This is a genomic window from Flavihumibacter solisilvae (assembly GCF_000814475.1).
GTDB lineage: Bacteria > Bacteroidota > Bacteroidia > Chitinophagales > Chitinophagaceae > Flavihumibacter > Flavihumibacter solisilvae.
The window spans coordinates 1-57671 of record NZ_JSVC01000019.1; the positions used below are offsets into that span (position 1 = coordinate 1).

General features: G+C 45.8%; 60 protein-coding genes (1 of these 60 running past the window's edge). 23 read left to right on the forward strand and 37 right to left on the reverse strand.

Annotation, left to right across the window (positions count from 1 at the left end):
- The 4 genes from OI18_RS16335 to OI18_RS16350 form a co-directional block, all read right to left on the reverse strand.
- On the reverse strand, positions 1-1532 hold a 1532-nt coding region (locus OI18_RS16335; RefSeq protein WP_205410065.1), incomplete at its 3' end, for a hypothetical protein.
- 21 nt (positions 1533-1553) lie between these two features.
- Entirely contained in the window at positions 1554-2105 is a 552-nt protein-coding gene (locus OI18_RS16340; protein WP_039141766.1) for a hypothetical protein, read from the reverse strand.
- A gap of 30 nt (positions 2106-2135) precedes the next feature.
- Positions 2136-4115, reverse strand: coding sequence for a T9SS type A sorting domain-containing protein (locus OI18_RS16345; protein WP_039141769.1), 1980 nt, complete (start codon positions 4113-4115; stop codon positions 2136-2138).
- A gap of 456 nt (positions 4116-4571) precedes the next feature.
- Positions 4572-4784, reverse strand: a complete 213-nt coding sequence (locus OI18_RS16350) for a hypothetical protein (protein ID WP_039141772.1) — start codon at positions 4782-4784, stop codon at positions 4572-4574.
- 137 nt (positions 4785-4921) lie between these two features.
- On the opposite strand from OI18_RS16350, the gene OI18_RS16355 reads away from it, so the two are divergent.
- Positions 4922-5491, forward strand: coding sequence for an RNA polymerase sigma factor (locus tag OI18_RS16355; RefSeq protein ID WP_039141776.1), 570 nt, complete (start codon positions 4922-4924; stop codon positions 5489-5491).
- Complete coding sequence (locus OI18_RS16360; RefSeq protein WP_039141778.1) at positions 5488-6576, forward strand: S1 family peptidase; 1089 nt, start codon at positions 5488-5490, stop codon at positions 6574-6576. The genes OI18_RS16355 and OI18_RS16360 overlap by 4 nt, the downstream gene beginning before the upstream one ends.
- A 73-nt stretch (positions 6577-6649) precedes the next feature.
- Here OI18_RS16360 and OI18_RS16365 read toward each other — a convergent pair whose 3' ends face one another.
- A complete protein-coding gene (locus OI18_RS16365) occupies positions 6650-7567 on the reverse strand; it encodes a sugar phosphate nucleotidyltransferase (RefSeq protein ID WP_039141780.1) in 918 nt (305 codons plus the stop codon).
- Positions 7568-7608: 41 nt separating this feature from the next.
- Between OI18_RS16365 and OI18_RS16370 the strand changes: the two genes are divergently transcribed.
- Both OI18_RS16370 and OI18_RS16375 read left to right on the forward strand, forming a co-directional pair.
- Positions 7609-8517 (forward strand): 1-aminocyclopropane-1-carboxylate deaminase/D-cysteine desulfhydrase, encoded by a 909-nt coding sequence (locus tag OI18_RS16370; protein ID WP_052273306.1) that lies wholly within the window; start codon positions 7609-7611, stop codon positions 8515-8517.
- 27 nt (positions 8518-8544) lie between these two features.
- Positions 8545-9495: a hypothetical protein gene (locus OI18_RS16375; RefSeq protein WP_039141782.1), complete on the forward strand. Its 951-nt coding sequence runs from the start codon at positions 8545-8547 to the stop codon at positions 9493-9495.
- On the opposite strand, the gene lipB is transcribed toward OI18_RS16375, so the two are convergent.
- Positions 9492-10202 carry a lipoyl(octanoyl) transferase LipB gene (gene lipB / locus OI18_RS16380; protein ID WP_039141783.1) on the reverse strand — a complete coding sequence of 237 codons (711 nt, stop codon included), beginning with the start codon at positions 10200-10202 and terminating at the stop codon, positions 9492-9494. The genes OI18_RS16375 and lipB overlap by 4 nt on opposite strands.
- A 59-nt stretch (positions 10203-10261) precedes the next feature.
- On the opposite strand from lipB, the gene OI18_RS16385 reads away from it, so the two are divergent.
- Positions 10262-11338, forward strand: a complete 1077-nt coding sequence (locus OI18_RS16385; RefSeq protein ID WP_039141785.1) for an RluA family pseudouridine synthase — start codon at positions 10262-10264, stop codon at positions 11336-11338.
- Here the strand turns inward: OI18_RS16385 and OI18_RS16390 are convergent.
- From OI18_RS16390 to OI18_RS16410, 5 genes are read right to left on the reverse strand one after another with little or no spacing between them, the layout of a single operon-like run.
- A complete protein-coding gene (locus OI18_RS16390) occupies positions 11318-12259 on the reverse strand; it encodes a hypothetical protein (RefSeq protein ID WP_052273307.1) in 942 nt (313 codons plus the stop codon). The two genes, OI18_RS16385 and OI18_RS16390, sit on opposite strands and share 21 nt — an antisense overlap.
- Before the next feature lie 24 nt (positions 12260-12283).
- Positions 12284-12862, reverse strand: a complete 579-nt coding sequence (gene def, locus OI18_RS16395; protein WP_039141787.1) for a peptide deformylase — start codon at positions 12860-12862, stop codon at positions 12284-12286.
- 32 nt (positions 12863-12894) lie between these two features.
- Positions 12895-13302 (reverse strand): Holliday junction resolvase RuvX, encoded by a 408-nt coding sequence (gene ruvX, locus OI18_RS16400; RefSeq protein WP_039141790.1) that lies wholly within the window; start codon positions 13300-13302, stop codon positions 12895-12897.
- Positions 13303-13315: 13 nt separating this feature from the next.
- The gene (locus OI18_RS16405) at positions 13316-14230 is read right to left on the reverse strand and encodes a UbiA-like polyprenyltransferase (protein WP_039141793.1); all 915 of its coding nucleotides are present in this window, start codon (positions 14228-14230) and stop codon (positions 13316-13318) included.
- 11 nt (positions 14231-14241) lie between these two features.
- Entirely contained in the window at positions 14242-14769 is a 528-nt protein-coding gene (locus OI18_RS16410; protein ID WP_039141795.1) for an RNA methyltransferase, read from the reverse strand.
- Between the two features lie 95 nt (positions 14770-14864).
- Between OI18_RS16410 and mutS the strand changes: the two genes are divergently transcribed.
- Positions 14865-17492, forward strand: coding sequence for a DNA mismatch repair protein MutS (gene mutS / locus OI18_RS16415; RefSeq protein ID WP_039141798.1), 2628 nt, complete (start codon positions 14865-14867; stop codon positions 17490-17492).
- On the opposite strand, the gene OI18_RS16420 is transcribed toward mutS, so the two are convergent.
- The 3 genes from OI18_RS16420 to glmM form a co-directional block, all read right to left on the reverse strand.
- A complete protein-coding gene (locus tag OI18_RS16420) occupies positions 17489-18157 on the reverse strand; it encodes a porin family protein (RefSeq protein WP_052273308.1) in 669 nt (222 codons plus the stop codon). The two genes, mutS and OI18_RS16420, sit on opposite strands and share 4 nt — an antisense overlap.
- Before the next feature lie 109 nt (positions 18158-18266).
- Entirely contained in the window at positions 18267-19394 is a 1128-nt protein-coding gene (locus OI18_RS16425) for a cysteine desulfurase family protein (protein WP_039141800.1), read from the reverse strand.
- Positions 19395-19463: 69 nt separating this feature from the next.
- On the reverse strand, positions 19464-20843 hold the full coding sequence (gene glmM / locus OI18_RS16430) for a phosphoglucosamine mutase (RefSeq protein WP_039141802.1): 1380 nt from the start codon (positions 20841-20843) through the stop codon (positions 19464-19466).
- 87 nt (positions 20844-20930) lie between these two features.
- Between glmM and OI18_RS16435 the strand changes: the two genes are divergently transcribed.
- Positions 20931-21671 carry a class I SAM-dependent methyltransferase gene (locus OI18_RS16435; RefSeq protein WP_039142204.1) on the forward strand — a complete coding sequence of 247 codons (741 nt, stop codon included), beginning with the start codon at positions 20931-20933 and terminating at the stop codon, positions 21669-21671.
- Position 21672: 1 nt separating this feature from the next.
- Here OI18_RS16435 and OI18_RS16440 read toward each other — a convergent pair whose 3' ends face one another.
- The gene (locus tag OI18_RS16440) at positions 21673-23682 is read right to left on the reverse strand and encodes an LTA synthase family protein (protein ID WP_052273309.1); all 2010 of its coding nucleotides are present in this window, start codon (positions 23680-23682) and stop codon (positions 21673-21675) included.
- A gap of 71 nt (positions 23683-23753) precedes the next feature.
- On the opposite strand from OI18_RS16440, the gene OI18_RS16445 reads away from it, so the two are divergent.
- Together OI18_RS16445 and OI18_RS16450 are read left to right on the forward strand one after the other, a co-directional pair.
- Complete coding sequence (locus OI18_RS16445) at positions 23754-24341, forward strand: phosphatase PAP2 family protein (protein WP_052273310.1); 588 nt, start codon at positions 23754-23756, stop codon at positions 24339-24341.
- Positions 24342-24354: 13 nt separating this feature from the next.
- Positions 24355-25653, forward strand: a complete 1299-nt coding sequence (locus OI18_RS16450) for a hemolysin family protein (RefSeq protein ID WP_072039032.1) — start codon at positions 24355-24357, stop codon at positions 25651-25653.
- A gap of 29 nt (positions 25654-25682) precedes the next feature.
- Here the strand turns inward: OI18_RS16450 and OI18_RS16455 are convergent, their stop codons facing one another.
- Positions 25683-26171, reverse strand: a complete 489-nt coding sequence (locus OI18_RS16455; RefSeq protein WP_039141807.1) for a DUF6702 family protein — start codon at positions 26169-26171, stop codon at positions 25683-25685.
- Between the two features lie 58 nt (positions 26172-26229).
- Between OI18_RS16455 and OI18_RS16460 the strand changes: the two genes are divergently transcribed.
- The 5 genes from OI18_RS16460 to OI18_RS16480 all read left to right on the forward strand — a co-directional run bounded on the left by OI18_RS16460 (position 26230) and on the right by OI18_RS16480 (position 32324).
- Positions 26230-26838 (forward strand): HupE/UreJ family protein, encoded by a 609-nt coding sequence (locus tag OI18_RS16460; protein WP_039141810.1) that lies wholly within the window; start codon positions 26230-26232, stop codon positions 26836-26838.
- A 3-nt stretch (positions 26839-26841) separates the two neighbouring features.
- Entirely contained in the window at positions 26842-29217 is a 2376-nt protein-coding gene (locus OI18_RS16465) for a M1 family metallopeptidase (protein ID WP_039141813.1), read from the forward strand.
- A gap of 311 nt (positions 29218-29528) precedes the next feature.
- The gene (locus OI18_RS16470) at positions 29529-31088 is read left to right on the forward strand and encodes an FMN-binding glutamate synthase family protein (protein WP_052273312.1); all 1560 of its coding nucleotides are present in this window, start codon (positions 29529-29531) and stop codon (positions 31086-31088) included.
- A 5-nt stretch (positions 31089-31093) separates the two neighbouring features.
- Positions 31094-31504: a GreA/GreB family elongation factor gene (locus OI18_RS16475; protein WP_039141816.1), complete on the forward strand. Its 411-nt coding sequence runs from the start codon at positions 31094-31096 to the stop codon at positions 31502-31504.
- Between the two features lie 70 nt (positions 31505-31574).
- Positions 31575-32324 carry an alpha/beta hydrolase gene (locus tag OI18_RS16480; RefSeq protein WP_052273313.1) on the forward strand — a complete coding sequence of 250 codons (750 nt, stop codon included), beginning with the start codon at positions 31575-31577 and terminating at the stop codon, positions 32322-32324.
- Here the strand turns inward: OI18_RS16480 and OI18_RS16485 are convergent.
- The 13 genes from OI18_RS16485 to OI18_RS16540 form a co-directional block, all read right to left on the reverse strand.
- The gene (locus OI18_RS16485; protein WP_039141821.1) at positions 32321-32986 is read right to left on the reverse strand and encodes a toxin-antitoxin system YwqK family antitoxin; all 666 of its coding nucleotides are present in this window, start codon (positions 32984-32986) and stop codon (positions 32321-32323) included. The genes OI18_RS16480 and OI18_RS16485 overlap by 4 nt on opposite strands.
- A 91-nt stretch (positions 32987-33077) precedes the next feature.
- Complete coding sequence (aroQ, locus tag OI18_RS16490; protein ID WP_039141824.1) at positions 33078-33506, reverse strand: type II 3-dehydroquinate dehydratase; 429 nt, start codon at positions 33504-33506, stop codon at positions 33078-33080.
- A 19-nt stretch (positions 33507-33525) separates the two neighbouring features.
- Positions 33526-34053, reverse strand: a complete 528-nt coding sequence (locus OI18_RS16495) for a GNAT family N-acetyltransferase (RefSeq protein ID WP_039141826.1) — start codon at positions 34051-34053, stop codon at positions 33526-33528.
- A 46-nt stretch (positions 34054-34099) separates the two neighbouring features.
- Positions 34100-35209, reverse strand: a complete 1110-nt coding sequence (carA, locus tag OI18_RS16500; RefSeq protein WP_039141828.1) for a glutamine-hydrolyzing carbamoyl-phosphate synthase small subunit — start codon at positions 35207-35209, stop codon at positions 34100-34102.
- Positions 35210-35296: 87 nt separating this feature from the next.
- The gene (gene rplQ / locus OI18_RS16505) at positions 35297-35788 is read right to left on the reverse strand and encodes a 50S ribosomal protein L17 (protein ID WP_039141830.1); all 492 of its coding nucleotides are present in this window, start codon (positions 35786-35788) and stop codon (positions 35297-35299) included.
- A gap of 61 nt (positions 35789-35849) precedes the next feature.
- Positions 35850-36848 carry a DNA-directed RNA polymerase subunit alpha gene (locus OI18_RS16510; protein WP_039141831.1) on the reverse strand — a complete coding sequence of 333 codons (999 nt, stop codon included), beginning with the start codon at positions 36846-36848 and terminating at the stop codon, positions 35850-35852.
- A gap of 51 nt (positions 36849-36899) precedes the next feature.
- Positions 36900-37505 carry a 30S ribosomal protein S4 gene (gene rpsD / locus OI18_RS16515; RefSeq protein WP_039141832.1) on the reverse strand — a complete coding sequence of 202 codons (606 nt, stop codon included), beginning with the start codon at positions 37503-37505 and terminating at the stop codon, positions 36900-36902.
- A gap of 129 nt (positions 37506-37634) precedes the next feature.
- Positions 37635-38051: a 30S ribosomal protein S11 gene (gene rpsK / locus OI18_RS16520; RefSeq protein ID WP_052273314.1), complete on the reverse strand. Its 417-nt coding sequence runs from the start codon at positions 38049-38051 to the stop codon at positions 37635-37637.
- A 103-nt stretch (positions 38052-38154) separates the two neighbouring features.
- A complete protein-coding gene (gene rpsM / locus OI18_RS16525) occupies positions 38155-38535 on the reverse strand; it encodes a 30S ribosomal protein S13 (RefSeq protein WP_039141833.1) in 381 nt (126 codons plus the stop codon).
- Positions 38536-38590: 55 nt separating this feature from the next.
- Positions 38591-38707 carry a type B 50S ribosomal protein L36 gene (gene ykgO, locus OI18_RS24285; protein WP_046369371.1) on the reverse strand — a complete coding sequence of 39 codons (117 nt, stop codon included), beginning with the start codon at positions 38705-38707 and terminating at the stop codon, positions 38591-38593.
- A gap of 9 nt (positions 38708-38716) precedes the next feature.
- On the reverse strand, positions 38717-38935 hold the full coding sequence (gene infA, locus OI18_RS16530; protein WP_039128617.1) for a translation initiation factor IF-1: 219 nt from the start codon (positions 38933-38935) through the stop codon (positions 38717-38719).
- 137 nt (positions 38936-39072) lie between these two features.
- The gene (locus OI18_RS16535; RefSeq protein WP_039141834.1) at positions 39073-39471 is read right to left on the reverse strand and encodes a hypothetical protein; all 399 of its coding nucleotides are present in this window, start codon (positions 39469-39471) and stop codon (positions 39073-39075) included.
- 77 nt (positions 39472-39548) lie between these two features.
- The gene (locus OI18_RS16540) at positions 39549-40706 is read right to left on the reverse strand and encodes a homogentisate 1,2-dioxygenase (protein WP_039141835.1); all 1158 of its coding nucleotides are present in this window, start codon (positions 40704-40706) and stop codon (positions 39549-39551) included.
- 303 nt (positions 40707-41009) lie between these two features.
- Between OI18_RS16540 and OI18_RS16545 the strand changes: the two genes are divergently transcribed.
- On the forward strand, positions 41010-41537 hold the full coding sequence (locus OI18_RS16545; RefSeq protein ID WP_039142214.1) for a metallophosphoesterase family protein: 528 nt from the start codon (positions 41010-41012) through the stop codon (positions 41535-41537).
- 19 nt (positions 41538-41556) lie between these two features.
- Entirely contained in the window at positions 41557-42681 is a 1125-nt protein-coding gene (locus tag OI18_RS16550) for a pyridoxal phosphate-dependent aminotransferase (protein WP_039141837.1), read from the forward strand.
- Between the two features lie 73 nt (positions 42682-42754).
- Here OI18_RS16550 and OI18_RS16555 read toward each other — a convergent pair whose 3' ends face one another.
- On the reverse strand, positions 42755-43216 hold the full coding sequence (locus OI18_RS16555; RefSeq protein ID WP_039141838.1) for a hypothetical protein: 462 nt from the start codon (positions 43214-43216) through the stop codon (positions 42755-42757).
- Between the two features lie 23 nt (positions 43217-43239).
- Positions 43240-44370: a TolB family protein gene (locus OI18_RS16560; protein ID WP_082038011.1), complete on the reverse strand. Its 1131-nt coding sequence runs from the start codon at positions 44368-44370 to the stop codon at positions 43240-43242.
- 75 nt (positions 44371-44445) lie between these two features.
- On the opposite strand from OI18_RS16560, the gene OI18_RS16565 reads away from it, so the two are divergent.
- From OI18_RS16565 to OI18_RS16585, 5 genes are all read left to right on the forward strand, one after another.
- Positions 44446-45468 (forward strand): tetratricopeptide repeat protein, encoded by a 1023-nt coding sequence (locus tag OI18_RS16565; RefSeq protein WP_039141839.1) that lies wholly within the window; start codon positions 44446-44448, stop codon positions 45466-45468.
- Positions 45469-45472: 4 nt separating this feature from the next.
- Positions 45473-46138 carry a ribulose-phosphate 3-epimerase gene (gene rpe, locus OI18_RS16570; RefSeq protein WP_039142219.1) on the forward strand — a complete coding sequence of 222 codons (666 nt, stop codon included), beginning with the start codon at positions 45473-45475 and terminating at the stop codon, positions 46136-46138.
- Between the two features lie 9 nt (positions 46139-46147).
- The gene (locus OI18_RS16575; RefSeq protein WP_039141840.1) at positions 46148-46894 is read left to right on the forward strand and encodes a class I SAM-dependent methyltransferase; all 747 of its coding nucleotides are present in this window, start codon (positions 46148-46150) and stop codon (positions 46892-46894) included.
- A 14-nt stretch (positions 46895-46908) separates the two neighbouring features.
- The gene (locus OI18_RS16580; protein ID WP_039141841.1) at positions 46909-47628 is read left to right on the forward strand and encodes a pyridoxine 5'-phosphate synthase; all 720 of its coding nucleotides are present in this window, start codon (positions 46909-46911) and stop codon (positions 47626-47628) included.
- 112 nt (positions 47629-47740) lie between these two features.
- Positions 47741-48844 (forward strand): DUF2911 domain-containing protein, encoded by a 1104-nt coding sequence (locus OI18_RS16585; RefSeq protein WP_039141842.1) that lies wholly within the window; start codon positions 47741-47743, stop codon positions 48842-48844.
- A 67-nt stretch (positions 48845-48911) separates the two neighbouring features.
- Here the strand turns inward: OI18_RS16585 and OI18_RS16590 are convergent, their stop codons facing one another.
- Together OI18_RS16590 and OI18_RS16595 are read right to left on the reverse strand one after the other, a co-directional pair.
- Positions 48912-49853, reverse strand: a complete 942-nt coding sequence (locus OI18_RS16590; RefSeq protein WP_039141843.1) for a cytochrome c — start codon at positions 49851-49853, stop codon at positions 48912-48914.
- Positions 49854-49962: 109 nt separating this feature from the next.
- Positions 49963-50562 (reverse strand): hypothetical protein, encoded by a 600-nt coding sequence (locus OI18_RS16595; protein WP_039141846.1) that lies wholly within the window; start codon positions 50560-50562, stop codon positions 49963-49965.
- Positions 50563-50781: 219 nt separating this feature from the next.
- On the opposite strand from OI18_RS16595, the gene OI18_RS16600 reads away from it, so the two are divergent.
- Positions 50782-51252: an Lrp/AsnC family transcriptional regulator gene (locus OI18_RS16600; protein WP_039141847.1), complete on the forward strand. Its 471-nt coding sequence runs from the start codon at positions 50782-50784 to the stop codon at positions 51250-51252.
- Between the two features lie 5 nt (positions 51253-51257).
- Positions 51258-52265 carry an EamA family transporter gene (locus OI18_RS16605; protein ID WP_052273315.1) on the forward strand — a complete coding sequence of 336 codons (1008 nt, stop codon included), beginning with the start codon at positions 51258-51260 and terminating at the stop codon, positions 52263-52265.
- 38 nt (positions 52266-52303) lie between these two features.
- Here OI18_RS16605 and OI18_RS16610 read toward each other — a convergent pair whose 3' ends face one another.
- The 4 genes from OI18_RS16610 to OI18_RS16625 all read right to left on the reverse strand — a co-directional run.
- Positions 52304-52795, reverse strand: a complete 492-nt coding sequence (locus tag OI18_RS16610; RefSeq protein ID WP_039141849.1) for a hypothetical protein — start codon at positions 52793-52795, stop codon at positions 52304-52306.
- Between the two features lie 224 nt (positions 52796-53019).
- Positions 53020-53649, reverse strand: a complete 630-nt coding sequence (locus OI18_RS16615; RefSeq protein WP_039141850.1) for a class I SAM-dependent methyltransferase — start codon at positions 53647-53649, stop codon at positions 53020-53022.
- Positions 53650-53683: 34 nt separating this feature from the next.
- Positions 53684-56905 (reverse strand): error-prone DNA polymerase, encoded by a 3222-nt coding sequence (locus OI18_RS16620; RefSeq protein ID WP_039141852.1) that lies wholly within the window; start codon positions 56903-56905, stop codon positions 53684-53686.
- A gap of 12 nt (positions 56906-56917) precedes the next feature.
- Positions 56918-57671: the 3' portion of a Y-family DNA polymerase gene (locus tag OI18_RS16625; RefSeq protein WP_039141854.1), read on the reverse strand. 749 nt of this gene lie beyond the right edge of the window; only the last 754 of its 1503 coding nucleotides appear in the window; the start codon falls outside the window, past its right edge; its stop codon occupies positions 56918-56920.

The following is a 57671-nucleotide window of genomic DNA, read 5'->3' on the forward strand; positions in this document are numbered from 1 at the left end:
TTTGCGTCAAGCACTTTCGCAGTAGTCACTGCATTTGCTCCAATGGTCGGGTTAGGATAAGTACCGGTAAGGTCACCACCTGCATTCCCGCTCACCGGAATAGAAGTAGGAATTACACCAGGAGCCAGTTTCGCAGCTGTGATGGCACCATCCTGAACTTTTGTTGTGGTGATCGCATCGTCAGCAACCTTAGCCGCGGTTACCGCATTGTTGGCAAGTTTATTATTGTCTACAGAAGTATTGGCAAGCTTGGCGTTAGTAACCGCACCGTCAGCAAGTTTTGCAGTAGTGATATTAGCGTCAAGCACTTTCGCAGTAGTCACTGCATTTGCTCCAATGGTCGGGTTGGGATATGTGCCGGTAAGGTCACCACCTGCATTTCCGCTTACCGGAATTGATGTAGGAATAACACCAGGTGCAAGTTTCGCAGCCGTGATGGCACCGTCTGCAACCTTAGCAGTGGTAACTGCATTGTTGGATATTTTTGCTGAAGTCACCGCATTGCTTGCGAGCTTGTTCGCATTCACCGCATTGTTGGCAATGGTCGGGTTCGGAAACGTTCCGGTAAGATCTCCGCCGGCATTACCAGAGGGTGGTAAAGTGGTAGGAATGATACCCGGAGCCAGTTTATTGGCTGTGATGGTGTTATTGGCGATCTTGTTTGTGGTTACCGCATTATTGGCGATAGTCGGGTTAGGGTAAGTACCATTCAAATCGCCGCCGGCATTACCGCCGGACGATGGAGGAATAACACCCGGCGCAAGTTTAGCAGCGGTAATAGAACCATCCTGGATCTTCGATGTGGAGATCGCATCATCAGCTATTTTGTTCCCGGTTACTGCATTATTTGCAATTGAAGGGTTAGGATAATTTCCATTCAGGTCTCCACCAGCGGCACCACCAGGAGGCAAATTCGCAGGTATTTCAGGAATCACACCCGGTGCTAATTTGCTGGCAGTAATGGCACCATCTGCAACTTTTTCTGTAGTGACTGAGGCACTACCCAATTTCTGTGCGGTTACCGCTCCATTTTCAAGTTTTTTGGAACCTATGGCTCCATCTTTCACCACGGGGTTTGGAAATGTACCTGTAAGGTCTCCCCCGGCATTACCGATGGGTGACGCAGTTTCTGCGCGTAATGCAAAAGGCACACTGGTCAGCTGTGAAGCTCCCAATGAGATAAAGCCCCGTCCATCACCTAAATCCATTTCAACCTGCAGGAATTTTTTGTTTTGTCCACTCCAGGTAGTTGCTTCAAGTGTTCCGCGGGTATCTGTTGCACCATCACTGCCCATGGCAGTAGAGAATAATCCGAATTGATTGGTCTTAACAGTTCTCCTTTCACTGTACAATTCTTCACCGTTGGCATCTTTATCTCTTACTGTAAGACGTAGGGTGATGTTCTGATTTGATAAGGCTGTCCCATAAGCGTTGCGGGCAATTCCCTGGTAATGGATCTGTTTCGGCACCTGCGCTTTGAGGGAAGTGCATAAAAACAGGCCTACCACAAATGGCATAACTTGTTTTATCATTGGAAATGGATTTTGTATTGGTTAATCGATCTTTAAAACTTTGAATGAACCTTTACGGATAACAGGACCCTCAACCGGTTCGAGCTCTACATACAGGAAATAACTGCCATTAGTGAGTTTTGTCATATTGATATCCTGCGTATGTCCGTAACCGTAATAATTGAACGAAGTCTGGTACAGCCGCTCCCCTTTGTCGCTGAAAAGCATACAATTCATTCTTCCAGCCTGGTTAAGGGTAAACTGAACCTTAAGGATCGATTTAACGGGGTTTGGGAGAATCCTGATCTCGCCTTTTGCAAAATTGGGATCAGTAACAAACACGACCTGCCGCCCGATATCGGGCTGCAGGAATCCCTGTGTTACGACAAGGTGTTTGTTTTCGGAAATGCGGGTATCAATGCGGAGCAATTCGCCAATGCTCCAGTCAACGCTTATCCGGTCATTGGAAAATGATCCTCCGCCGGAATTGACCATTCCATTTGAAGAGTGTATCTGTTGTGCACTTGCAGACTGAAAAATCAAGCCGCACAAAAGGATGGCCAGCAGTTTTGGTTTAGGGTTTGTGAATTTCATAGACAGTTTGGGCTTTCCGTAATGGTTGCTTTATCTTTTTCGTGCCATGATCATTTTTCCGGTCATTCTCCGATCACCCGTTTCAAGCGTGATAGGGTATGTTCCGGATGCCCACTTATTCAACCCTTCATAACTGATCAGATTGTTTCCCGGATAAAGCGAAACCTTCCTGACATCCATTAACGCACCAACTGCATTAAAAATTTTAATGACGGCCAATTGATTTTTTTTGCTATTGACAACCAGCTGCATTCTATCGGTTACCGGGTTCGGAAGAACCTGTATCTGGTCTTCATTCAGAATCACCCGTTTCAGTGCGACTTCCGGTGAATAACGAACCGAATTATCGATCCTTATCAGTTTTACCCGGTAGTATACCTGCTCACCCGGCACGGTGCTGACATTGTCATTGATCGGGTAAGATACCGTACCGGTTCTGCTGTTATTATTGGTTATAGTTTTTAAATGCTGGAAATTCTTGCCATCTGTGCTTCTTTCCACTATATAATAGCTGACATTCTCGTTTGAGGATGCCTCAAAGTCCAGATTAACCTCCTGCCCTGCCAGTTTCCCCGTCAGTTTAAGACGGTTTGCGGGAAGTATATTACAGGAGTTTGAAAAATCGATTACGACAGTATCTAGCGCATACTCACCACAACCGGCCATTAACTGCTGCTTTACAATATAGGTACCGGGTGCATCGACGGTAATCTCCGGGCCGGTTGTTCCGCTGATGATATTCCCGTCCGCGGTTGACCAGGTGTAAACTGAGGTCGGCATCGCGTTTGTTACGGTAATCGTACTGACGCTTTCCCCACAGATAAAAGGAATATCGGCGTCAGCTGAAACAGGGTTAAAGGTGAAGAAATCGAATGGCCCAACGAAATCCTTCAACTCCGCTGAGAAAGAGGAAGATGACCTGGTTTTGATCAGGATCCGGCTGAACGGAAGTCCACACGCATTGCCACCCAGGAGTGACATTGGATCCAATCCCAGGTAAGTCATATTCACTGCAAATTCAAGGAATTGGTTTGGACTGAAGTTGTCCTGCACACTATTGTCAGCCTTGACTAACTTGAACGGGCCGGCCCAGGTTGAAGCACTATTCTGTAATCCGCTATAGAAGTTTCCACCCTGGCGCGGTAATATGCTGGCATAGCCATAATTTCCGCCGGCTCCATCGAAAAGTCCGCCCCACGCGAAATTGGGCGAGTTTAGATTCATCGCATCACGATGTACCCAGATTCTTGCAACGAGGTTCTGCAACCCGCTGCCGCCAAACTCTGCCGTAAAAATCACGTCACCCGGCGTTGTTACTGCACCGGAAACCGGATCGAATTTCCATGCAGTGTGCCCGTCTTCAGGACCGGTACCAGTAAATTTCCGGGTCTGCCTGCTGTAGAAGATATCTGTCTGGTACAACTCAAAATCAAAATACCTGTTACCGTTTGTTGCATCCAAAGCGATTCCCCCGATAAACCAGAGGGAATCCAGCAGAACTGCAGTTTTTTGAGCCCGGCGGACGTGCACGTAAGTGTCCAGAATATCGTTTTTGTCCGGGATGTTTGTTTCTGTTGCGCCTGTCCATAAAGATGGATTGTCGCCATTTTTGTTGGACATGGCAAATGTGGTGGAATCAATGCCATGGTAGTCCCGGATATAAATAGCATCTATCAACGTATTTCCGTTCAGCCGCGTAAATTGAGGATATGACATCGTCCTGAAAAAAGGAAGCCGGCGACTGTTTATATCAGTTACATACCGGTCCGTAATTGATTTCGCACCTGAAGTGTCAATTATCCAAATTGGCGGAGTATAGGGAAAATTGGTGGCAGAGTTTGAGAACCAGTCATGGGAATTAGCCGTGGCCTGGGATGCGCCATTCAATTTAGCGGAAATGACCTCACCGTCAACACCAAAGGCAGCTTTGTTCATTGCCTGAATAACCTGGGCTTTTATGCCGAAAGACCCAAAGGCAACCACGAAGGTTACCAGTAATAGTTTTTTCATCGGAATAGAATTAAAAGTGATTATTTCATTTTCATAATGAATGTTACACCATCATTCTTTCCGGGGAAATCCTTACTGGAACTGGATTTGAGTAGAAAGTTTTCATAAGAATTTGTTTTAAGTCAGAGGATCTGGATTGTTTTACAAGGACAAGAACGAAATAAATTCCGGTATATTCTAACTATTAACCCCTATTTTTTTGGAAATCGTATAAAAACATTTAGAAGTTCGTGGATGTACCATATAGCTGCAGAAATCCACACGCATTAAAATATGATTAAAATACCGGGCGGCTTTTCGAGTTGATGTGGTAGTAAGGGGGCCGCCAATTGGGCTAAGGGCGTTAGGGAAGGATGTTAGCAGGTATGTACTAAATAAAATAGCCGATACTTTACAGTATCGGCTATCATTCAAACACTTATACGATAACATATAAGTGTCGGGGATATGAAAAACTTATTTTTTCACAGAATCAACAGCAGCTTTTGCGCTATCAACAGCAGCAGCAGCAGTAGAATCGATAGCAGCTTTAGCGCTATCAACAGTTGCAGTTACAGCAGAATCAACTGCAGCTACAGTTGAATCAGCAGCAGCTTCTTTAGAGTCAGCAGCATTGTTACAAGCCGCGAATGCAGCGCCAATAACCAGAACGAACAGGAGCTTTTTCATTTGATCTTTTTTTGTGTTTGAATGATTGATTTGGAGTTTATACCCGATTTGGAAAAAGGTAACCCGAAAAACCAGTTTTTTTTTTCAGGCTCACTTAAGGGTTACTATTTGTTATTTTGGGTATTAAATAAAGCAGCGTGAGCGCAGACCAAACAGAAAAAGAACTATTAAAAGGGCTGGCCGGGAACGACAGAAAGGCATCCGAAACCATTTATAAACAACATTATAATATGGTCCAGGCGCTTATAGTGAACAATAATGGCTCTGCAGAGGACGCAAGGGACATCTTCCAGGAAGCCATGCTTGTGCTGTATGAAAAGGCGAGGTCGGGCAATTTTGAACTAAACTGCCAACTGAAAACCTATATATATTCAGTTTGCAGGCGACTGTGGCTTAAGCGATTACAGCAATTACAGCGGTATTCCACTGAAATAGACGGTATCGCAGAGGTTGTTCAGGTAGAAGAAGACATGGAAAAACATGAAGCCCGTAACCTTGAATTCAGTGTCATGGAAAAGGCGCTGCTGAGTATCGGCGAACCCTGCAAGAGCTTGCTGGAAGCCTATTACCTGCAAAAAAGGAATATGGCCGACATCGCAGCAAGTTTCGGGTATACAAATGCAGACAATGCTAAAAACCAGAAGTATAAGTGTCTTGCAAGGCTTAAAAAACTGTTTTTCGCTCAATATAAAAACCAGGTAGCATGACAGACGACATGAATTTGATGGAAATGGTCGAAAGGTATGTCAGGGGGGAAATGGACCCGCAGGAAATGTCATATTTTGAATCTTTACGACGGGCAGATCCCGCCATAGACCAGCTTGTCGTGGAGCATTCCATGTTCCTCCGCCAACTCAATGATTTCGGGGACAGAAAGGCATTTAAAACCGTGCTTGGTGAAACACATGAAAAATTGCTGGCGAATGGCGAAATCCGAACTGAGCAGCCGAAGGTCAGGGTGTTGCAAAAGTACAAAAGGGTGCTGGCAATGGCAGCGTCCATTGCGGGACTGACAGCCCTGGCAATCAGCGGACTGGTCAGCTATTTCACCCCGAAAAGCAGTCCTGTGGAAATTGCACAGCTTAAAAAAGAACTTAACGCTGTAAAAATCTCCCAAAAGCAGACCCAGAATGAAATTAATACCTTTAAAAACACTTCACCAAGGCCGGCAACGCCTGGTAAATTTGGTGGTACAGGCTTCCTGATTGATGGGAAAGGTTACCTGGTAACATCAGCTCACGTTGTTGCCAAAGCCGATTCAGTTTATATCGTTAATTCAAAAGGTGACTATTTCAAAGCCAAAACGATCCATGTAAACGATAATACGGACATCGCTGTCCTGAAAATTACGGACAGCAGGTTTGAACCGGTCCAGAAGCTGCCCTATGGCATCCGGAAGGCGAAAGCAGATTTGGGTGAACAGATATTTACATTGGGGTACCCCCGTACTGAAATTGTGTACAACGAAGGCTATCTCAGTGCGAAAACCGGGTTCAATGGTGATACCGTTACCTACCAGATCGCAATTTCAGCCAACCCGGGAAACTCCGGCGGTCCCATTTTCAACCAGTCTGGGGAAGTAATCGGGGTACTGAGCGGTAAACAATTAACTGCGGAAGGGGTGGTATTCAGCAGCCAGAGCAAGAATATTTTCAAGGCACTTGATTCTATAAGACATGACACCACAACATTCACGATAAAAATGCCAACCCATTCATCTGTCAAAGGAATTGACCGGGTACAGCAGATCAAACGCATTGAAGACTGCATCTTCAATGTGATGAGTTATTGATCAGCATCACTCGAAATAAGAAAAGGCCAATTGAAACTGTTCAATTGGCCTTTTCTATTGTTGGGAATTATTATCAGCTGTTTACATTTTCGGCCTTCCACAAATTCTGTGGATATTCACCAGCTTCAACCAATGCGTCAAGGCTCGCCTGCACACTTGGTGCATCTTCCTTATAGGTAACCCCAAACCACTGGCTCGTGGTTGGTATTACAGGAATCACTCCTTTCCCTGACTTGGTAAAATCGTCTGCCACTATTGGAATAAAAAACTCCGCTTTCGGATTCTGTGCATGGTCTCTTACAAACTCGTCAAACATCTTCTGGCTGATGGAAAAAATCGACGGATGGAAACACCAGAAATTCATGGAAACACTGGAATCCAGGGGTAGGGTTCGTGGTGTCTGGTTATCATCACAAACGATTTGACCGTCCTGCAGGGATATATTAAGTCGCTCTGCTATTGATACCAGGTTGCCATTCGCATCAACTTCGCAAACGCCCCGATTCACTGTGCCGTGCTCTGATAATGTCTTTAACAGGTCATATCCGATTATAGCATGTTTTTTTTCACTTACCTGGGCGGTTAAAAATGTGTACGCTTTCTCAAATGCATCCCGTCCATAAAAATCATCTGCGTTGATCACCGCAAAAGGTTCATTAACTGCATTTTTAGCACACAGCACAGCATGTGCTGTCCCCCAGGGCTTGGTACGGTCTGCAGGAATTTCAACACCGTTCAAGAATGAACGGAGGTCCTGGAATACATATTCAACCTTGATCTTACCCTCGAGTTTTTTGCCGAAGATCTCCCGAAATTCATTTTCAAATTCCTTCCTGATTATAAATACCACTTTACCAAATCCAGCACGCATTGCATCGAAAATTGAATATTCCATGATGGTTTCACCACTTGGACCAAATGACTGTATCTGCTTCAGACTTCCATAACGGGATGCCATGCCCGCCGCCAAAATCACTAGTGTTGGTTGCATTCTGCTATTTTTGTTTTGAGAGGCGAATATAAATATTCAATATGAATTTAGCTGTTAACCCTGGTTTGGTGACCCTGGACACAGTACATTCTCTTAGCGATCAATCGGTTGCGGTAAACGTGTTGCGGCTCGACAAAATCCACTCCGTTGTTTCGGGGAACAAATGGTTCAAGCTGCAGAAATACCTGAAAAATGCACTGGAATCGGGACAAAAGGGGATCCTGACCTTTGGCGGCCCTTACTCAAATCATATCATTGCCACCGCATTTGCCGCTTCAGCAGCCGGCCTGCAGAGCATCGGAATCATCCGGGGCGAAGAAGCCCGGCAAATTTCCGGAACATTGAAGGATGCAAGGTCTTTTGGAATGAACCTCGTTTTTGTTTCCAGGGAAAAATACAAGGATCCTGTCATGCATGCTGAAATTACCGCCGAATATGGGCATGAATGGACAATTGTGCCGGAAGGCGGCCAGGGCGCACAGGGGATCCTGGGTGCTTCAGAGATCCTGAGCCTGGTCCCGGGTGCTGATTCCTATTCGCACATTTGTTGTGCTGCAGGTACAGGAACGACCTTAGCCGGACTGGCATCTGTCGCAATGCCATCGCAGCATCTTGTTGGCATCAGCAGCCTGAAGGGAGATGACACACTTACCGGCGACATCAGCGCCTGGCTTGGTAATCTAAACCGCAGATTCACCATTTTTTTTGATTATCACTTCGGAGGGTATGCAAAATATTCATCAGACCTGATACACTTTATGAATGGGTTTTACGCCGACAATAAAATCCCGACAGATTTCGTATACACAGCAAAACTCATGTATGGCGTACAACAACTGCTGAAAACTGGCTATTTTCAGCCTGGTTCAAAAGTCCTGGTAATACATAGCGGCGGCCTCCAGGGCAACCGTTCTTTAAAAGCGGGAGATCTGATTTTTTCTAATGAATAGCATAATCCGCTCCTTATATTTGCCGGAATGGTACGGTTCAAACGCTATAATCCGCATTGGCTTCTCGCCCTTCTCAGCATATTTTTTCAGCATACCGTAACCGGACAGGATACGCTTCCGGATTTTTCTGCGGTTATACGTACCGGTAATAAAGTCCTGATCAGCTGGTCCAACCCTTATGGCAGCCGTATCCGCCAGTTAAGCATTCAACGATCTGCTGACAGCGTGCGGGCTTTTAAAACGATCATGACTATTCCTGATCCAACGGTTTTGCAAAACGGTTTCCTCGATGCAAAAGTCAGGGACACCAATCAATATTACAGGCTCTACATTCTGCTTGACAGCGGCAAATATGTTTTCAGTAAATCAGAAAAGGCAAAAAAATTTATTCCACCACCGCCCCCACCCAAACCAGCGGTTCAGTCTGTCGTGAAGAAACCAGATGAGCGAGCCAATAGCCGGTTCCCGCCCAGGCCTGTTGATGATCCCCCGGTGGAAAATAATGTTGTAAAAGACAAGGCGGTAAGGCCAGCCGTGAAGCTACCAGTAGTGGTACCGGAAAAAATTTATACACTTCGAAAAGGAGACCTGGTTATCGGAACAGTCGCTGAATCCGCCTTCAGAAGATTTCGCGATTCGATCAATTTCAAAACCAAGGACACGTTGCAGGTGCTTCCTAACGACACGCTCCTGGTGAAAGCATTTGTTCCCAAGGAGGTTTACCGGCCTTCTAAATATGTATTTATGGATAAAGCCGGGTTACTTCATATTGCGCTGCCGGAAGCAGGAAGAAGAAATTACCGGGTAAAATTTTATGAAGAAGACAAGTCACTCCTGTTTGAAATAAAGGATATCAGGGACCAGGTACTTCTATTAGACAAAGCGAATTTCCAACACGCAGGCTGGTTCCTTTTTGAATTATTTGAAGACGGTTTACTTAAAGAAAAAAACAGGTTCTTTATTGCTCGCGATTTTTAACCGGCGGCGACAGGCTCCTGAACCAGGGCAACCCCGAAAACAGCTTCGAAATTCTTCCTGACTTCATCTTTCACCGCATCGAATGGAACGGTACTGCCAATCTCCTTCTGCAGTGAGGTGACGGATTTCTGTGCGATGCCACAGGGAACGATATTATCAAAATAAGCCAGGTCTGTATTGACGTTTAAGGCAAACCCGTGCATAGTTATCCATCTGCTGCAGCGCACGCCCATAGCACAGATCTTTCTTTCCCTGCCAGGAACAGCAGCATCAAGCCAAACGCCTGTTTCGCCTGGTGAACGTTCGCCCTTCAGACCAAAAAAAGCTATAGACCGGATTATTACCTCCTCAAGGTTGCGAAGGTATCTTCCGATATCCGTATAAAATTTTTCGAGATCAAGAATGGGATAACCCACTAGTTGCTGGGGACCATGGAAAGTAATATCTCCTCCCCTGTTCGTTTTGTAAAAACCAATACCTTTCCTCACACGGTCTTCTTCACTTATGAGAACATTTTCCATGTGCCCGCTTTTACCAAGTGTATATACCGGCGGATGTTCTACAAATAAAAGGTGGTGGGTAGTCTCTGACCGGGCTTCGCTATTTGCTGATTTGATCTGCAGGTTTCTCTGCAATAACTGCTCCTGCAGGTCCCATGCTCCCTGGTAATCCATCTTTCCCAGGTCCCTGAACAATACTTGCTCCATCCTGCAAATTTAACGGAAGGCTGGCTTCCTATGCCTATTTTTGCGGAAATAGTCCGAACATGGCCGTTGAACTCATTGAAGATGAACTGGATGAACAGAATGAAGGTACGGAGGAGCTTTACGAACAGCATACAATCCGTACCGATGCAGGCCAGGAGCCGATGCGAATTGACAAATTCCTGACGGGCAGGATTGAATATGCCACCCGGAATAAGGTCCAGAAAGCCATCGACGCGGGAAGGGTGCTTGTAAACGGCCGTCCAACCCAGTCAAATTATAAGATCAAGGCGGGCGACGAGATCGTGGTTTATTCCCATAAGGAAAAGAAAGGCGAACATATTATACCGGAACCTGTACCGTTGAATATTCATTATGAGGATAATGATATCATTATATTGAATAAGCCAGCCGGATTGGTGGTGCATCCCGCTTCCGGCAATCCCAGCGGAACCCTGATCAATGGGGTAGCCTGGTACCTGCGCCAGCAAAATGACTCTATCACGGAAGAAACCCTTCCCCGTTTTGGAATGGTTCATCGGATAGATAAAAACACAAGTGGTTTAATGGTACTGGCAAAAACTGATAATGCTGTGACTTCGCTGGCGAGACAGTTCTTTGATCACACGGTATTTCGCCGGTATATTGCCCTGGTTTGGGGCGATCCCGCTGAAGACGAAGGAACCGTAATTGCGCATATTGGAAGGCATAAACGGTTCCGCAAACTTTTCGACGCATACCCGGAAGGAGACTATGGCAAGGATGCCATCACGCATTATAAGGTGCTTGAAAGATTTGGCTATGTTACGATGGTGGAATGCAGGCTGGAAACCGGTCGAACGCACCAGATCCGTGTGCATATGCAGCATATCGGACATCCACTTTTCAACGATGATTTTTATGGTGGTGACCGTATCGTGAAAGGGACTGTTTATACCAAGTACAAGCAGTTTATCGACAACTGCTTTGAAATTTGTCCCCGTCATGCACTTCACGCGAAAAACATCGGGTTTAAACATCCCTCAACAGGTGAGCAGGTATTGTTTGAAAGCGAGATAGCTGCAGACATGCAGCAATTGATCGACAAATGGCGCCATTATGTAAAGTTCCGGGGAAACTTAGTTTCCGATACCAAATAGCGTTGCAGTAAACACACCAGTTTCCCGTTTTTTGAGCGCTACCTTCCAATTGCCCGTATACCGCAAAAGTGTCGGGACAACAAGGTCGTGGAACTGCCCCATTTCCACTTCCATCTGCACATTGAAATCATAAACTCCGGCATCATAACTAAGGTCGTAGGTTCTGCCGACTATTTTCATGTGCTGCTGATCAAACCAGGTAGTGATACTATTAATAACTATGTCATTTTTTTCGCTGCCTTTCAGATCGTTCCGCATGCTGATCCGGAAGACATAACAATTCTCACCGTGATACGGCATAATATCCAGTTCAAAATCATAAAGGGAAGCCATCGGTTCCTCGTAAATATTGATCTTGTCCCCAATGAATGGTATCCCTGGAACCTTTCTGCCAGGATTGAAGAAGAGCATTTTCAGCTGCTCTTTATGTTTTTCAATTCCTCTTTTGTTTTTGAGGTTTAGTTCAGAGGCGCTTACTGAATTATCTTCATTACAGACGGAATCCCTGGTAAAGAACAGACCTGCGTACATTTCAACCGTGTAATAATTCCAATCACCTTTAGAATCGCGCATATCACCTGTTACCTTCTCCTCTACCACTTCCATCTTCCTGCAGCCATTATTGAAATATTGGCGCGTGCGGCTTTGGAGGGTTGCCTTTTCATTCCCTTTTTTACCATACATCCGGATATCATTCAGGGCTGTATAGTTGAGTTCACGCAGGTTTTTAAACGCCCGGTAAAAACTGGTATCAAGCTGGATCCTGCGGATGAAAGCAGGCACGTCCATATTGCTTCTCACCACCACTTCTTTCAGGGTGATGACTTTCTTGTCGACCGTGATGATGCTGTCCTGGGCTGTGAGTGGAAAATAAAAAAGAATGATCCCCAAAAGGGTCAGTAGCAATGCTGATAGTTTCATAGGTTTCGGGCACATCCTGTCCGGTTATTTGGCAAACATCATACGATAATCAACCTTCACCTTTCCTTTCGAAATATCGTCGAGTTTACTTTTCAGCAGCTTCCTCTTAAGTGGCTTAATATGATCGATAAAGAGTTTCCCTTCAATATGATCATATTCGTGAAGGATCACCCTTGCAGTAATACCTGTAAAGGTGGCGACCTTCGACTCAAAATTTTCATCAACATATTCAAGGGTAACTTCTTCCGGACGGTAAACATCTTCCCTTATTTTAGGAATACTCAGGCAGCCTTCATTGTATGGCCAGTCGTCACCGTTCAGCGTTTTGATATGGGCATTGATAAAAACTTCCCGGATGCCTTCATCGCCAGGGTATTCATTCTTTTCTCCCGGTTCCATGTTTTCGAAGATCTGTTTGCTGTCCACCACGAAAATGCGGATGTCACGGTTGATCTGGGGAGCGGCTAGTCCGACCCCATTGCTGTAATACATGGTTTCCCACATATCAGCGATCAATTGATTCAACTCGGGATAATCAGGGGCAATGTCTTTCGCAATGGTTCTCAGGATCGGATGCCCGTAAGCAACTATAGGTAAAATCATGTGTTCATTATTCGATGCGCAAAGGTACTTTTTTACTTTGAAAGGTACTCCTGCAGCATAATCGTAGCCGCAATTTCATCTACAAGGGCTTTATTGCGGCGGTCTTTCTTTTTCAAACCACTGTCTATCATGCTTTGCTTAGCCATTTTTGATGTGAACCTTTCATCGACTCTTTCCACGGGGATTGCCGGAAAATGTTTTTGTAATTCCCGGATAAAGGCTTCGACCAATGGCGTAGCGTGGGTATCGGAATCGTCCCAGTTTTTAGGTTCACCAATAATGATTTTCTCCACCTTTTCCGTTTCGAAATACTTTTTCAGGAAAGGGATCATTTCACGGGAAGGCACAGTCGCAAGTCCATTCGCAATAATCTGGAGAGGATCTGTCACCGCAAGCCCTGTTCGTTTACCACCATAATCAATAGCCATGATCCTTGCCATTTTGAAAGAAAATTTAACGGGTGAGAAGATCTGTAATAACGAATAAAGCAAATACCACGCTTGCGATGCCGTTTGCCGTCATGAATGCGATATTAACCTTTGACAGGTCATCCGGTTTAACAAGGGAATGTTGATATACCAGCATCCCGATGAATACCACGATCCCTATCCAGTACCACCATCCGAAATGTCCCGAAACGCCGGCAATTATCACACTTGTGGCACTCAGTAAATGAAGGATTTCGGATACCCACAGTGCTCTTTGCTTACCGAGTGCAGCGGGAATTGAATGAAGATTATTCCTGCGGTCGAATTCTTCATCCTGCAGCGCATAAATAATGTCAAAGCCGCTAACCCAGAAGATCACGGCAAAAGAAAAGAACACCGGCAGCCAGTCAAATTTTCCGGTAACTGCAAGGTAAGCGCCGATCGGTGCAAGCGACAGCCCGAGACCCAGAACCAGGTGGCAGAGGGCCGTAAATCTTTTTGTAAAACTATAACCCAGTATCACGAGCAATGCTACCGGTGAAAGGTAAAAACAAAGCCTGTTTATAAACCAGGCACATGCAATAAATAACACACTGCAGGTAATTGTAAAAAGCAACGCGCGGTCAGCACTGATAATCCCGGCGGGGATCTCCCGTATGGCCGTTCTTGGGTTCAGTGCGTCGAAATGCCTGTCGAGAAACCGGTTAAAGGCCATTGCAGCGCTCCGGGCAAATACCATACACAGAATGATCAGAAGGAAGGTCACCCCGTGTGATTGAAGCCGGTTACTGATATCCCAACTCCAGGTAATGGGAGCATCCAGGTTTATCAAAGTCACGGGGGGCACAACTGCGAGAGTGAACCCGATAAGGGCAAATGGCATCGCAAAGATCGTATGCGAAAATTTTATCAGACTTAAGTAATTCCTGATCGTTGTCATAATTGAACAGTTCAGATTCTGGTTCTTACCAATTCCCACAAGACAATCCCGGCAGCAACCGAGATATTCAATGAGTGTTTCATTCCCAACTGGGGTATTTCAATGCAACCGTTACAACTGCGGATGACCTCAGCATCGACTCCGCTGACTTCATTACCGAACACTACTGCTATTTTTTCATCTCCTTCAACCTCAATGTGATTCAATTTATAACTTTCTGTAACCTGTTCAACCGCATAAATATTATAACCAGCTGATTTCAGATCTTCAATGGCTTCGGCAGTACCGGTATAGTGCTTCCATGTTACCGTTTCCGTAGCGCCTAATGCCGTTTTATGGATGTCGCGGTGCGGCGGCTGGGGAGTATATCCGCAAAGATAAACAGCCTCAAGGAGGAAGGCATCAGCCGTGCGAAATACACTCCCCACATTATGCATGCTCCTGATATTATCCAGTACAATAATGATAGGTATCTTTTCTGCCTCCCGGAATTCAGCCACTGATTTGCGGTTAAGTTCCTCCATGCTCAGTTTTCGCATGCGCAAATATAGGAGTTTGAAATCTGTCCACATTTTTCTCCCACCGTGTTTCCACCCTTGCTACCGACGAGGCAGGGTTACTATATTTGCTGGCTATGTCAAAAAGCAGTGCCGATACACCATTGATGCAGCAGCATAAGGCCATCAAACAACGATATCCTGATGCTGTTCTCCTGTTTCGCGTGGGTGATTTTTATGAAACATTCGGCCAGGATGCCATTATTGCCTCCCAGGTCCTGGGCATTACCCTTACCAAAAGGAACAATGGCGCCGCTTCTTCATCGGAGCTTGCCGGCTTCCCTCATCATGCGCTCGATACTTACCTCCATAAACTGGTAAAGGCCGGCTACAGGGTAGCAATCTGTGACCAGCTCGAAGATCCAAAGCAAGCCAAGGGAATCGTAAAGCGCGGGGTTACGGAAATGGTAACTCCCGGAACTGCAACCAATGATAAACTGCTCGAGCATCATTCCAATAATTTTCTAGGCAGCCTCTTTTTTTTGAGCGATGACCAGTTCGGTATTGCATTCCTGGATATTTCGACCGGCGAATTTTTTATTGCCGAAGGCGACAGGGAATATGCAGACAAGTTGCTGCAAAGCTTCCAGCCGGCCGAGATTCTCTTCCAGCGTCACCGGCAGAAACAGTTCAAGGAATTTTTCGGAACAAAATGTTACGTGTATACGCTGGATGAATGGATCTACCAGGAAACATATGCAAAGGATACACTGCTCAAACATTTCCAGACCCATTCACTCAAAGGATTTGGGGTTGACACTTTAACTAACGGACTGGTAGCTGCCGGGGCTATCCTGCATTACCTGAAGGATACGGAACATCCCAACCTGCAGCATATCACATCAATGCAGCGGATAGACCGGGATGATTTTTTATGGATGGACAGGTTTACTGTCCGAAACCTGGAGTTGCTTGGCGGCCCCAGCAGCGACGGTCACACCTTACTCAAAGTAATGGATCATACCGTATCCCCGATGGGTGCACGTTTGTTGAAGCGCTGGATCGTATTTCCGTTAAAGGATGCAGCTCGTATCAATGAACGGCTTGACCTTGTTGAATACTTTATTGCAGAAGTTGAGTTGCGTAACCAGTTGACGCACCATATCCGTCAATGTGGCGATATTGAACGGCTTGTAAGCAAGATCCCGCTGAAAAAGATCGGACCCCGCGAAGTCCTGCAACTCGCAAAAGGCCTTAACCAGGTTGCTCAGATCAGGGAGCTCAGTGCTGCCACTACAAACAGTTACCTCAATCGGCTTACTGATACGCTGAATCCCTGCAGTTATATTGCTGAAAAAATTACCCGTCAACTCGTTGAGAATGCTCCACCAACAACAAACAAAGGAAGCTTCATTTGCGCGGGAATTAATGCTGAACTCGATGACCTGCGGAATATAGCCAGTTCGGGAAAGGAATATCTTGTTAAGCTGCAGCAGCAGGAGTCCGCAAATACCGGGATCCAGTCACTTCGTATCGGGTTCAACAATGTATTTGGCTATTACCTCGAGGTTACGAATACCCATAAGAATAAAGTCCCCTCCGGCTGGATCAGGAAACAGACACTTGCAAATGCTGAAAGGTATATTACTCCCGAACTGAAAGAATATGAAGAAAAGATTACGGGTGCAGAAGACCGGATCCAGCAGATTGAGCTGCAATTGTTTGAAGAGCTCCTGAATGAATTACAGGACTACCTCTCACCTATTCAGACCAATGGCAACCTGCTGGCGATTATGGATTGCCTGCTGTGTTTTGCTCAACTGTCGCTACACAACACCTACAAACGGCCACATATACACGAAGACCAGGCACTTAATATAAAAGCAGGCCGGCATCCTGTCATTGAAAAATTCCTATCGCCAGGTGAACAGTATGTATCGAACGATATCATACTCGACAAATCGGAACAGCAGATCATCATCCTGACCGGTCCGAATATGAGTGGTAAGAGTGCACTCCTCCGTCAGGTTGCTATAATTACTTTAATGGCTCACATGGGATGTTTTGTGCCGGCAGACGAAGCACTAATTCCTGTTACAGATAAGATCTTTACGCGTGTGGGCGCGTCAGATAACCTGAGCGGTGGTGAATCCACTTTCATGGTTGAGATGAATGAAACGGCAAGCATCATCAATAACGTTACTTCACGAAGCCTCATTTTACTCGATGAAATCGGTAGAGGCACGTCTACATATGATGGCATTTCCATTGCGTGGAGCATTGTTGAATTCCTGCACCAGGCGCCACAGCAACCCCTCACCCTCTTTGCCACGCACTATCATGAGCTCAATGAGCTGGAGAACAAATGGGAAAGGGTAAAGAACTATCACATCACCAACAAGGAGTCAGGAAACCGGATCATATTTCTCCGGAAACTTGCGCCAGGGGGAAGCACCCACAGTTTCGGGATTCATGTGGCCAGAATGGCCGGAATGCCGCCTGCGCTTATTAACAGGGCCAACGAAATCCTGCAGCAGCTTGAATCCAAGCACCTTGTTAACAGCAATGGAACAGAAGCTGCCACAGTTTCGCTGAACGATAAAGTAAAAGAGATCGGCGGACCCAAAATGCAACTGTCGATCTTTGATGTGCATTCCCAGACTTTTGAAGACATCCGTAGTGTGCTCGAAGGGATCAATATTAACAGGCTTACGCCAGTTGAAGCGCTGCTCAAGCTACAGGAGATAAAGAATATGATCCACTAAAACCGCATTGCCATGCCCACGCGGATATTCCTGTTGTAAGCGTCTACAGACTGACCTGCATTCAGGCGGCTTAAGCCATGGTCGTAACCTGCATAGATATTAAGTCCATTATTGAACTGGTAGCCGATACCACCTGTAATGGCTGCGTCCCAGCGGTTGAACTGATCAGTAACATTCCATTTCCTGTTGAGGAGGTTAACACCAAGCACACCCGCCTTTACCCGTAGATCAGAAGATAGCAGGTAAGAAACCTGTGGACCTGCAAACACTTCGAAACCTTTGCCGATCCTTGCTTTTACTAACACCGGCATCTCAAGATATTGTGTACGCAGGTCTGTCGTAGCGTTAATACCGATCACCTCGAGAACCTTGAGGTTCACTTTACCTTTAAATCCATATCCTTTGGTGGAATAAGAAAGTCCAGGCTCGATCATTACCCTGGAACCAAGGGGGATCTGCATGAAACCACCGGCATGAAATCCTGTTCGTCCCCCTGTTGTAAGCATGCCGTCGGTCCATTCAAGAACCTGATCTAATTGTGTAGCTGCATCACCTTTAATAGAAGCAAAGTTGAGACCTGCCCGCACTCCAAAATGCACCGGCGACTGCGCATATATGGCGCCTGTAACAACAAGGGCGATTAATACCATGAGTGATTTTTTCATAACTGGACTGATACGGATTTTTAAGCCGTTCCAATCTGTGACCAGACAAAAATCACGAGGTAAAATGCAGGCTATTCAAAGTTTTGTTAAGGTAACAGTTAACCGTTTGTTACAACATCCCCTTTAACTTCTCCACAACATAGTCAACTTCCTCTTTGGAATTTTGCCTGCTGAAGGAGAACCTGACAGCAACGAGGTTTGGATTGTTATTAATAGCACGGATCACATGAGATCCCAGATCTGCACCGCTGGTACAGGCGCTTCCACCAGAAGCACAAATGCCATTGATATCGAGGTTAAACAATATCATTTCCGACTTCTCAGTTTTTGGAAATGAAACATTCAGGACAGTATAAAGGCTTTTGCCGAAAGTATCACCGTTGAAATAGATTCCGGGGATCTCTGCTTTCAGTTTTTCAGCCATGTAATATTTCAGGCCCGTAATATATTCCTTATCTGTTTCAAAGCGCGATGTTGCCAGTTCCAGCGCCTTTGCGAATCCAACAACACCATACAGGTTTTCAGTACCTGCCCGCATGTTACGCTCCTGCGACCCGCCGTGGATCATTGGTTTGATCTGAACATTCTCGTTGATGTACAGGATTCCAACACCTTTCGGACCATTGAATTTATGGCCTGCCCCGGTAATAAAATGTACCGGTGTGTTACGAAGGTCAAAGGGATAGTGACCCACAGTCTGAACTGTATCCGAATGGAATACGGCATTATATTTTTTACAAATTTCACCGGCAGCATGAATATCCAGCAAGTTGCCGATCTCGTTGTTGGCATGCATGAGACTAACCAGGCACTTTTCCCTGCTTTCCGCCAGTAACCTCTCCAGGTCGGCCAGGTCAATATGCCCGTCAGGGGTCAATCTTACATAGCTCAGGGCTACGTTGCCCTGGCGATTCATATATTCTACTGTATGTGAGGTCGCATGGTGCTCAATAGGCGACGAAATAATGCGCCTGCAACCCAGGTCCCTGACTGCAGCTGAAATTGCAGTGTTGCTGCTTTCAGTACCACCGGATGTGAAAAATATTTCCGCAGGGTGAGCATTGAGGATTTTCGCTACCGTTTTCCGTGCATTTTCGATAGCTAGCCGGCTTTCGCGGCCATATGAATAAATGGATGATGGATTGCCAAACTTTTCAGTCAGGTAGGGCATCATGGCTTCCAGGACCTCTGGATCCAGGGAAGTGGTAGCGGCGTTGTCGAAATAGATCCTCTGCACGGTAGGAATTTTGGTAAAATAAAAAGCTCCCCGATGGGGAGCCGCAAATTTCTGGAATTATTTTGAAAATCAGAGGAACTCTTTAATGTCCTGCATCAGCCGGAGGGCGATATTGTTGGCAGTAGTCTCAAAATTGCTCTCTGCGTAGATCCGGATGATAGGTTCTGTATTGGAGGTCCGCAAATGCACCCAGTCAGAATCAAACTCGATCTTCAGTCCGTCTTCAGTATTAACAGGCTGTTTCTTATATTTCTTCTGGATTTTTTCAAATATATCTTTTACGTCAATATGTTTTTCCAGCTCGATCTTGTTCTTGGAAATGAAATAGTCGGGGTATTTGCTCCTGAAGGATTTGATTCCGTTCTTATGTTGTGCAAGTGCCGTCAGGAATAAGCCGATTCCGATCAGGGCGTCCCTTCCATAATGGAGGTCCGGAACTATTATGCCGCCATTTCCTTCCCCACCGATAACAGCATTAACTTCTTTCATCCGGTTAACAACGTTCACTTCACCAACTGCAGACGGGAAATATTCACCTTCATGCTTAAGTGTAATTTCTTTCAATGCCTTGGTTGAAGACATATTGGAAACAGTATTCCCTTTGCGGTGGCTCAGGACATAATCTGCGACGGCGACAAGCGTAAATTCCTCACCAAACATGCTGCCATCTTCACATACAAAACAAAGCCTGTCCACGTCAGGGTCAACCGCAATACCAAGAGAGGCGCCGGACTTTTTCACCTCGGCACTCAGGCCGGAAAGATTTTCCGGAAGCGGCTCCGGGTTGTGTGCAAAGCGGCCGTTGATTTCTTCATTTAAAATTATCACGTCCTCAACACCCAAGGCATGGAGCAACCTGGGAACAGCTATTGCGCCGCTTGAATTTATGGCATCCACTACCACTTTGAATTGTTTCCCGCGGATAGCTGCAACATCAACCAGCGGATAATTCACAACAGTTTCAATATGTTTGTCGAGATAGGTATCGTTGACAGTAACGGCTCCAAGCTTATCAACACCTATAAATTGGAACGCATCTTTTGAAGCCAGTTCAAGAACTTCCCTGCCGGCTTCAGCTGAAATAAATTCGCCGTCTTTGTTCAGTAATTTAAGTGCATTCCACTCTTTTGGGTTATGGCTGGCTGTGAGGATAATACCGCCGTCAGCGTTTTCCCACTTCACTGCCATTTCCACAGTAGGTGTGGTAGACAAACCGAGGTCAACAACCTGGATGCCCAATCCAACCAATGTCTGAATAACAAGTTGGCTTACCATTTCACCTGATATCCGTCCGTCCCTGCCAATTACAACCTTGGCTGATTTATTAGATGCAGTAAGCATGCTGCCGTAGGCAGCGGAGAATCTTACAATATCCAGAGGGGTTAAATTTTCGGTAGGATGCCCGCCTATGGTTCCACGAATTCCTGAGATACTTTTTATCAATGCCACAGTTCCTGGGGTTTAATTAATCAAAAATAAGCGTTTCCCCGGAGTGCTGAACAGATGTGGATACTTACTTTTGACAAAAATTCAGGCATGTCGACCGGCAGCTGGTTCCAGGAATGGTTCAATTCTCCTTATTATCAGCAATTATATTTCAAGCGGGATGAAGCAGAGGCAGACAGTTTTATCAGCAGGCTGGTAGGGCATTTAAAACCCGGATCAGGCGCTACCATGCTTGATGTCGCCTGCGGCCGGGGGCGCCACTCACGCAGCCTGGCATCAATGGGTTTTGATGTGACAGGAATCGATATTTCAGAAGACAGCATCCGGGACGCGCTTCTAACAGAAAATAAGCATCTGCATTTTTTCGTACACGACATGCGGCTTCCCTTCCGGATAAATTATTTCCAGTATGCCTTTAACTTCTTTACCAGCTTCGGATACTTCCGCACGGAAAGGGAGCATTACAATGCCATTCGTACAATTGCCCAATCGTTGTTGCCAGGCGGCGTTTTTGTGATGGACTTTCTCAACGTGCACTATGCGGAGGACCACCTGATTCATAAACACGAGGAAGAACTCGATGGCGTGAACTTTTTTATCACGCGCTGGCTGGATGAGACACATTTTTACAAGCGGGTGATCGTGGAAGATGATCGTCTCGAAGCCCCGCTCGAGTTCACGGAAAAGGTCGCCAAATTTTCACTTGGCGATTTCAACGACATGTTCTCTTTCCACAAACTGCAGATCCAGGAGGTGTTCGGAGATTATGAATTCGGCAATTACGATGTAAAAAAATCTCCCCGGCTGATCATAATTGCAAAAAAAGTGTAACTCATTTATTTCCTTCGCTCCCGGCTTTTTTGTTGTTCAGGAGCATGTACCTGGCAGTATGATAAAAGGCCTGGGACCACCATTCGTAAGAAGCAGTGTCTGGTGCTGCTTCCACGGGTTTCGCAGCGAAGTCGGCCCATACCAGGCTTGTCGCACGCCCCTGCATGGCGCGGTTATAATAATACTCTCCTGAGATCAGTCCAAGATTTTTATTGTTATAATCCATAATAAAAACCTTGTTTTCCTTTCCGCTGTCACGTGCATTCCTGGCCATGAGGTCGGTCCCCATTCCACTATTCCTGTATGGGATATTCACTATCCCTGCCAATGTCGGAAGCACATCAACCTGTGAAGCCAGGTCGTGAATGCGTTTTGCCGGTAACTTCCCCGGGGCGTAGAACAACATGGGTACATGGTTGGATGAAAGGCGGTTATCTGTCCATGACCTCGGGAACAACGGACCTGCGTTTCCTGCGATCCCATGATCCCCGATAAATGCGAAGATGGTATTATTGTAATAAGGTGATTTTTTTGCCGTTTCCATGAATCTCCGGAAGCAATAATCGGTATACCGGAAGGCGTTCAATTCCTCGTTGGATTCAAATCCATATTTACGCAGGGTATCAATGGGGAAGTTGACGATGTCCATTTGCTTCCTGTCTTCTTCGGGAATAGTATACGGCCGGTGATTATCTGCTGTCTGAATAATGGCAAAAAAGGGATGGTCTTCCGTCTTCAGCACTTTATCAGCTTCAAGAAACAGGTTCATATCGCTGATACCCCAGACATCGACTTTCGGTACATTGTAACTACCTTCTTCGTAGAGGTTCAACCCAGAAATATTATTGGTGAGAATCCCACGGATATTGGCCCAGCTTGTACTGCCCCCGAGGAAATAGAACTTTTTATGTCCCTTAAAATCATTGATGATTGTGTGCTGATCAACCATCATGGGATTCCGGCTCGCCGTTTTCACCAGTTCCACATCCGGGATCCCGGTTATTGTTGCCCACACTCCTTTTGCCGTTCCTATTAACGGAGTGAAACAATTATCGAAGAATAAACCGTTTTTGCAAAGTTCTGCGAAATAAGGTGTGGTATTCAACGGGCTTCCCCACATTGAACTTTTATAGCCGCTGAAGCTTTCACAGATTACCAGCACCACATTCGGTTGTTGGTTACCGTTCCAGTTATATATCGAATCGGGCACTACATTACGTTCGAACCGAAGTGCATTGGCATCGGGTTGCGTAACCCCCAGGTATTCAGCCATCCGGGGGTATGCCTCGCGGACCTTATTTACATCATATGAGGAACTCCTGAATTTAAACGAGCTGAAAAAAGACTGGATTGGATTAAGGGCAATGTTGGCATTGAAATCATTGCCCAGGTTGAAGGCATCACTCCAGCGAAGCGGATATTGCCCGATCCTGCCGAATATGCAGATACAGAAAAACACCAACACCAATATAAATGAAACAATCCTGGTAAACTTAGCCGGCGGATCCCAGCGAAATGCGATGTACCGGTACAAAAACATTAACAGGGCAACTATGATCCAGGTAACACCGATAACGGTTATAGTCAATCGAAACACCGGATAGGTCTGCCAGACCATGCCGGCGGAAATCCGGGCATCTTCGAGGAAACTGAGTGCACTCGCGTTAAGCCGTTGGTTCAGATACCGGAAATGAAGGAAATCTGTCACAAAAAACATCACCAATGCCAGCGTCACTATAATAAAGAAACCTTTCCACCAGGGGCGGGACCGTTCATTCCGGAAAGGGTCTAGGGGAAGAAACGAGGTCGCTGCCAAAACAACCAGCGAGATCGCTGCCGCCACACGGGCATCATAACGGAGCCCAAGCCAGAAAGTACGAGACGTGGGACCGGTATCGGCCATTGGTATACGAAACACATACCAGGAAAAAACCCGGGCTGCAGACATAAATAATACCAGCAAAAGGAAAACTGCAAGGACCCAGCGGATGGTCCGGGGAATTTTGTTCATACCCCGCAAAAATCGGGAATATTTACACTTGAGCGGACAACTGCTTATTTTTGTATAAGTTAGATAATTACATGGATCTGATAGACCGGTTAATTGAATATGATAAGGCGTTGATGGTACGCATTAATAATGAATGGCACCATCCCGTGCTGGATATACTGTTCCAACATATAAGGGAGACTTATTTCTGGATGCCGGTATACCTGTTTTTCATTGTCTTTGCTGCGCTCAATTTTGGAAAGAGAGGGTGGCTTTGGATATTGGCTGCTGTCCTTACCATTGCAATTACCGACCAGGTTAGCAGCAATCTCATAAAGAATAACATTATGCGACTCCGCCCCTGCAGGGATCCTGAGATTGCCGACCAGATCCGTTTCTTTATCAAATATTGTCCGCGAAGCAGCAGCTTTACTTCATCGCACGCCACCAACCACTTTGGTTTTGCCAGCTTCGTTGTGCTTACCCTGCGGAACTTTACCGGTCCCTGGATCAATATACTTATTCTGTTTGCTGCAACCGTTAGTTATGCCCAGGTATATGTGGGTGTGCATTATCCGCTTGATGTTTGTTGCGGGGCTATCGTCGGTAGCTCCATCGGATACGGAATGAGTATTATCTTCAACAAAAAAATAGGCTTGCCGGCTTTTGCCCGCAGCTGATCAATCCAATATAATGACGGAAATTCTAATCATATTTGGTCTTATTTTATTGAACGGTATATTCTCAATGGCTGAGATCGCCCTGGTCTCGGCACGTAAAGCAAGGCTCGAATCGCAAGCAGTGAAAGGTGATATAAGGGCCCGCGAAGCCCTTGAACTCGCCAACCATCCGGACACTTTTTTGTCAACAGTCCAGATCGGTATTACCCTTATCGGCATCCTGACCGGTATTTTTTCCGGTGATAAAATCACCAGTGACGTTGCATCCTTTTTCAGCCGGATACCGGTCCTTTCAGACTACAGTAATGGAATCGCGACCGCCACCGTGGTGATCATCCTGACATTTTTCAGTATGGTTCTCGGTGAACTTTTGCCGAAAAGAATCGGCCTTTCCAACCCGGAAAAAATCGCGAAGCTGGTGGCCGGTCCGATGAGATTCATCAGCAAAATTACCCACCCTTTCATCTGGCTGCTGAGTAAGTCAACGCACCTGCTGACCCGACTCCTTAATGTCCAGCGAAATGATACGCAGGTAACAGAAGAAGAGATCAAGGCAATCATTAGCGAAGGAACAGAACAGGGTACCATCGATGAAGCGGAACAGGAGATCATCGAAAGGGTTTTTCACCTGGGTGACCGGAGTATTACTTCGCTGATGACACACCGCAGCGACATCATATGGTTTGACGTTAACGATAATGAACAGTCGATAAAAGAAAAGATCATTAAGGAACCGCATTCCATTTACCCAATCTGTGACGGGGATATTGATAACATTAAAGGGGTTGTATCCATAAAGGATCTTTACATAACGAACGATCTTACCTTATTCAAACACATCATGAAACCGGCGATGTTTGTACCCGAAAACAATACCGCTTACCGGGTTCTGGAACGATTTAAGGAAACACAACTCCACTCCTGCTTCATTGTGGATGAATATGGCAGTGTGCAGGGCATGATTACGCTTAATGACATCCTGGAAGCCATAGTCGGAGACCTGCCACAGTCTGATATTGAAGATTATGAGATCATTAAAAGAGATGACGGAAGTTACCTGGTGGATGCACAGATCCCATTCTATGACTTTCTTTCACGTTTTGAAATGACAGACTGGATGAATGAAGGCGAGCAGGAATTCAATACCCTCGCAGGATTTATTCTTCACAAACTTGAAAGAATTCCTCACACCGGTGACAGCCTCGAATGGAAAGGCTTCCGATTTGAAATTATCGACATGGATTCATTAAGGATCGATAAAATCCTCGTGACTATTTCAGAAGACATCCGGGAAGGAATGGATGAAGACTAAGCCAAATTCAAAACTGAAAACTCAAAATACTAGAACCCGAATTTTGCAACATTATCAGGATAGTTAAGCCGGGTACTTTTCCTTACCCCTTTTGTGTTGACATGCATTATATTTATCTGTTTGTCAAACGAATCGTAAAGAAGCGTATTCCTGACCTGGATCTCCGAGACTGAGTTTACCTCATTTACCTGCACATAGCACCATGCAGATTCACGTTCCCTTTCATAACCAACAAATTCAAGCCTGACCGGTTTTCCGTTTACGGAAACCTGGAGATGCTGCTGCAGGTATTCAAAGATCTGTTGGTTAACTTTGGCTGCATCTTTTGGCTGCCCGAGATCAACAGGTTGGTTGTAGGTCTTTCCCAGCGAGGTCTCAAAATCATCAATAAATAGTTTTACGCTGATTTCCAACGTTTTATCCTTATCATTATGAGAGATATCCGTCACGCTGACATAAAAAGGATGCATGATTGCAACCATTCCGGTCATTAACCACTTAAACAATATTGCTGCCATTAAACATTTTTATTTTTCCAGCACAAAACTCTGGATTATTTTGAAAGCTTGATTAAGTATGCAAGATTTTAACCTTTACTTCGGGCTCGGTGTTGAACATATTCTGACCTGGGATGCGCTCGATCACATTCTGTTTGTAACAGCCCTTTGCCTTCGATACAAATTTTCCGACTGGAAAAAAGTAGCAGTGCTTGTAACCGCATTTACCATCGGGCACAGTATCACACTCATATTAAGTGTTTTAGGATATGTATCTGTTCCGGTTGCCTGGATTGAATTCCTTATTCCCCTTACAATTGCCGGAACCGCACTCAATAATTTGTTTTTTAAACCAAAACAAATTAATAATAAATTACCTCTGATCTATTTTTTTGCTTTATTCTTCGGCATGATCCACGGTCTCGCATATGCCAACCTGTTGCTTGACCTCGAAGGATCGGACAGGATAACCAGCCACCTGCTTGCATTTAACCTGGGTATTGAAGTTGCTCAATTACTTGTAGTTACGGTAGTTTTGCTGCTATCATTTATATTCGTTGAAAAGTTGAAGACCGTCCAGCGTCTGTGGATTGGCGTACTGTCGGGTCTGATATTACTGTTTTCATTGAAAATGGCTATTGAAAGGATTCCTGAAATACAAAAACACACCTATACAAAACAGCAATAACAAATGAGAAGACTCCTTTATGCATGTCTTGGATTAATTGCCGCCCCGGCGTTTGCCCAGAACATACAGAACAATCCCGGTTCAAACCACGGGAACAAGTTTGAGCAGTTGGGCACCGTATTGCCTACGCCAAACGAATACCGTACCGCGAGCGGTGCGCCAGGTCCAAAATACTGGCAGCAGCGTGCGGATTATGACATTAAATGTGAACTCGATGAAGAGAAACTGCGCCTCACAGGAAGTGAGACAGTGACTTATTTCAACAACTCTCCTGACCAGCTCACTTATCTCTGGCTTCAGCTCGATGAGAATGAGCACAGTTCAGAAAACAATGCGAACTACCAGGATGCCTCAACAATCGGAAAAGAAACTGTTGACCTGGCGGTAAGCAGGATGGAAGAATCCAAAAATGATAATGGTGTAAACATTGTGAAACTTACCGATGCACTCGGTAAACCGTTGAAATATACAGTCAACAAAACAATGATGCGTGTTGACCTGCCGGCTCCCCTGAAGCCTGGTCAGAAATATGTGCTGAAAATTGACTGGAACTACAAGATTACCGACAGGATGAAAGAAGGCGGCCGTGGCGGCTATGAATTCTTCGCCGAAGACGGTAACCATCTTTTCACTATGGCACAATGGTATCCCCGTCTCTGTGTGTACAGTGACTTCCAGGGCTGGCAGAACCACCAGTTTACCGGTAGAGGCGAGTTTGCCCTTACTTTCGGAAACTTCAAGGTTCAGATGACAGTACCCGCAGACCATGTAATTGGTTCTACCGGAGAATGCCTGAACTACCAACAGGTTTTGACTCCTGCACAGCTTGCCCGCTGGCAGAAGGCACAAACTGCAAAGGATGTAGTGGAAATCGTAAACCTCGCAGAAGCTAAAGCAGCTGAAAAAAATAAGAGCAAGGCGAAGAAAACCTGGATCTATAAAGCAGATAACGTTCGTGACTTTGCCTGGACCTCTTCCCGCAAATTTGTATGGGACGCGATCCCGGCAACTGTTGAAGGAAAAAAGATCATGTGTATGAGTTTTTACGGCAAAGAAGCATATGGACTTTACCGCCCTTATTCATCTAAAGCCGTGGCTCACACAATCAAGAGCTACAGTAAATTCTCCATTCCTTACCCTTACCCGGTTGCCCAGAGCGTGGAAGCTGCCAACGGTATGGAATATCCGATGATCTGCTTCAACTACGGTCGTACTGCCCCAGACGGCACATACAGCGAGCAAACCAAATATGGTATGCTTGGTGTGATCATTCATGAAGTAGGACACAACTTCTTCCCGATGATCATTAACAGCGACGAACGCCAGTGGAGCTGGATGGATGAGGGACTTAACACATTCGTGGAATACCTTACAGAAGAACTGTGGGACAATAAATTTCCAAGCCGTCGTGGTCCGGCTGCTTATATCACGGATTACATGAAGCTCCCTAAAGATCAGCTTGAGCCGATCATGACAAACAGCGAAAACATCATCCAGTTTGGGCCGAATGCATATTCAAAACCCGCAACAGGCCTGAACATCCTGCGTGAAACAGTTATGGGCCGCGAGCTGTTCGATTATGCTTTCAAAGAGTATGCACGTCGTTGGGCTTTCAAACATCCAACACCGGCTGATCTTTTCCGTACGCTGGAAGATGCGAGCGGCGAAGACCTCGACTGGTTCTGGAGAGGATGGTTCTACAGCACAGATGCTACTGACATCGCAATCGATACTGTTCGCTACCTGCGTCCCGAATTCAGTGAGCCTTCAAACAATAATGCATCCGGTACAAAGAAGACCAAACTCGCAAAGCCACAGGTAAATGCATTTGAAGATCTTTCAAAAATCCGCAACCGCGAAGACAAAAACATTGTTTTTGAAGTTGACAGGGACACTACCCTGCGTGATTTCTACTGGAGATATGCGCGTGGTCTGGAGCCTTATGACTCCACTACTTATGAAGTTCCTGCAACTTCAAACGTAACGAAGGCTGATGACGAAGTGAAAAAGAATTTTGAGAACAAACACGTTTACGAAATTGCTTTCTCTAACAAAGGCGGCCTCGTAATGCCTATCATTGTAGAATTTACATTTACGGATGGGTCTCAGGAAGTTGATCGCATTCCTGCACAGATCTGGCGTAAAAACGAAAGTAAAGTAACCAAGGTATATGTGAAGAACAAGGAAGTTAAGTCGATTAAGCTTGACCCGATGAAGGAGACAGCCGACATTAACGAAGCCAACAATACCTGGGGAACAATTGCTGAACCCAGCAAATTCCAGTTGTTCAAATACAAGCAGAACACCCGCGGACAAAGCACTGGCATAACACCAATGCAAAAAGCCCAGGAGAAGAGCAAGGAGAAGAAAGCATTTTAATTACTTTTTATTTCTCTGATAAAAAAGGAATGACTAAGTCATTCCTTTTTTTTTGATAATTCCGTTAAAATAGCTGTAAAGTCACTTATGGTTTGGTGTGAATTGCCGGGATCTTCATGGATAAGCGCTATGTTTGCACCACTTGGAAATTTTATTTACCATATACGCCCCTATTTACCACGGCAAACATTCAGCGTTGCCCTTCTTTTCCAATCTGAAGGCCTTTGGTACTTTAACCCCGGCATGACAATTATTTAAGTCCCCCGGGGTATTGTCTTTTCCTTTTTTCTTTCATCACATAAACCTGTGCCATGCCACGGAATCAAAGTGCGATTCCTGTCAGCGGTAGTATTATTTTCATTTTAGTACTGCTGAACGGGATCATTATTAAATGGGCATATACCCAGGATACACGCCTGTATCTTTTGTTGTTAATCACATTACCGCTGTTGCTGTTAGCTATTTCCAATGTCAGGCAAACAAAACATGCACTACTTCGCAACTACCCGATTATCGGTTATTTCCGATATGTGCTTGAGGCATTCAGGCCTGAAGTGCGGCAGTATTTTTTTGAATCAGAATCGGACGGAAAACCCTTTAACCGACGTCAGCGTTCGATTGTATACCAGAGGGCTAAGGATGTACGCCAGACTGTAGCCTTTGGTATGCAGGTGAACCCAAATGAACCCGGGTACGAATGGGTGGCACACTCGATCTACCCGGTGAGGGTTGATGAAAGCGACCTTAGGGTAACCATCGGTAATCACCAATGCAGCCAGCCTTACAATGCCAGTGTACTGAACATCGGTGCCATGAGTTATGGTGCACTAAGTAAAACGGCGATAGAGGCTTTAAATGAAGGAGCCAGGCTGGGCGGATTTGCTCACAATACGGGTGAAGGAGGAATTAGTCCTTACCACCTTAAAGGTGGACACCTGATCTGGCAGATCGGTACGGGGTATTTCGGCTGCCGTAATGCAAAAGGAAATTTCGATGCAGACCTGTTCAGTGAAAATGCCTGCCGGCCGGAAGTAAAGATGATAGAGCTCAAACTGTCACAGGGAGCAAAACCAGGGCATGGGGGTATATTACCTGCGGCGAAAAACACAGTTGAGATAGCAACAATCCGGAATGTACCGGTTAATACCACCATCAATTCCCCGGCCGGACACACAGCGTTCAATAATGCCGCAGGCATGCTTCATTTCCTCGGTTCCTTAAGGGAATTATCTCTCGGTAAACCAGTAGGATTCAAGCTTTGCATCGGCAGCAGGAGGGAATTCCATGAGATCTGCTACGAAATCCGTAAAACGGATATAATACCCGACTTCATCGTGATTGACGGAGCTGAAGGGGGAACAGGTGCTGCACCACTGGAGTTTACGGATCATGTAGGTATGCCGCTGTATGAAGCACTTGCTTTCGCTTCCAAAACTTTGCAGGTCTATGGTTTAAAAGATAAGGTAAAGCTGATTGCTGCAGGTAAAATAATCTCGGGTTTTGATATCCTGAAAGTGCTTGCACTTGGAGCAAGCGCTGTGTACAGCGCCAGGGGAATGATGTTCTCTCTCGGCTGCATCCAGGCCTTGAAATGTGACAGTGGAAAGTGCCCCGTTGGCGTTGCCACGCAGGAATCGCAATTATACAAAGGACTTGATATAACGGACAAAAAAGTCCGCGTCGCAAACTTTCATAAAAATACAATAAGGGCTACCATTGAATTAATGGAGGCTTGCGGATTCAGAAACCTGAATGACATAACTGTTTCCAGCTTTTTCCGCAGGCTAAGCTTATCAGACACACAGAGCTTTGAAGAAATTTATGGAATGAAAACAATCCAGAAAACTGCTATTGATCACATTTATAATTAAATGCCATGGATGCACAAATAAATAAACTGATTTTACTGAAGAGTGACTATGACCTGTTGCTGAAATATATTTATTCCCGGATGAGTCCCATGTCGGGTGAAAGTAAACACGCAGAACAGTTATATGACGAATTAAATAATGCCGAGATAATCGAGAAGGAAGACAGATTCCCAGCCGACGTCATTAGGCTGAACTCAAATATTGAAGTGATTGAGGAAGACACCGGGCGGAGAATACACTTCAGGCTAGTATTGCCTACCCAGGCGAATTTAAGTAAGGGAAAACTGTCCGTCTTCGCTCCCCTGGGAATTGCCTTGATAGGATATAGAAAAGGTCAGCATGTCGCCTGGGAAATGCCGGCTGGCAAAAAGGTATTTTATATTGCTGATGTGACCAATGAAGGGCTTCTCGTGTAAAGGGGTTATTTTTATATACAATGATTCGCCTATGATAAGGATGTTGTTTTTGTTAGCCACCATTTCCTGTATGCAGAGGTCTTATGCCGCAACAGTCGACACCGTAAGTATTTACAGTGAAGTAATGAAAAGGAACATTAAAGCGGTGGTGATAGAACCTTCTGGCGGAAAAGGCGGAGAGGCTTACCCGGTACTTTATTTACTTCACGGACTTGGAGGAAATTACTCCCTGTGGATAAACAAAGTACCATACCTTCAGCAGGCTGCAGACAAATATAAATGTGTGATCGTTTGCCCTGACGGTGGAAGGGCAACGGTTTATTTCGATAACCCCATGGACAGTAGTTCCCGGTTTGAATCGCATTTTGTGCAGGAACTGATGCCTTACATTGAACAACACTACCCGGTCAGCCTGGATCGTCGTTATCGTGCAATCACAGGGATAAGTATGGGTGGTTTCGGGGCAATGCTTATTGCCAGCCGGCATAATGACCTTTTTTCTGTTGCCGGAAGCATGAGTGGCGTTTTAAACCTGAGACCGTTTACTACAGGCAGTGCATTAAGGCAAAAAATTGCGGACAGCACGTGCTGCAGTATTGACTGGGAGAAACTTAAAAACACCAGGCTGATTATCGATTGTGGATTGCAGGACTACCTGCTGCCGGTAAACAGGAATATTCACAAGCAATTGGAAACAAAGCAAATTGCCCACGACTACATTGAACGGGAGGGCAGACACGACTGGTACTATTGGAAAGTCGCCATAGATTTCCAGCTGTTTTTTATCCGTAAAGCCTGGGATGAAGGCTTATCCAATTAATAGTTAACGTGGCCATCACGAACCCGGATCTTCTTTTTGCCGGCATTCTTTTTTTCGTAATCCAGTACTTCTTTGGGCTTTGCAGTTTTTTTGCGGGCCACGGATAAAGTATCGGTTGCCAGGGTCGCGGGTTCGTTACTTTTATCAACCTTTCCCAGGAGATAAAATTCAGTTTTGTTGATAAACCCGGTACCCGGATCGTAAAACTTCCAGGTGCCATGCTTAATTGAAGAACCTTCATTTTTGATGATCACCTGCGAATAGTTTCCCGGGTTCATTACATCTTCCACATCGACGGTATCATATAATTTGTCGGGATTGAAGGCTCTCCAGCTTTCTTCCCGTACAATATTACCAGCCACATTAAAATACTGGCTTTGCCCGTCAAGGAATCCCCAGCGATACTGCTGAATTGCCAGAAGGTCTCCCATCAGGCTGTATTTCCTCCAGGTTCCTTCTTTCCTGTCTTCTACAAACTGCCCTTCTTCTTCGAATCCCGGTTCTCCCCTCACCTGGTCGTATTTCAGAACCCAGGGACCTTGTCTTTTTCCGGACTTATCCACCCTGTTAAGGGTATCACCTTTCACCCCGATCATATAATCCTTCCATTGACAGAAGGCCACATTCCCGACGAAAAGTAATAACACGAATAACCAGCGCATGATCAAGAGTTTGAATATGGTAATAACGGATTTTGCGGGCAGATTGTTATCCCGAACCTTTAAGTCTATCCCAACAAATATGCCGGATTGGTTAGTCAGCAGCCAGTTTAACGATGTACCTGACAGCCAGTTCGTAACCTGTCAGGCCCAGTCCGCAGATAGTTCCTTTTGCCTTGGCAGAAACATGGGAAAGCTTCCGGAATTCCTCCCGGGCATGAACATTACTAATATGAACTTCTATAACCGGAGCGCTGATGGCAGCAATAGCATCTCCGATCGCAACGGAAGTATGGGTGTAGCCGCCTGGATTTAGCACAATGCCATCGGCAGAAAAGCCTGCTGACTGTAACTCATTGATGAGTTCACCTTCAACGTTACTTTGATAATAACTGAATTCGATCTGAGGGAAAAGTTCTTTAAGGGAACTGAAGTAACTGTCGAAATCCTGGGAGCCATAAACGCCAGGCTCGCGTTTTCCGAGCAGGTTCAGGTTTGGACCGTTAATAATAGCAATTTTCATGTCGCTAAAAATATGCTATTCAGTCCAGAATCTTCGCATATACATACAGACTGATGCGCTTACCATTTTTCACTTCTGTATCACGAAGAAGTCCCTCTTCGCTGAAGCCACATTTCTGCAATAGCTTCCTGCTGGCTTCGTTTCCAGTTTCAACCCAGGCTTCTATGCGATGAACCTTCCATCGCCCGGAAATGTACGTAAGCATCGTTTCCAGGCATTCCTGCATAATGCCCCTGCCCTGGTATGCGGGGAGCAACCAGTATCCGATCTCAATTTTTTCATGGTGCGGAATGAAATTATTGCAACCGCAGGCACCGCATGGCTTGCCTGTGGATACATCAATGATCTTCCACCAGGAACCGGTTTCGCATATTTCCAGTACGTTATAAAACTCAAGCTGTGCAGCTGCCGCTTCGAAACTGTCATAGCTGACACCATAAAAACGGATCACATCAGGATGGCTGAGCCCTTTGAATACGAAGTGCTGGTCAGCAGCGGAAAAAGGTTCCATGCGATATGACCTCGTTTCAAGTATCGGCGGTTTCATCCGGTAAATTAAAAAAATCCGGCACTTGTCGGGTGCCGGATTTTTATTAGCTCTTTTCTGATTTAATCAGGTCTATAAATTCATCAAACAGGTACCTGCTGTCGTGCGGACCAGGAGTGCTTTCCGGGTGATATTGTACTGAAAAAGCTGGTTTTCCCTTGATCCTGATACCTTCAATGGAATTATCGTTGAGATTCACATGGGTAATTTCGATATGGTCGGCTTTCCTGACTGCTTCCGGATCCACACCGAATCCATGATTCTGGGTAGTAATCTCGCACTTGCCTGTAACAAGGTTCTTTACCGGATGATTCAGTCCACGGTGCCCATGGTGCATCTTAAAGGTCGGGATATCATGCGCCAGTGCCAGAAGCTGATGTCCAAGACAAATTCCGAATGTCGGTTTATTTTCTGCTACAACTTCCTTTATCGTGCGGATAGCATAATCCATCGCGGCAGGATCGCCCGGTCCGTTGGAAATGAAATATCCATCGGCTTTGAACGATTTGAGTTCATCCATGCTGACTTTGGCAGGGTGTACACGAACATATGCTCCGCGGTCGACCATACATTGCAGGATATTTTTCTTAACTCCATAGTCTATCACCGCAATCCGGATTTCACTTGAAGGGTCACCCATTTCATACGGCTCATCAGTACTCACCTTGCTCGCAAGTTCCAGTCCGTCCATGGAAGGCACTTCCTTCAGCATCGCCTTGAGTTTTTCCACATCCGAGATCTCCGAAGAAATGATACAGTTCATTGCCCCGTCTGTACGTACCTTAGCAGTGAGCGCACGGGTATCTACTCCTTCAATTGCCACGATATTATGAAGCTTCAGGTATTCATCCAGGGAGCCTTTCGCCATCCTGCGGCTGAACAGTTCTTCCAGGTTCCGGGCGATTACACCGCGAACCTTTACAGAAGATGACTCTATATCTTCATCCTTTACGCCATAGTTACCGATATGCACACTGTTCATAATGACTACCTGACCATAATAGCTGGGATCGGTAAATACTTCCTGGTAACCTGTCATTCCTGTATTGAAACAGAGCTCACCTGTGGTGGTGCCGATTGTTCCAAAGGCTTTACCATAGTGAACTGAACCATCCCCGAGTACGAGGATAGCTTGCTGTTGTGGTGTATTGGGCATTTCTGTTGGAAAATTTTGCAAATATCACGAAAAAAAAAGCAGAATGGAAAACCATTCTGCTTTTATTAAGAAATCAATCATTCATCCTTATTCAGCTGATTTTTCTTCAGTTGACTCAGCGGGTGCAGCTGCAGGTGCTTCAGCAGAAGCAGCTTTCTTACCACCACGACGGGTTCTCTTGGCAGGTTCAGCTTTTGCAGCGGCTGTCTTACCGTAAACCTCGTTGAAGTCAACCAGTTCGATCAGTGCCTGTTCAGCGTTATCACCCACACGGGTACCGAGCTTAATGATACGGGTGTAACCACCAGGACGGCCGCCTATTTTTTCCGCAACAGGTCCAAACAGTTCAACGACAGCTTCTTTGTTCTGAAGGTAGCTGAATACTACCCGGCGGTTGTGGGTATCATTAACTTTAGCCTTTGTGATAAGGGGTTCGAGGAACACACGCAGTGCTTTGGCCTTAGCCAGGGTAGTTACAATACGTTTGTGCTCGATCAGGCTGATGGACAGGTTTGCCAGCAGCGCTTCGCGGTGGGCTTTTTTACGGCCCAGGTTGTTGATTTTGTCTCCGTGACGCATGACTTGTTGTTTTTTACCGGCTGCACCGTGTCAGGAATTGCAGCCTACGATTAAAAGTGAATTAGTCTTCTTTATCGATTCCGAGCTTAGCGAGGTCCATGCCGAAGCTGAGGCCACGCTCATGAAGCACCTGCTCGATTTCAGCCAGTGATTTCTGACCGAAGTTGCGGAATTTCATCAGGTCTTCCTGCTCATATTGCACCAGTTCGCTCAGACTGTTGATCTTAGCAGCTTTGAGGCAGTTAAAGGCACGAACGGAAAGATCGAGATCTTCCAGCGGAGTCTTCAGCACTTTACGCAGCTGAAGCGTCTGCTCATCAACGAGATCCTCTTTCTTCTCTTCCTTGTTATCAAAAGTGATGTTCTCATCAGTGATGATCATCAGGTGCTGGATAAGGATGCGGGAAGCCTGCTTAACAGCTTCTTCGGGATGAATAGTTCCGTCGGTAGCAACGTCCATGATCAGCTTTTCAAAGTCAGTACGCTGTTCCACACGGGTATTCTCAATGCTGTATTTTACATTCTTGATCGGAGTGTAAATAGAATCGATGGGAATAAAGCCCAGAGGAGCGTCTTTTACCTTATTTTCTTCTGCAGGAACATAACCACGACCCTTACCAATTGTCAGCTCAATTTCAAGCTTAGCAGAAGGATCCATTGTGCAGATCAGTTGCTCGGGGTTCATGACCTGGAAGCTGGATGTACCTTCCTGGATCATTCCGGCAGTGAACTCGCTCTTCCCTTTGATGTGAAGAACGATCTTCTCGTTGGAAACTTCGGCTTCGATTCCCTTTTTAAAACGAACCTGCTTCAGGTTCAGGATGATATCAGTAAGATCTTCTGTAACACCCTTGATTGTTGCAAACTCATGTTCAGCCCCTTCAATTCTGATACCCACGATAGCATATCCTTCCAGTGAGCTCAGCAGCACCCGGCGAAGGGCATTACCGATGGTCACACCGTAACCAGGCTCCAGAGGACGGAATTCGAATTGTGCTTCAAAATCATTTGCTTTCTGCAATACGATTTTGTCGGGTTTCTGAAAGTTTAAAATGGCCATTTGTATGTTCGATTTACGTTTTTTGGATGATGGTTAATTGATTATCCCCTATTACTTAGAGTAAAGTTCAACGATCAGTTGTTCCTTAATGTTCTCCGGAACACTTTCTCTCTCGGGATAAGCAATAAAAGTACCTGTCATCTCTGTTTCATTGAAGTCAACCCAATTGTACTTGATGTTCTTACCACGCACCTGGCTGGTTAGACCGGACTTTTCAGTTGAAGCAGGTTTGAAGGTAACAATATCTCCTGGCTTAAGCTGGAAAGAAGGAACGTTCACTACTTCACCGTTTACCATAATGTGCTTATGGCTAACCAGCTGGCGGGCAGCAGGACGTGAAGGTGCGATCCCCATACGGAATACAGTGTTGTCGAGACGTGCTTCCAGCAGTTTGATCAGGTTTTCACCTGTAACACCCTTGCGGCGTGCAGCTTCTTCGAATGTCCTGCGGAACTGGCGCTCGAGTACGCCATATGTGTACTTGGCTTTTTGTTTTTCGCGCAGCTGGAGAGCGTACTCACCCAGGCTCTTACGCTTACGTGCAGCACCATGCTGACCGGGAGGGTTGCTGTTCTTGTTCAGCCATTTACCATTTCCCAGGATGGGCTCACCGAAGATTCTAGAAATTTTGGTCTTTGGACCAGTGTAACGTGCCATATCAACTTGATTTTTTAGTTACGGTGGGCAATCAGTAAAAATCTTAAAATCAATTGCACACCCATGTTAAAAATAGAAATCCAAAACCCAAAGCCTTGCTGGCCTTGGGTTTTGGTATATCAAAAAAGATTAAACGCGGCGTTTTTTCGGAGGACGGCAACCATTGTGCGGCAATGGTGTAACGTCTTTGATCATCACCACTTCGATTCCGTTCTGGGCGAGACCGCGAATTGCGCTTTCCCTTCCTGAACCAGGACCTTTAACGTAAACGTCCACACGCTTCAGGCCTGCGTCAAGTGCAGTTTTTGCTGCATCTGCAGAAGCCATCTGGGCTGCATACGGAGTGTTTTTCTTCGATCCTTTAAATCCCATCTTACCTGCAGATGACCAGGAGATCACCTGACCGTTCTTGTTGGTAAGGCTGATGATGATGTTGTTGAATGTAGCAGAGATATGGGCATCACCATATGCGTCTACCTTCACGATTCTCTTCTTGGCAGCGGCTTTGGCTCCACCGGCCTTAGCGCTTTGTTGTTGTTTTGCCATTACAAATTTTGAGGTAATCTTTAAAAATGTTCCTGTTACAACCCGTAACAGGCCGCACCACTCCCTCCCCCTCCTAAGCAGGATCCGGCAGCGGCACTATGTCTTACTTCTTAGGAGCCTTCTTCTTACCAGCAACTGTCTTACGTTTACCTTTACGGGTACGGCTGTTCGTTTTGGTACGCTGACCACGAAGCGGCAACCCTTTACGGTGACGGAGACCACGGTAGCAGGCGATATCAAGCAGACGCTTGATGCTCATCTGTACCTCAGAACGAAGCTGACCTTCCACCTTGAACTCATCGTTAATGGTGTTACGGATAGCTGCCAGTTCATCGTCGTTCCATTCATGAACTTTCTTCTCAAAACTGATGTTTGATTTGCTCAGAATGTACTGGGCGGTTGAACGGCCAATACCGAAGATATAGGTCAGACCTATTTCGCCTCTTTTGTTTTTTGGTAAGTCTACACCGGCAATACGAGCCATAATGTGATTCTATTTTCGATTTTACAAATGACTAATTCAGGGTCAGGCCTGAGGATTAACCTTGCCTTTGCTTGTAACGCGGATTCTTTTTGTTGATCACGTACAATTTGCCCTTTCTTCTCACGATCTTACAATCAGCGCTCCGCTTCTTGATGGATGCACGAACTTTCATGATGCTATTTTATTTATATCTGAAAATAATCCTACCCCTTGTTAAATCATACGGACTCATCTCCACCCCTACCTTATCACCAGGCAGGATCCTGATATAGTGCATTCTCATTTTTCCTGAAATTGTGGCCAGTATTTCGTGGTCATTCTGGAGTTTAACTTTGAACATCGCGTTCGAAAGTGCCTCTACAATAATTCCATCCTGTTTAATGAGTGCTTGTTTTGCCATACAGATTTTGGGAGCGCAAAGATAGTATTAAATAGTTCAAATAAGAAAAAAATTGCCAATTTTCAACAAATGTCGTTGAAAATCCGGTTTTTCTGCTAGTTTCCTGGGAACCGGCTCCCGCCCGGGAAGGTCTATTTTCAATTCCTCCCCAGCTCCACCTTGGTCATTTGGTAATAATGATTCTGTAGCTGGTGTACATGGATCGGCTGTTTGATATGCCGCCTGTCTTCCCTGTACCAAATCTCGAAATCACTAAATCCACCTTCAGCCGGTAACTGGATCCGGAATGGGCCTTTTTTGTATTTTATCCGTCCGTCACCGTTGGACTCCTTCTCAAAGTTGAACTTAAACAGCTCGTTTTCACTCAGCGGGATCGGCCGCAGGTCCTCCGGCCGAAACCAAAACTCCTGTACTTCAGTCTGCACGCAGACCTCCTTATCCTCATTATTCAGATCATTTACAATGCCTTCCCATAATTCGCCTTCATATTGGGCATACACATAATCCCCCGGTTGTAATTCGTTGAATTTGATCATATGGCAGATTGATTTATTGAACTAATATAAGGAAAATGAGCAATAAGAGAAGTCTGCTTTCACCCATTCACTTTTTCTCATTCCGCCCAGCTCATCGTATATCCCTGGTTCTCGATCTCCAGCGCCTCAACGGTGAGCTGCAGCGGGTGGAAGGTGTCTACCATCACGGCCAGCTCGCCGGTCTCCTTCTTGCCTATGCTCTTTTGCACAGCGCCGGGGTGTGGACCATGGGGGATACCCGCGGGATGCAGGGTGATCATACCACGGGTAACATTCTTCCGGCTCATGAAATCCCCATCAACATAGTAAAGGACCTCATCACTGTCAATATTGCTGTGGTTATATGGGGCCGGGATGGCATCAGGATGATAATCGTAAAGCCGGGGAACAAATGAACAAACCACGAAATTATTGGCTTCAAATGTCTGGTGTACCGGTGGCGGCTGGTGAACCCTTCCGGTTATTGGTTCAAAATCGTGTATACTGAAGGCGTAAGGATAACAGTACCCGTCCCACCCCACAACATCAAAAGGATGGTGTCCATAGTGCAACCCGTACATCCTTCCCTTCTTCTTGGCCCGGATCCGGAAATCCCCGGCTTTGTCGATAGTAACCAGGTTTTTCGGGCCGCGGATATCCCTTTCACAATAAGGACTATGCTCCAGCAGTTGTCCGTATTTGCTCAGGTACTTTTTCGGATAACGGATCGGACTGAATGACTCTACAATGAAAAGCCTGTTGGCTGAACTGTTGAAACTGATCTGGTAAATGGTTCCGCGCGGGATTACCAGGTAATCGCCATAAGCGAATTCCAGGTCACCATACATAGTGTGCAGTATACCGCTGCCCTCATGAATGAAGATCATTTCATCAGCATCGGTATTCTTGAAAAAGTATTCGGTCATACTCTCTTCGGGCGACGCCAGCACGATATGGCAATCATTGTTAACCAGGATGGGTTTTCTGCTTTCCAGGTAATCTTTTACCGGAGGAACACGAAAACCGTCGAAGCTCCTGTGCTGGAGCATCTTTTCTTCAGCGATGCGTGGCATCACATCTTCATGGTGCTCTGCCCTGATAATCTGTGTGGGCGGGTGACAATGATAAAGCAGGGAGTAATCATTTGAAAAACCTTCAGTGGAAAAAAGCTGTTCGGAATACAGCTCGCCATCAGGTTTCCTGAACTGCGTGTGTCGCTTATGCGGAATGGATCCAAGACTTTGGTAGTGGGGCACTGTGAAAAATTAAAATGTGAAAAATTAAAATTCAAAAAGGGCTATGGAGTCTGCCTGTCTCCGGATTCGGCAAGTGTCACAAGGAGGAAGACATATTTCCACGTCCTTTTATCAATGCTCCAGGTAAAATTTCTGTTGAATGGCATGAGCTGATCGTTGCGCTTCCTTGCAAATTACTATTTTGCCACGTTTCCGTTGAAATTATTCAGATTCACACCCGCTGACCGGGTGACGGGACTGACGGCCCCTAGCATACCGCGCTGCCGGAGCTTAACGGGAAACGCATTTAAAAAATGGATTCATATGAAGCGTATCGGACTGATTTCGGATACTCACGCCTACCTTGATGAAAAAATATTCCCGCATTTCAACAATTGTGATGAGATCTGGCATGCGGGCGATTTCGGAAATATTTCGATTGCGAATGAACTGACAGGCCGCACAGGTCTTCCATTAAGAGGCGTATATGGAAATGTAGACGGGCGCGACGTGAGGGCAATATATCCCGAAGAAATTTCCTTTAACTGCGAAGAAGTCCGGGTTTACATGAAACATATTGGTGGTTATCCCGGGCGGTACGCCCCTGGTGTGCGACAGAGAATAACTGAAGAAAAAGCTCAGTTGTTTATATGTGGCCACTCCCATATTCTAAAAGTACAGTATGATCCTTCGCTGCAATGCCTGCACATAAACCCGGGGGCGGCTGGCAGGCAGGGCTGGCACCTTAAACGCACCATCATCCGGTTTGTGATCGATGGCAGGGAAATCCGTGATTGTGAAGTAATTGAACTTGGAGACAGGGCCGGAAAGCCTGGCAATTTCGTAACTTAACACAAACCAACAACTGTATATGACAAGTCAACTGCATCGTCGCGAATGGCTGAAGCAAAGCGCCCTGGCAGCTTTGGGAGTTGGATTCTCCCTCCGGTCTTTGGCTGGTGAAGATCAACTGGCCAGGGAATTTGGAAGTGAACATGGGCTTATAAATCTCGGTTCAAATGAAAATCCGTATGGAATTGCACCTGGTGCGAAACAGGCAATTGCCGACCTGATCAGTTCCGCACATCGGTATCAATATAATATCCCGGGAGTGCAGACTTTTAAAAAAGAACTCGCCGATTACTATGGCGTTACTCCTGAGCACCTGCTGGTCACACCCGGCTCGGGCGAAGCCCTTAATCTCCTGGCGAGACACTACAGCAAAGGGAACCTGGTTACGGCAACCCCTACTTTCGGCATCCTGCCAAACACCGCCAAAAAGATCGGAACAACTGTCAAGGAAATTCCGCTGGATAAAGAAAAGGTACATGATCTCGATCTCATGCTTAAAGCTATAGACAACGAGACATCGCAGGTGTATATTTGCAACCCTGCAAACCCTACCGGTACAATAGTATCACCAGCCGCATTGAAATCATTCTGCCGGGAAGCAAGTAAAAAGGCAATGACCTCAGTAGATGAAGCTTATATTGACTTCCTTGATGCACCGAATAATGAATCCATGATCAGCCTGGTGAAAGAAGGGAACAGGAACATTGTTGTTATCCGGACTTTTTCCAAGATCCATGCAATGGCAGGATTAAGGGTAGGCTTTATAATTGCTCATCCTGAAACCATCCAGTCGCTTTCAGCTAATTATTTCGGTAACAGTAATTTCTGCGTCAGCGCATTGTCTATCGCAGCTGCACAGGCAAGCCTGAAGGATCCGAACCACAGCAAACTGAGCAAACAAAAGAATGAAGCGGCGAGAAATTATACCATCAAAACACTACAGGAACTCGGATATAACCCGGTTCCCTCCTATACAAATTTCATCTATTTTAACCTGAAAGATTACCCGGGGGATTTTGCCAAAGACATGCTTGCAAAAAACATTATCCTGCGCTCGAGCGAACAGCCTGATGGCAAATACTGCAGGGTGAGCGTGGGTACCCTGGATGAAATGAAATCTTTTATCAAGGAAATCAAAAAGTAAAAATTGAAAATAAAAAGGGCACCCGGTGAAAGCATTATGCTTCGCGGGTGCCCTTTATTATGAGTTTATTTCCTTAAATGATCGGCCTGGCGACTGCCTCACGGAATGGCCAGGGAATACTGATCAGGATCAGGATCAGCGCTACAAGGAATAGCGTAAATGCTTTCTTGTGTTGCGCTACGCCCGCTGTTGCGGGCTTGCCTGCAGCGCGGCCAATTGTGATCAGGATAATGGCAATCAGCATTCCTACAAAGTGCTCAACTGCAAAGAACCGGAATGAGGCGTTCTTCATCACTTCGCCAAAGCCCAGTGCCTGGATATTCTTTAGTCCCAAGGGTCCTGCAAACCACTGGTAAAGTCCGATCAGCAACATAGTATGTGACGCGATCATCAGGAACAGGTCAATTTTCCTGTCTCCCGGAGTATATGACGCCCGTGCATTCATGCCTCTGTAATGGCGGACAAGCGCGATTACAAGCAAAATAAGAATCACCCATCGTAAGAAGTTGTGTAAGTGCAATAAGCCTGTGTACATATTGTTGGTTTTGTTGTTTTCGGTTATTCTTCAGCTTTCCATTCACCCACAAAGATATTTGTATCGCGGGTTCCACCATTGTTCCGATTACTGCAGAACACAATCTTTTTTCCATCATAACTGAACATGGCAAAAGCGTCAAAGCCTTTATCGCGGCTTATTTTGGTCATATTGCTGCCATCATCGTTCATTTGGTAGAGATTAAATGGAAAACCGCGTTTGTATTCGTGGTTGGATGCAAATAAGATGCTTTTGTTGTCAGGCATAAATACAGGCGCCCAGTTCGCCTGCCCGAGATTGGTAACCTGCTTAATTCCGGACCCGTCGGCATTGGCTGTAAACACCTCCATGCGGGTGGGTGCAACCAGGTGCTCAGCAAGCAGGTCTTTGTACTCCCTCACTTCTTCTTCTGTCGTCGGCCGGCTGGCACGCCAGATTATCCTTTTACCGTCCCGGCTAAACCAGGCTCCCCCATCGTATCCAACAGTATGGGTTATCCGCTTTTCCTTTCCCGTTTTCAAATCCATGATATACAATTCCAGGTCACCATCCTTGTCACTTGTATAAATCATTTTTTTGCCATCGGGAGAAAGTGTGGCTTCGGCATCATAGCCTTTCGACCGGGTCAACTGTTTTACGATTACCCCGTTGGTATCCGCCATGAAGATGTCGTAAGCCGGATATAACGGCCATATGTACCGGTTGCCGTATTTACTGCGGTCCGGTACGGGTGGACATTCATTCCCTGAGAGGTGTGTCGAAGCATATATGATGTGTTTCCCATCTGGCAGAAAGTAGGGACAGGTAGTTCTCCCCTTGCCGGTGCTCACCATTTTCGGACTGAATTGCTGGTCTTTGTTTTCGGGAATCTTTCCTATAAAGATCTGGTCACAGTTTATTCCCTCTTTGGGATTGGTTTTTTGAAACACCAGGTATTTGCTGTCGTAGCTGAAGTACGCTTCTGCATTATCGCCACCGAATGTGAGCTGGCGCAGGTTGCGGAACGAAGTTTCTTCAGGGTATTGAACGGTATCAGCACTGGCTTTACTGAAGTGACCGGAACCAGGAATGACAGTCGCTGGTTGCTTTTGGTTAGCCATAGTCCCCATCAAAAGGAAACTGCCGATTCCCAATAAGGTTTGAATTGAGTACATATATTACAATGTTCTTATTACTGCGCAAATGTATTGGTATAATATCATTTTTACCGAAAACCATAGATTTGACAAATGAAATCATTAACAGGCCCTGTTCTCTTACTCTTTTTTCTACTGGCGACTGCTTGCAACGGAAGTGATGACGCGTCCGGTGAAAAGGTTTCTGACGCCCGTATCCTGGAACAACAACCCTATGCCGGGCTGACAGACAGTATCGGGTCAGATGATAAGAATGCCGTTTTATATGGCAAACGGGCGGCTTTACTGATCCAGAACGGGGAATACTCTCTTGCGGAACAGGACCTGGAAAAGGCCTGGCAGATCGAACCTTCGGAAGAACTGGCGTCGCTCCACGTAAATACATTATTATTGATGGGCAGGCAGGCTGATGCACTCGCACAATTAAAGTCTTTGACAGAGAAATACCCGGACAATACTACGTTTAAAAGGAGGCTTGCGGAACAGTTGATGCATGGTGGTCAATTTGACCAGGCCCTTGCATCCTACAACAAGATCCTGGCTGAAAATCCGGACGACTTCGAATCCTGGTATGAAAAGGCTTTACTACTTCTTGAGAAAAAAGATACTCTTGCTGCCCTTAAAGATCTTGAGCAATCCTACCGGATACAACCATTACAGATAACCGCGCTGACACTTGCCAATATTTATGCTGAAAGAAAAGATGCACGTGCACTGGAACTCACAAACGCAGTAATCAGCCGCGATTCAGCTGGCGAAATGATCGACCCCGTTTTTATTAAAGGAATTTACTACTCCAATACAGGCAACTACCCGAAAGCATTGGAGCAATTCAACACCTGTATCAAAATGGACTGGAAATTCCAGGAAGCGTATATTGAGAAAGGAATCATATATTTTGAACAAAAGAATATGGATGAAGCGCTTCAGCAATTCAAACTTGCCGCAACTGTCACCAATACTTATCCTGACGCTTATTTCTGGCAGGGACGCTGCTACGAGGAACTGGGAATGAAAAAGGAAGCACTTCAGAATTATGTGCGTGCCTATTCACTGGATAAGAATTTCAAAGAAGCGGTTGAAGGCGCTGAACGGATTAAAAAACAAAACAACTAACCACATGCTCATCGCTCCCTCCCTCCTTGCTTCAAATTTCCTTAACCTGGAAGCTGAATGCCGGATGATCAATGAAAGTGAGGCTGACTGGTTTCACCTGGATGTAATGGATGGCCGATTTGTTCCCAACATCAGCTTCGGCTTGCCGGTCATCCAGTCAATCCGCAAGGCATCGAAGAAAGTATTTGATGTTCACCTGATGATTGAAGAACCCGGAATGTATGCTGAAGCGTTCAAAAAAGCAGGAGCCGATAACCTTACTGTACACCTCGAAGCCTGTCCGCATCTTCACCGGAATATCCAGCAAATAAAACAGCTGGGGATGAAGGCTGGAGTGGCAATTAACCCGCATACACCGGTTCAGTTGCTACAGGATGTGCTTCGTGATATTGACCTTGTCCTGATCATGAGTGTGAATCCAGGTTTTGGCGGCCAGCAATTTATTCCTCATACGCTTGATAAGATCCGGACACTGCGGCAAAAGATCGATCAGTTGTCGCTGCCTGTTTTAATTGAAGTGGATGGCGGTATAGATCTCACGAACGCCCGGGCAATTGCAGAAGCAGGGGCTCATGTACTGGTAGCAGGCAGTTCAATTTTTCATGCAACAGATCCCAAATCTGTAATATCTGCATTGAAACAGGCTGATAAACAACAGCACATCATTTAATTCTGGCTTATGGCCAAAGACCTATTTTCCCGACAGGCAGGTGAATACGCCCGGTTTCGCCCCGGGTACCCGCCGGAATTGTACGAATTCCTGCTTTCGTTCGTGCCAGACCGGGATCATGCCTGGGATGCCGGAACGGGAAATGGGCAGGCAGCCATTGAACTGGCCAGGCATTTCAGGAATGTTACAGCGACGGATCTCAGCAGTGAACAAATAAGCAAGGCCGCAAAGCAGCCGAATATCACCTATTATGCCTGCCCTGCCGACAACACTCCCATTGCACCAGCAAGCGTAGACCTCATTACTGTAGCACAGGCCTACCATTGGTTCCCGTTTGATAGTTTTGCAGAAGAAGTCAGGAGGGTTAGCCGGCCTGGAGCAATTATTGCCGTATGGACTTACCATCTTCCCGTAATTCATGACACCACGCTTAACGACAGGTTGATTGATTTTTATATCAACCGCACAGGCCCTTTCTGGGATTCTGAAAGAAGATATGTCGATGACCGTTATGCCTCAATTCCCTTCCCCTATCGGCGGCTTTCCGACCGGAATTTCAACATGTTTTATGACTGGACACCGGCCCAGATGGCGGGCTACCTGCGAAGCTGGTCAGCAGTTCAGCATATCATGCGGGAAAGTAACATTGACCCTGTTCAACCTTTTTATGAAAGCCTGCTGGACAGGTGGCCTGAAGGCGAACTGAAAAGGATAGGGTTTCCCATAACACTGATCGTGGGAAAAGTAAGCGGGTAACCTATCTTTGCTTCATGACAAAACTCTCTGTCAACATCAACAAGTTTGCGACTATCAGGAACAGTCGCGGCGGAAATAATCCGGACGTAGTAAAAGCTGCTGCAGATGCACAAAGATTTGGTGCCGACGGTGTTACTGTACACCCGAGGCCTGACGAACGGCATATCCGTTATGCTGATGTCAGAGCCATTAAACCGATAATCACTACAGAATTCAATATTGAAGGCAACTGCCGCGAACAAAAGTTTGTGGACCTGGTACTCGAGGTAAAACCGCACCAGGTGACATTGGTTCCGGATGCTGAAGGACAAATCACGTCCGATCACGGTTGGGACACCATCAGGAATAAGGATTATTTAGTTGAAATGATTGCTGTTTTCAAAAAAGCAGGGATCCGGACTTCCATCTTCGTAGATCCGGATCTCAGCATGGTGGAAGGCGCGGCGGAAACCGGGACTGACAGGATTGAATTATACACCGAAGGATATGCCCGCAGGTATACCTCCGGCCGCGAAGAAGCAATAGCTTCCTATGTCCAGGCAGCACAACGGGCACATGAACTGGGACTCGGACTGAATGCAGGCCACGACCTCGACCTGGAGAACCTGCGATATTTTGCACAGCAGATCCCTTTTATTGACGAGGTCTCAATCGGTCATGCGCTTGTTTGCGATGCCTTATACCTGGGTTATGAAAATACCATTCAGCTCTACAAACGCCAGTTGGCGATCTGAGTGCTGAATTTTCCCGGGCAAAGCCATTCATCCATCCTAAGTGGCACCCGTAACAAATGTGTCGGCCTGCGTATTTCTTGTAGTAGATTTCCTTTTAATTAATACATATTGTATGATCAACAGGTTTATTACTGCTACCGTCTTTCTTTGCCTGGGTTTCCAGTTTTCCATGGCCCAGCTGACAACTGTACCCGATGGAGGTAACAAAAGGGCATGGGTCGGCGAACAAATCGGTCTAACGGAAGTGCATATCCGTTATGATCGTCCAGCAGTTAAAGGACGTACAGATGCCATCTGGGGTAAACTCGTACCGTACGGATTCAATGATCCTGGCTTCGGCACGAGTAAAGCGTCTCCCTGGCGGGCAGGAGCCAATGAAAATACCGTCATTAGTTTTTCGACAGATGTAACCATAGAAGGCAAAGCGCTTCAGGCTGGTGAATATGGGTTTCATATTGCGGTGTATGAAGACAAATGCACGCTGATATTTTCAAAAAATCATACAAGCTGGGGAAGCTACTTTTATGATCCATCGGAAGATGCATTAAGAGTTGATGTAAAGCAACAGACCCAAAACGACATAACGGAATTCCTCAAATATGAATTTACTGGTCAAACGGAGAAAAGCGCAGTGATAAACCTGCTGTGGGAAAAGTGGCGCATCCCTTTCAGGATAGAAACAGACCTGGTTAATCTACAACTCGCTTCCTTTCGCCGGGAACTGCGGGGTGAAAAAAGCTTCATACCCGGATGGCAATCGTGGGTACAGGCAGCTCAATATTGCCTGCGACATAATGTGAACCTGGAGGAAGGACTTAAATGGGCTGAAACGGCAGTTACCGGAACGTTTATTGGCGAATCTAATTTCATCACACTCAGCACGAAAGCAGCATTACTGGAAAAGCTCGGTCAAACCGGCGAGGCTGCGAAAGTCATGCAACAGGCGATCCCGCTGGGAAGTGTTGAACAGGTTCACAATTACGGACGTGAATTAATGCAAAAGAACAGGACCAGTGAGGCTGTTGATGTATTCAAAAAAAATTACGAGAAACATCCGGATACATTCATAACAAATGTCGGAATGGCGCGGGCCCTATCAGCTTCAGGTTCAAACAAAAAAGCCCTGCCCTACGCCGAAAAAGCTTTAAACCAGGCGCCTGATGGGAATGCTAAAAAGCAGGTAGAAACAATGATACAGGAACTGAGCAAAAAATAGGATTTGAATCCATCAGGTTGAATAAATAAAAAGCGAATCAAATGATTCGCTTTTTATTTATTGTGGATTAGTTTTTGACTTCTTCTGTTTTAACAGGCTTCAAAGAACCGAGATAATTCCAGATTGCTGTGAGGTCATCGTCTGACATCCTGCTGTAAGAAGACCAGGGCATATGTGAATGTTCAATAAGTTTTCCCATCCTGAAACGGGCGATGAAAATTTCTTTTGTCCAGCTATTAAGTCTTCCGGTCGCATGCGGAGTAAGATTTGGTGGCGTAAGCGTATCTTTTCCCGGCTCAATAAACGGGTTACCACCTGCAAGCGGTTCACCAACAAACTGTCCAACTCCATCCCTCTTGGTATGACATGCACCACAATTCGCAACATTAGAAACCAGGTAACGACCATATGCAGCCGAAGTGTCCGGAGTTATTGTTTTCTCCACTTTTTCAGTCGGACCAAGAGGCTTAAGAATGAAGGCCTTCAGCACTTTTCCCATCACGGTAAACTCAGGCAATGGAATTTCCTTTTTTACCGGTTTGGTTGAACGCAGGTAGGAAATTACTGCTGAAAGGTCATCATCAGTCATATGCTGGTAGGTCATGAAAGGAAGCACAACTTCACCATTTGCATGAACGCCATACCTGATGATCCTGCCGATCTCCATATCAGTATATTTTCCGATACCTGTCGCTGTATCAGAGGTGATGTTCCTCGAGTACAACTTGCCAAATGGCAGGTCAAAGAGGTAGCCGCCAGACAGTACCGGGTCAATGCCGGCCTGTAAAAGGGAATCTTTGTTTGCATCAGTACTGTGGCATGCCACGCAATGTGCGGGACCGAAAACGATATTGCGGCCACGTTCAATAACGGCGCTGTCTTTTGATGCCTTTACGAATGGAAAAGGAGCATCATACTCGAGGTGTTGTCTGAAACCGGTGGCGATGGTCACGCCGCCTACCAGGAGCAATACAATGGCTCCGAACCATTTCAGGATTTTCTTGAACATAAAAGGATAGGTTTATTGGAAGGCGAAGCTAACAGAAGCCATTAAGCGCTGCAATAAGGCAGTGTATGAACTGAGTTGGGTGAAGTATGAACTGTGCGGGAATTACCTTTTAGCGAAAAAATATCCTGAATCTTCCTTCTTCAATCATAGTGCGACGACCATCCATTGTGAACGCTGGGCCGCTGAAAGTGCCGGAGGCAAAGGCATCTGCATGAGTATATTGATCGATGTGAAGACCGAATGTTCCAGTCGAGGGAGCTTTAAATACATCAGAGGGGGTTATATTGTCATAATACAAAACTGAAACCTGCTGCGCATACAGATCCGTTTTATCCTTATCCAGGGCACTGGCCATAATAACTGTAATGATCAGGCCTGAATCCGGTGAACATGCAGATGTACCCCAGAATGTAAATGCCGTACGGTCCGGGGCGATCACTGCGCGGGTAACATTTCCGCACACGAATGCACCTTCATTTTTGAATTGCCATTTTTCGTCCCCGACAGGAATTGACACATCACAAAATGAACAGGCAGGGAATCCGACCACCGGCTGAATTACCGTATCAGGCTCGGGTTCCGGCAATGGCTGAGTGGTGTCGGCAGCAGGTCCTCTTTCATAACTATATTCCTTTGCACAACCAGGATGAATGCTGATCGCAACCCAAAGGCAAATGATGAAGGAGACTTTTTTATAACCGCTTTCCATGAATACAAATTGAGCGGATAATGGCTTATTTAAAGTTAACCAAAAAGAAATCAACAGGTTAATAGTCGCCACTTCAGGCCCACACGGTCAGGGACAATCGCTGCCGGACCTGTCAATCCAACCTGTGTTTGACCATTTATTTCCGTTATTATTTTGTAAACAAACATTTTTTCCGAATTTTATTCGGAAATATCATTAACTTTCAGAAAATATTACGGCATGGATATCAGTTTAGACCATACAGATTTACAGATCCTGGAACTGATGCAAACCAATGCCCGGATATCAAATGCGGATCTTGCAAGAGAACTTGAAATGGCTCCTTCAGCTGTCCTGGAGCGGGTAAAAAAACTGGAGCAAAAGAAAGTGATCCGCAGGTACACAACAAGCATAAACCCTGCCGCCATACAGCAAAAATTGCTGGCTTTTATTTTCATCCGGTCCTCGGAAGGATTTTCCTGCTGCACAAACACAGCGCAGTTACTGGCCCAGATCCCGGAAATCCAGGAGGTACATCATATAGCAGGTGAAGATTGTTTCCTCGTCAAGGTGCGCACCGCGGATGCGGCCTCATTAATGGACCTGATGCGAAACTCCCTGCAAAAGATCCCTAACATAGCCTCTACGAAGACTACGATTGTACTCGAAACCGTGAAAGAACAACAAGAACTGGTCATTCCAAAAAAGTAACACGTATGACAACTACTGCAAATAAAGCAGCATCGCCAATTATGGTGATGCTGGCCTTCGCTACCGTTTACATTGTATGGGGCTCTACTTACTTCTTCATCCAGAAGGCTATTCATGACATCCCGCCGCTGATGATGGGCGCAATGCGATTCATTGCCTCCGGTGGTATACTTATGTTATGGTGTATCATTAAAGGGGAAAAACTTTGGGAACCAAAACAGGTAAAGGTTGCCGTTATCAGCGGACTTATGCTGCTGCTGGTGGGTAACGGTGCGGTTATCTGGGCAGAAAAGTCTTTGCCAAGTTCACTGGTGGCCGTTTTGGTTTCATCTGCCCCTGTATGGTTTGTTGTGCTTGACAGGCCCCACCTGAAGGAAAATTTGTCGAGCCGTTCCACATTACTTGGACTTATCGTCGGTTTTGCCGGGGTTATCATGTTATTCAGTGAGCAGGCAGGAAAGGCGCTGGGAGACTCAGGCAATTCCGGGCAGGTGCTCGGATTGATAGTGCTGATCATAGGTTCCATGAGCTGGGCTGGCGGGTCTCTATATTCGAAATATAAGTCAACAGGTTCCGCAACTGTGAATACTGCCTGGCAGATGATGGCAGCGGGAATTGCATTTATTCCGGGAAGTCTTTTGAACAATGAGTGGTCCGGCTTCAATGCGCAGGCTGTATCAACCGGCGCCTGGCTGTCCGTATTGTACCTGATAGTAATGGGTTCCCTGGTCGCTTATAGCGCTTATGTATGGTTGCTGCAGGTGAGACCGGCGACCCAGGTCAGCACTTATGCATATGTAAACCCGGTAGTAGCTGTATTGCTGGGAACGATGCTGGCTGGAGAAAAAATGACTGTTTTGCAGTTGACAGGCTTAGCAATAATACTTACAAGCGTATTACTGATAAACCTGTCAAAGTACCGCAAACAGTCACTCAATATTAACGAACGTAAAACCGTCGTATCAAAAAGTAATAGGATAACAACTGCAATTGAAGAAGAAGCAGTATGTTAGGAAATTGGGCATGGATTTTAAAAACGGGCTGACACTTATTACATCATCACAGCTTCAGATACAACTTTGCTTCCATCAGTAACCCTGATACGGAATCCCTGCATGGTGATCAGATCATCATATTTAATCGGAGTATCAGCTGTAGCAAGTGTTACGGCATTTTTGCTTCCTGCACCGGTAGCACTACTTACTTCACCAAGGTCTGCGAAAACTTCGTCTTCATTGGTGTCACCGTCGATTGCAACCAACTGCACTTTCAGTTTGGATCCACTTGCGCTGAGAGATTCATCAAGAATCACTTCAACGGCTGCATTACCATTCTCAAGCTTGTTGATTTTGAAATATCCTGTTTCTGTAGAAGAAGAACTGTTAGCGAAAAGCGATTGCTGCTTAGATTCTGTAGCTACAGCTCCTGGTGCACTGATCTCTTCCTGAGCTGCAGTTGGCTCAACGACACTGTCATTCTTATTACAAGAAATTGCCATAACTGTTGACACCAATAACAGCAGGCTCATGATTGGCTTTTTCATAATAATTGAATTTTCGCTTAACAATCCAAAACAGTACCAAAAATGAATCCCGGTTGTTAAAATGTGTTAAAGGGAACGCATTTCCCCGTTATGGCCGATCGTCTGGATAAGAGGGTGAGATTACGGGGAAATTCTTGCAAAATGATCGTAGAAAAACACCTACGCATTGCGGAAATACTCCATGTAAGCAACAGCTTTCCAGGAAATCCGGTCAATTATTTTTTTTAAATTTTTTTCCGCACCAGAAGCGTAAGTATGCGCGGCACAAGCGTTTGGTCATTACCGTCAAAGAATTCATTCAGGTCAATCAAATCCATCCCGTTTCGCCGGGCAGACTGGACAAATTCTGAGATATGGTGATTGTAACATTCCAGCACCTGGGTCCCTTCTTCGGATTCAAATCTGGCCTTTGTTCCTCCATATTGTTTAAACGGATGAAGTTCACCTATATACATATAACCTCCCGGCTTAAGTGAGGCGGCTGCTTCTGAAAAGACATGTCCCAGGTCGTTAATATGTTCCAGGACGAGACTAAAACTGACGAGGTCATATAAACGGCTCCGAAAGGACCAGGGCTGCAAAATATCAGCAAGCACATAGTCTACCCTGCCAGTGCCGGTTTTTTCCCTTGCCCTGGCCATCATCTCCTCCGACTGATCCACGGCGGTTATATGACGGGCTTTTTCAAGCAGCCATAGCGTATTCTTGCCTGTCCCGCAACCTATTTCGAGGCAGTCATCAAAAGGCAGATCTTTTAAAACGAAGCGTAGTGCCTGGCCTTCAAGATCACGGGTCTTATTAATATTGGAATCGTATTGTTCAGCCCATTTATTATATGCTCGTCTTATGCTCATAAGATGTAATGTGTCCATAAAATTACGGTGGCACTCATTTAAAATTCCTTGCTTCCGGAAAAATCCTGGTCTGGATTGAAAGGCTGGTTGAGGTCTTTTTACGTTGACCGGGAGGAGCTGATTTATCATCACCCCTTGCCGGGGTATTTACTGGTATATTATCCTTCAGTGCCGGGGTCAGCTCACGAAGCAGCCTGGTATAATCGTGACAACTGCTTACAATTACATGAATAACTTCTCCAACCCGTTGCAACTTTCCCTCAACCATAATCAGGCGGGACTGTAAAATCGCTTTTCGGTAGGTTTCAAACAAATTTTGAAAAATGACCAGGTTTGCAAAACCTGATTCATCTTCGATAGTCATGAAACAAACACCACCGGCTGTACCTGGCCGTTGCCTTACCAACACCAATCCAGCAATTTTCACAGAATCGCCATCTGCAGAAGCTCCAAGATCTTTAGCTGCCATCACTCCCAACCGGCTAAGTTTATCCCTTAAAAAGCTAACGGGGTGGGCTTTAAGGCTAAGAGATGTAGTAATATAATCCTGCACGACATGCTCAGAGACCTGCATAAGTGGCAACTGGATATTTTCCACCTGGTCATCCATTGATTTTCTCCCTTCAAAGAGTCCAACCGGCCGGTCTTTTGCCGAAACTTCCCATAAGGCCTGCCGTCTGTCCAACCCCACGGACCGGAATGCATCTGCTCCGGCGAGTTTCTCAAGAACAGACAAGGAAAGCCCAAGGGTCTTTAACTGGTCAATAGTTTCATATCCCTCTCCCCTCCCTGCCAGCAAAAAGATAATATCCTCCTGGCGAAGTCCTTTAACCTGCCTGAATCCCAATCGCAAGGCACAATATTTACCGGTATTTTCTTCCAGCAGGTTATCCCACTCAGAATAATTAATATCAACAGGTCTTACCTCTACCCCATGTTTCTCCGCATCAATTACAATCTGGGAAGGCTGGTAAAATCCCATCGGCATACTGTTCAGCAAAGCACAAGCGAAAACATCCGGGTAGTAATGTTTGATCCACGAGGAGACATATACGAGTAATGCAAAACTTGCTGCATGACTTTCAGGGAACCCATAACTTCCGAAACCTTCCAGCTGTTTGAATACACGCTGTGCATATTCGGCAGAATACCCGTTCTTCAACATTCCGGTGATCAGTTTGTCTTCGAACTTTTTGACCATGCCCTGCACTTTAAAAGTTGCCATGCTCCTGCGCAGCTGGTCTGCTTCTGCAGGTGTAAACCCTGCAGCAACTATGGCGATTTTCATAGCCTGCTCCTGGAAAAGCGGAACTCCCAATGTCCGCCGGAGAATTTCTTCAAGTTCCTTTGAAGGATATTCAACAGGCTCTTCACCATTCCTTCGACGCAAATAAGGATGCACCATATCGCCCTGGATCGGTCCGGGCCGAACGATTGCCACCTCGATCACAAGGTCATAAAAATTGCGGGGCCTGAGCCTCGGAAGCATGCTTTGTTGTGCCCGGCTCTCAATCTGGAATACCCCAATAGTGTCGGCCTTGCAGATCATCTCATATACTTCAGGATCATCCTGCGGTATATTGGCAAGGGTAAGATCCAAACCGTAATGAGCTTTTGCCAGGTCAAAAGCCTTACGGATACAGGTGAGCATCCCCAGTGCAAGCACATCAATTTTCAGGAAGCCCAAAGCATCAATATCATCTTTATTCCATTCAATGCAGGTACGGTTTTCCATCCGGGCATTCAGGATCGGGCAAAGATCAGAGAGCCTGCCTTCCGTGATCACAAAACCGCCGGTATGTTGCCCCAGTTGCCTTGGAAATCCCATAAACTCCCCGGTCAACTGCAGTACTTTGCGAAGATGCCGGTCATCAGGATTCAAGCCCTGCTCCGTTAATCGTTTTCCTTCAAACCATTCCTCAGTAAATTCCCAGATGGCACCTGACAAGCGATTGATGGTATCAACAGACAGGCCCATCGCTTTGCCAACATCCCTTATAGCACCCTTCTGGTGTTGCTGGGTCACGGTAGCCACAATTGCAGCACGTTCACGCCCATATTTACGATATATATACTGAATTACTTCTTCACGCCTTTCATGTTCGAAATCAACATCAATATCCGGCGGTTCATTCCTCGCAGATGATATGAAGCGCTCAAACAGGAGATCGAACTTCGACGGATCAACAGAAGTAATACCCAGGCAGTAACAAACAGTTGAATTTGCCGCGGACCCCCGTCCCTGGCACAGGATATTCTGCTCCCTTGCATACCTGACAATATCATACACAGTCAGGAAATATTCTGCATAATTCATTTGTTCCATGAATGCAAGCTCATATTCAATGGAATCGCAGATCTTTTGTGGAATTGTATTTCCGTAACGTTCATGCGCGCCACGCCACGCAAGAAAAGTCAGTTCTTCCTGCGGCGTGCGGCCTTCAGTAGTAATTTCTTTCGGGTAATGATATTTAAGCTGGTCTAACGAAAAGCTGCAGGCTGAAATAATTTCCTGCGTGCAATTCAATGCTTCCGGATATTGACGGAACAAACGCTCCATTTCTCCTATTGGTTTCAGGTACCGCTCTGCATTAGCATGAAGCCGGTATCCTGCAGTATATATGGTACATTTCTCACGGACACAGGTAACGATATCCTGCAATTGTCTTCGCCCAGGAATGTGATAATGCACATCATTGGTTGCCACTAAGGGCAACTCAAATTCACGTGACAACTGTGCGAGGCGAAACAACTGTTTCCCGTCGTCTCCATTGTATCGCCGGGAAGCCGCAACATGAAGTTCCTTGCCGAAGGCGGATTTATATTCTCCCAAATCATTTTTAAAAGCAGCATCGAAATCAAATCCGTGGTTCAGTTTATCGGGAGGAACTATAACAAGCTTTATATCATCACTATTTCCAAACAGATCACTCTTGTATAAATGACACTGACCTTTTTCAGCCCGCAAATTGCCTGTTGTTATTATTGAACTCAACCTGGAATATGCAGCAAGTGTTGCAGGGTAAGCAAGTAAGGATGGTCCATCCAGCAGATCCAGCCGGCATGCAGGAATGATCCGGATGTTATTTGTCCTGGCAGCAGCATGCGCTCTGACAATGCCTGCAAATGAATTCCGGTCCGTAATGGCAATTTCCCTGTAACCCATCGAGGCGGCCTGCTCAACGAGTTCTTCAGGGTGTGAAGCACCGCGGAGAAAACTAAAATTTGTCGTTACCTGTAATTCAGTATATGCCATAACCACATTTGTTTATGCAAAGAATCCGTGCAGGAACCAATGTGGTGATTTATCGCCTGTATAATGACCTGACCTGAACAGCCAGTAACGTTTTCCCGTTTCATCTTCTACTGCATAGTAGTCCCTATGCTCACCTTCTTCAATCCACCATTCCTGCTCAATTCGTTCAGGGCCGTCTGCTTTTTTTATAGTGTGTAATTTCCCTTTGTGCCTAAATAACATGGGAGGATAATCCGGAATGGGTGCTGTAACTTCTATCTTTTCAGGAATGGGTAGAAGTTCAACTGGCCGGGCACGATCTGTCCTCCATTCCACCTGTGGTTGCTCTAATAGGGAACCGGCTGATTTTATTGATCTTTCCGGCCAGTAATGTGCATCAGGCAGATACCTGGTTATATGCCCGGAACCATACTTCCCAGACAGCCGGTCTATCAATTCCGACAATTGAATTCCAGCCTGGCTTCCACCGAGCTGCCACAAATCCTGTTGGACAGGTGAATTATCCTCAAATACAGGCGCTTCAAGAATAAATACCTCTACCCCTGATTCCGCATTGAAGTCCTGCAGCTTCAATTCAAACAATTTGAATAAATGAGAAACACTGGTGCTGGGTCGGGTTGTACTAATTTCAACCTGGACTGTTTTACCGTCAACCCTGAAACCTTTGAACCTGGCTGTACGCAGGCCCTTTTCTTCCTGTTGTAATTTTTCGCACAGGGTTTCCAGGAGCCTGCCCAATGCGATTTCAATTCCTCCCATTGTGGAA

Excerpts from the sequence above, each read along its gene's own strand:
- OI18_RS16555 (WP_039141838.1), bottom strand. The coding sequence starts at position 43,216 with ATGTACACAGGCTTATTGCACTTACACAACTTCTTACGATGGGTGATT.
- OI18_RS16560 (WP_082038011.1), bottom strand. The coding sequence starts at position 44,370 with ATGTACTCAATTCAAACCTTATTGGGAATCGGCAGTTTCCTTTTGATG.
- OI18_RS16375 (WP_039141782.1), top strand. The coding sequence starts at position 8,545 with ATGGTACGGTTCAAACGCTATAATCCGCATTGGCTTCTCGCCCTTCTC.
- rplQ (WP_039141830.1), bottom strand. The coding sequence starts at position 35,788 with ATGCGTCACGGAGACAAAATCAACAACCTGGGCCGTAAAAAAGCCCAC.
- OI18_RS16340 (WP_039141766.1), bottom strand. The coding sequence starts at position 2,105 with ATGAAATTCACAAACCCTAAACCAAAACTGCTGGCCATCCTTTTGTGC.
- OI18_RS16595 (WP_039141846.1), bottom strand. The coding sequence starts at position 50,562 with ATGGAAAGCGGTTATAAAAAAGTCTCCTTCATCATTTGCCTTTGGGTT.
- OI18_RS16370 (WP_052273306.1), top strand. The coding sequence starts at position 7,609 with ATGAATTTAGCTGTTAACCCTGGTTTGGTGACCCTGGACACAGTACAT.
- OI18_RS16585 (WP_039141842.1), top strand. The coding sequence starts at position 47,741 with ATGATCAACAGGTTTATTACTGCTACCGTCTTTCTTTGCCTGGGTTTC.
- mutS (WP_039141798.1), top strand. The coding sequence starts at position 14,865 with ATGTCAAAAAGCAGTGCCGATACACCATTGATGCAGCAGCATAAGGCC.
- rpsM (WP_039141833.1), bottom strand. The coding sequence starts at position 38,535 with ATGGCTCGTATTGCCGGTGTAGACTTACCAAAAAACAAAAGAGGCGAA.
- OI18_RS16420 (WP_052273308.1), bottom strand. The coding sequence starts at position 18,157 with ATGAAAAAATCACTCATGGTATTAATCGCCCTTGTTGTTACAGGCGCC.
- OI18_RS16405 (WP_039141793.1), bottom strand. The coding sequence starts at position 14,230 with ATGACAACGATCAGGAATTACTTAAGTCTGATAAAATTTTCGCATACG.
- OI18_RS16610 (WP_039141849.1), bottom strand. The coding sequence starts at position 52,795 with ATGAAAAAGCCAATCATGAGCCTGCTGTTATTGGTGTCAACAGTTATG.
- OI18_RS16465 (WP_039141813.1), top strand. The coding sequence starts at position 26,842 with ATGAGAAGACTCCTTTATGCATGTCTTGGATTAATTGCCGCCCCGGCG.
- OI18_RS16565 (WP_039141839.1), top strand. The coding sequence starts at position 44,446 with ATGAAATCATTAACAGGCCCTGTTCTCTTACTCTTTTTTCTACTGGCG.
- OI18_RS16545 (WP_039142214.1), top strand. The coding sequence starts at position 41,010 with ATGAAGCGTATCGGACTGATTTCGGATACTCACGCCTACCTTGATGAA.
- OI18_RS16410 (WP_039141795.1), bottom strand. The coding sequence starts at position 14,769 with ATGCGAAAACTGAGCATGGAGGAACTTAACCGCAAATCAGTGGCTGAA.
- OI18_RS16620 (WP_039141852.1), bottom strand. The coding sequence starts at position 56,905 with ATGGCATATACTGAATTACAGGTAACGACAAATTTTAGTTTTCTCCGC.
- OI18_RS16615 (WP_039141850.1), bottom strand. The coding sequence starts at position 53,649 with ATGAGCATAAGACGAGCATATAATAAATGGGCTGAACAATACGATTCC.
- OI18_RS16440 (WP_052273309.1), bottom strand. The coding sequence starts at position 23,682 with ATGAACAAAATTCCCCGGACCATCCGCTGGGTCCTTGCAGTTTTCCTT.
- ruvX (WP_039141790.1), bottom strand. The coding sequence starts at position 13,302 with ATGGCAAGGATCATGGCTATTGATTATGGTGGTAAACGAACAGGGCTT.
- OI18_RS16575 (WP_039141840.1), top strand. The coding sequence starts at position 46,148 with ATGGCCAAAGACCTATTTTCCCGACAGGCAGGTGAATACGCCCGGTTT.
- OI18_RS16470 (WP_052273312.1), top strand. The coding sequence starts at position 29,529 with ATGCCACGGAATCAAAGTGCGATTCCTGTCAGCGGTAGTATTATTTTC.
- lipB (WP_039141783.1), bottom strand. The coding sequence starts at position 10,202 with ATGGAGCAAGTATTGTTCAGGGACCTGGGAAAGATGGATTACCAGGGA.
- ykgO (WP_046369371.1), bottom strand. The coding sequence starts at position 38,707 with ATGAAAGTTCGTGCATCCATCAAGAAGCGGAGCGCTGATTGTAAGATC.
- carA (WP_039141828.1), bottom strand. The coding sequence starts at position 35,209 with ATGCCCAATACACCACAACAGCAAGCTATCCTCGTACTCGGGGATGGT.
- OI18_RS16450 (WP_072039032.1), top strand. The coding sequence starts at position 24,355 with ATGACGGAAATTCTAATCATATTTGGTCTTATTTTATTGAACGGTATA.
- rpe (WP_039142219.1), top strand. The coding sequence starts at position 45,473 with ATGCTCATCGCTCCCTCCCTCCTTGCTTCAAATTTCCTTAACCTGGAA.
- rpsK (WP_052273314.1), bottom strand. The coding sequence starts at position 38,051 with ATGGCAAAACAACAACAAAGCGCTAAGGCCGGTGGAGCCAAAGCCGCT.
- OI18_RS16460 (WP_039141810.1), top strand. The coding sequence starts at position 26,230 with ATGCAAGATTTTAACCTTTACTTCGGGCTCGGTGTTGAACATATTCTG.
- OI18_RS16345 (WP_039141769.1), bottom strand. The coding sequence starts at position 4,115 with ATGAAAAAACTATTACTGGTAACCTTCGTGGTTGCCTTTGGGTCTTTC.
- rpsD (WP_039141832.1), bottom strand. The coding sequence starts at position 37,505 with ATGGCACGTTACACTGGTCCAAAGACCAAAATTTCTAGAATCTTCGGT.
- aroQ (WP_039141824.1), bottom strand. The coding sequence starts at position 33,506 with ATGAAAATTGCTATTATTAACGGTCCAAACCTGAACCTGCTCGGAAAA.
- OI18_RS16390 (WP_052273307.1), bottom strand. The coding sequence starts at position 12,259 with ATGAAACTATCAGCATTGCTACTGACCCTTTTGGGGATCATTCTTTTT.
- def (WP_039141787.1), bottom strand. The coding sequence starts at position 12,862 with ATGATTTTACCTATAGTTGCTTACGGGCATCCGATCCTGAGAACCATT.
- OI18_RS16535 (WP_039141834.1), bottom strand. The coding sequence starts at position 39,471 with ATGATCAAATTCAACGAATTACAACCGGGGGATTATGTGTATGCCCAA.
- OI18_RS16580 (WP_039141841.1), top strand. The coding sequence starts at position 46,909 with ATGACAAAACTCTCTGTCAACATCAACAAGTTTGCGACTATCAGGAAC.
- OI18_RS16480 (WP_052273313.1), top strand. The coding sequence starts at position 31,575 with ATGCAGAGGTCTTATGCCGCAACAGTCGACACCGTAAGTATTTACAGT.
- OI18_RS16590 (WP_039141843.1), bottom strand. The coding sequence starts at position 49,853 with ATGTTCAAGAAAATCCTGAAATGGTTCGGAGCCATTGTATTGCTCCTG.
- OI18_RS16495 (WP_039141826.1), bottom strand. The coding sequence starts at position 34,053 with ATGAAACCGCCGATACTTGAAACGAGGTCATATCGCATGGAACCTTTT.
- OI18_RS16455 (WP_039141807.1), bottom strand. The coding sequence starts at position 26,171 with ATGGCAGCAATATTGTTTAAGTGGTTAATGACCGGAATGGTTGCAATC.
- OI18_RS16550 (WP_039141837.1), top strand. The coding sequence starts at position 41,557 with ATGACAAGTCAACTGCATCGTCGCGAATGGCTGAAGCAAAGCGCCCTG.
- OI18_RS16385 (WP_039141785.1), top strand. The coding sequence starts at position 10,262 with ATGGCCGTTGAACTCATTGAAGATGAACTGGATGAACAGAATGAAGGT.
- OI18_RS16365 (WP_039141780.1), bottom strand. The coding sequence starts at position 7,567 with ATGCAACCAACACTAGTGATTTTGGCGGCGGGCATGGCATCCCGTTAT.
- OI18_RS16605 (WP_052273315.1), top strand. The coding sequence starts at position 51,258 with ATGACAACTACTGCAAATAAAGCAGCATCGCCAATTATGGTGATGCTG.
- OI18_RS16445 (WP_052273310.1), top strand. The coding sequence starts at position 23,754 with ATGGATCTGATAGACCGGTTAATTGAATATGATAAGGCGTTGATGGTA.
- OI18_RS16485 (WP_039141821.1), bottom strand. The coding sequence starts at position 32,986 with ATGCGCTGGTTATTCGTGTTATTACTTTTCGTCGGGAATGTGGCCTTC.
- infA (WP_039128617.1), bottom strand. The coding sequence starts at position 38,935 with ATGGCAAAACAAGCACTCATTAAACAGGATGGAATTATTGTAGAGGCA.
- OI18_RS16510 (WP_039141831.1), bottom strand. The coding sequence starts at position 36,848 with ATGGCCATTTTAAACTTTCAGAAACCCGACAAAATCGTATTGCAGAAA.
- OI18_RS16360 (WP_039141778.1), top strand. The coding sequence starts at position 5,488 with ATGACAGACGACATGAATTTGATGGAAATGGTCGAAAGGTATGTCAGG.
- OI18_RS16600 (WP_039141847.1), top strand. The coding sequence starts at position 50,782 with ATGGATATCAGTTTAGACCATACAGATTTACAGATCCTGGAACTGATG.
- OI18_RS16350 (WP_039141772.1), bottom strand. The coding sequence starts at position 4,784 with ATGAAAAAGCTCCTGTTCGTTCTGGTTATTGGCGCTGCATTCGCGGCT.
- OI18_RS16475 (WP_039141816.1), top strand. The coding sequence starts at position 31,094 with ATGGATGCACAAATAAATAAACTGATTTTACTGAAGAGTGACTATGAC.
- OI18_RS16435 (WP_039142204.1), top strand. The coding sequence starts at position 20,931 with ATGTCGACCGGCAGCTGGTTCCAGGAATGGTTCAATTCTCCTTATTAT.